Below are 54,212 nucleotides of genomic sequence, written 5' to 3'. Positions count from 1 at the left end.
AGCGCTGAGATCATCTACACGCTCCAGCAGATCGGCGGCGGAGTACAGCGGGGCGCGGGCTGCGGCCTCGGGCAGTTCGTACCGGTCGAATATGTCGACGAGGACGAGGCAAACTAGACGGCCCCTTTCCCGCTTAATCGACCATTCAGCGAAATGAAGTCACCCTTCGCTCGCTCGCGCACTGACAGGGAGCACCGCCGATGAACTGTCTCGGACCAGGCATGGCGACAGGCGTCGCGCTCGCTCTCACCGCCTTAGCAACGGGTTGCACCAGCGTGGCACCTAGCGGCTCTTCCCAGCCCGTCGCGGCGCTCGAAGAACGGATCGACAATTCGCGCCTCTGGCCCAAGGAGGCGAGCGTTTTCGTGCGCGGCGAGGGTGAGCCCAAAAGCTGCCTGCAAACCGCCGACACCGTTTTCGTCGTCAATGACGAGGATAGCCTCATGTTCATGAATGACGGCCGGTTTTATCTCAATCGGCTGCAAAGCGCTTGCGACAACGTGCTGGTTTCGGGCTTCACTCAGCCTGCGGGCTTCGGCCGGAGACAGGTCTGCTCGGGCATGAGCGTAACCCTGCCTGACAAGTTCGGCGGCTTTCCCAACGCCCAATGCCATCTCGGTGCTTTCGAACCGCTCGAACTGGCAGAGCCGGGCGACACGGGGGAAAGGATCGTGCTGAACGCGGGCGAAACTATACGTCGTCCGCGCTGATCATCTCGGCCCGGTCGAGCTCGCCCGTCAGGCTCGCCACCGTGGTCGCCACTGCCGCGTCGCCGCTGACATTGGTCGTCGTCCTCATCATGTCCATGATCCGGTCGACCCCGGCCACCAGCGCGATGGTTTCGAGCGGTACGCCGACAGCGCCAAAGACGAGCACCATCATGATCAGCCCCGCGCCCGGGATCCCCGCTGCGCCGATCGCGCCGAGTGTGCCGAGGATAGAGATAGTGAAATAGTCGGCCCAGCTGAGATCCACGCCGAAGGCCTGCGCGCCGAACAGGGTGGCGAGGCCGAGATACATCGCGGTCCCGTTCATGTTGATCGTCGCGCCCAATGCGATGATGAAGCTTGCGACCGAATTGGAAACGCCAAGGTTCCGCTCGGCGCAGCGCAGCGTTACGGGCAGCGTCGCATTGGAACTCGCGGTCGAATAGCTGACCGCGATCGCATCGGCGATGCCCCGGAAGAAATCGATCACGGGAAGCCGCGCGATCAGCTTGATCATCCCACCATAGATGAAGGCTATGATCAGCACGCAGCCGAGATAATTGAGGCTGACAAGGATGCCGAGCGCCTGCAGCGCCTCGAGGCCCAGCGTGCCGGCCACCCACGCCATCAGGGCGAAGACGCCGAAAGGGGTCAGCTCCATCACGATCATCGTCACTTTCTGCATGACGACGCTGCCGCTTTCGAAAATTTTCAGGACCGGCTCGCCCTCCTCCTTCGCCATCAGGATCCCGATCCCGATCAGCAGCGAAAAGACGATCAGAGGCAGGACATTGACATCCGCCATGACCTGCACCGGGCTCGAGGGTACGACCTCGAGGATCATGTCGGAAAAGCTTTGTGCGTTCTCCCGGCGGTCATTGGCCCTGTCGAGCGCCGCCTCATCGAGCGTCATGCTGCGCGCATCAATCCCCGATCCGGGCGTGAGAAGGGTGCCGATCGCAAGGCCGAGCCACACCGCGATCTGTCCGGTGACGATGAATATGAGAAGCGCGCGCCAGCCGACGCTACCCAGCTTCCTCAGATCCCCGATGCTGGCAACGCCCGCGACAAGGCTGAAGAATATCAGCGGCACGACCAACATCTTGATGAAGGCGATAAAGATGTCGCCGATGATCTTGATACTTTCCGCCTCCGGTCCCCACAGGAACCCGACCACGATGCCAAGGACGAGCGCGCCGATCACGCGCTGCCACAAGGGAATGGCGAACCATGTTTTCATGCGCAGATCAGACCCCCTGCTTGAAATCCAGCGCCAGCGCGCCTTGGGCAATGCGCGCATAAATGCGCGCCAGCTTATCGAGGTCGGGGATGGCCACGGCCTCGTCACGTTTGTGCATCGTCGCATTGCACAGGCCGAACTCGATCACCGGGCACACGGCGCGCAGGAACCGCGCGTCTGACGTGCCGCCCGTGGTCGATTGCTCGGGCGGGATGCTGGTTTCGGCCTCGATCGCTTCGGCGACGAGATGCGAGAAGGGTCCCGGTTCGGTCAGAAAGGGCTCGCCCGAAATGATCGGCAGCGCGCTCCCACCGTGCTTTTCTGCGATGGCGACGACGCGTTCCGAGAGGCTTGCCCCCGAATGCAGGTCGTTGAATCGGATCGAGATGCGGGCCTTGGCCTGAGCCGGGATGACGTTGTGCGCCCGGTTCCCGACCTCGATATCGGTGATCTCGAGATTGGAGGGCTGGAACCAGTCCGTGCCCGTATCGAGCACCAACGCATCGAGTTCGGCCAGCATCGCGACCAGTTTGGGGATCGGATTGTCGGCGAGATGCGGATAGGCGACGTGGCCCTGGACGCCTTCGACGGTCAGCCAGATATTGACCGAGCCACGCCGCCCGATTTTCATCACGTCGCCCAGCCGACTCACGCTTGTGGGTTCGCCGACGAGGCACAGGTCGGGCCGGATGTCCTCGGCATTCATGTAATCGATCAGAGCGCGCGTGCCATGAAGCGCCGGCCCTTCCTCGTCGCCGGTAATGATAAAACTGATCGTCCCCGCCTCGCGCGGCACTTCGGCGGCTGCACTGACCATGGCCGCGATCGCGCTTTTCATGTCGACCGCCCCGCGCCCGTGGAGCAATTCGCCGCGAATGGCCGGCTCGAAGGGCTCGGTAGCCCAGCCTTCCCCCGGCGGGACCACGTCGAGGTGGCCCGCAAAGGCGAAATGGGGCGCCCCCTTCGGCCCCCGACGAATGGCGAACAGATTTTCGACCGGGGCCTCGTCGCTGCCTTGCGGGCCATCTCCCCGGATAAAGCGATGGACGGCGAAACCGAGCGGGGCCAGGATCGCTTCCAGTTCATCGAAGACGGTGCCTGTTGCGGGTGTCACGCTGGGCGCGGCGATAAGCCGCTTGGCAAGTTCGAGGGTTTTGCTCATCCTCTACTCGCTAGCAGGAGAACGCGCCCATGCCCAAGCTCGATCTGGCGTCCATCAAACAGACCAATGCGACGGGCTATCCCGCGCCTTTCGATGAGACCGTGCGGGGCCGCCACTATCGCAGACTCGCGCCTCTTGCGGGCCTTACCCGGATGGGGGCGAGCCACGTCGTGCTCGAATCGGGCGCATGGTCCTCGCAGCGGCACTGGCACAGCGAACTGGACGAGCTCGTGGTCGCGATCTCGGGCGAGGCCGTGCTGGTCGAGGATGACGCAGAAACCCCCGTTCGCGCGGGCGATGTGCTCGCCTGGGCTGCAGGTGATGCGAACGGGCACCACCTTCAGAATCGTTCCGAAGAGCCCTTCGTCTATGTCGCCATCAGCGCCGGTGAGGCCGCGCGCGACGAAGGGGTCTATCCCGATATCGACATGACCTTCGGCCCGGGCGGCTATTACCGCAAGGACGGCACCCGCTACGCCACCGAGCGCCTGCCCTAACGGCGTTCGGTCGGCGGCAACGGTCCGGGGGCGAAGGCGCTCTCGAGAAGTTCGGCGATACGTATGCCGGCCTGCTGCACGCGGCGCTTCGCAATCGGCACGCCGCGCACGATGTCGTCCTGTGTAAGTTTCGTTTCCTTGGGCAATTCGCTCTCGCACACATTCTCTGTGTCGAAGGCAGTCGGGTAGACGAAGCTGCGGCTGATCTGCCAGCTCTCGCGGCCCCATTCGGCGGGCGTGCCGCCTCCCAGTTTCGCCGATTCAGCGGCGGAATAACGGCGCACCACCGGGTCGGCGGGGTCGCTGATCGCACGCTCGGCAAGCGGGCCGTCCCAGATGCGGTGCAGGTTCAGGCCCGGCTTGATCCCGTAAGCGGCCCTGCGGTCATTGCCGCCGCGATCGCCCTTGTCGCCCGAATGAAGCGGCATGTGCACGTCGCCTACGAAATGGACCATGAAGGCGAGCGCTTCGAGCCGGACATGGTCGGGCAGGCTTTCATCGGCGAGCACGCGGTGGGCGCGCTCGATCTGGCCGGTAACGCAGGACCCGCCAGGGCAGTTGGCGCGCGCGTCATACGCCTCGCAGATCGGCGCCGTGCGGTAATGCCAAGCCGCAGTGTAACCCCAGCGCCAATAATCGCGCCGGATGCAATCGGGCCATACGCTCGCATCCTCGATCGTCGCCAGCGAACAGTCGGGTGTGCCCACGAGCTTTTCCGAAGCCATCAGGCGGCGGATGCCGGCGCGCGTTTCGGGGGAAACATTGGCCTCGGCGATCTCGGCGGTCTTGCGGTGCGCATAAAAACCCCAGGCCTGCGCCGCACTGGGCAGCAGCGCGCTCGCCAAAAGCGCCAGCAGCGCCGCCGTGCTCACATGGCCGTTTCGTATTGCTCGATCACCCATTGTTCGTTTTCCGCCGCCTCTATCCAGCTTTGCATCCAATCATGTTCCCACACCGCCTGCATGTAGCCCTGCGCAAAACCGGGAACCGGAACCGCATAGGTTATGAAGCGCGAGACCACGGGCGCGTAGACGATGTCCGCTGCGCCGAACGTTCCGAACAGGAACGGCCCGCCCTTGCCGTGACGCGCGCGAGCCTCCGCCCACAGGCCGAGGATGCGCACGATATCGTGGCGGGTCTGCGCCGTCACGTCACCCGGCTGGATACGGCGGCGGATATTCATCGGCATTTCGCTGCGCAGCGAGCTGTAGGAGGAATGCATTTCGGCAACCATCGCCCGGGCCATGCCGCGCGCGACCTCGTCCTTCGGCCAGAAACGCTCGCGCCCGACCTTGTCGGCGAGATATTCCATGATCGCGAGACTGTCCCAGATTACCGCGTCACCGTCCCACAGGATCGGGACCTTCCCGCTCGAGGGCTGCATTTCGTCATGCTTCGCCCGCTCCCATTCCTCGCCCTTCATGGGCACGATAATCTCATCGAAATGGAGGCCCGACTGCTTGGTCGCGAGCCAGCCGCGCAACGACCAGCTCGAATAGTTCTTGTTGCCGATGATGAGCTTCATGGCTTTCCTGCTCCACCTTGCGGACGCCACGTCTGGAAAGGCGGCGCACTGCCATTTCCGCAGGTAGGCATACAGGCTTGGGCTGTCGAGGTTGATCGGGCTAGACGGACTCGCAGCAACCGGAGATTCGATCAGCCATGACCCTGCCCCCGTTCCATCTCGCCTTCCCGGTAGACGACCTTGCCGCCGCGCGGCGATTCTACGGCGAAGTCATGGGCTGCGTCGAGGGTAGGTCATCCGACGACTGGGTAGATTTCGACTTTCATGGCCACCAGCTCGTCGCCCACCTCGCTCCCGGCGGGGCGGGCGACCGGGCGAACAACCATGTTGACGGCCACGGTGTCCCGGTTCCGCATTTCGGGCTGGTTCTCGAAATGGCTGTTTGGGAGGCGCTCGCCGAGAGGCTTCGCGGGGCCGGGTGCGAGTTCGTGATCGAGCCGACCGTGCGCTTCAAGGGCAGGCCGGGCGAACAGGCGACGATGTTCCTGCGCGATCCGGCGGGCAATGCGCTCGAATTCAAGGCTTTTGCGGACCAGGGCCAGCTGTTCGCGGCCGGGTGAACATCACGCCGTGCGCCCGCCGTCTATCGGAAGAACGGCGCCGTTCATGAAGCCAGGGGCCTCACGCAGGAGCCAACAGACAAGATCGGCGATCTCGCCCATCTCGCCGAAGCGCTGAGCAGGGGTCGCCAGCCGCAGGCTTTCGAACAGTTCGGGCATGTTCGCTTCGAAGGCGCGGAATTTCTCGGTCGCGATGATGCCTGGCGCAATCGCGTTGATGATCATCCCCTTGTCGGCATAGTCGAGCGCGGCCGAGCGGGTGAGACCGATGAGGCCCCATTTGGCGGCGGAATAATCGCTCATCGCCTTCGTCCCGCGCAGGCCCCCGGTCGAGGCGGTGTTGACGATGCGCCCCCCGCCGCCGCGCAGCATCAGCGGGATTTCATGGCGCATGAGGTGAAAGACCGATGTCAGGTTGACCGCGAGCGTTGCCTCCCAGCGTTCGGGCGGGGTTTCGTGCAGCGGCGAATCGCCAAGCGTGTCGCCGAGATTGTTGAACGCCCCGTCGAGCCGCCCGTGCGCGCTGCCGATCCGATCGATCAAGGCCGCAACGCTGGCGGAATCGGTTCCGTCGAAGGCCATCGCCTCGGAGCTTCCTCCGGCGGCCTCGATTTCGCCCGCCAGTTTCTCGAGTTCATCCAGCCGCCGCGCTGCGACCACCACATGGTCCCCTGCATCGCCGAGCGCGAGCGCGGCTTGCCGTCCCATGCCCGAGCTTGCCCCGGCAACGAGATGGATCGGTCTATCCGGCATCGATGTCCTCCAGAAACGCGTCGATCGCCGCGGCCTTTGCTGCCGGTCCGTCGCGGCCGTGCGCAAACCGCGCGCCCTTCACCAACCGCGCGACCTCCTCGCTCGCCGGGTCGAGCGCCCCGCTCCCGTCGCAGAGCACAAGCACCGGCAGGTCGAGTCGCGCCAGCGCGGAACGCACCTCGTGGCGAAAGACTGCCTCGTAAGGGAGGTGATAGACTTCGAGATTGTTCAGCACCTCGAGCGTGAGATCGTGCAACAAACGGGGGTCGAGATCTCCGCCTGCGCGAAGGTGGGCAGCATCTTTCTCGAAATGGGGAAAGAAGATCATCTGGTCGCGGATGAAGTGCCAGGCCCAGTGGAACTGGCTGCCGGTTGCATCCGGCGCCCTGCGCGGCGCGTACCGTGCCAGGAAGTCGGCGCGGGTCGCATCGTCCAGCAACGCCACCCCGTCGAGCACCAGGCCTGCAACCCGGTCGGGCTCGGCAAGCGCCCATTCTATCGCGACATGCGCCCCGGTATGCGTGCCATACAGAGCCAGCCGACCTATCCTGAGATCGCAGGAGGCGCGCGACAGCATGTCAGCGAATTCGGCTATGGCCGGCGCGGATGCGCGCGGGGCGCAGGAATGGCCGTTGCAGGGCGTATCGAAAGCAACAAGATCGCGCGCCTCGCCCATGGCCAACATCAATCCCTCGAGCGAGCGCGAGGAAGACGGCGAGGCATGGAGCATGGCAAGGGGCACGGCCCGTCCTGCACCCGAACGTCGGCGAAGGTGGATCTGCCCTTCCTCGATCCCCGCATAGGCCTTCTCTATCCGCATTGCGCCCCCTTGCTTGGCCCGGAAGGCTAGGAAAGCAACGCGACGAGCGACAAGCGGTGCATGCCTCTGTCCGCACAGCGAGGAGGACCGGCCGCTATTCGAACCAGCTCTCGCCCATTGCATCGGCAACCACCGACGCCCGCAAAGCGGCAATGCCCATGCCTTTTTCCGCACTGGTCAGATGCAATTCGGGAAAGGCCGCCGGGTGCTTGCGTGCCTCCTCGGCGACCCGGTCGGCGACTCGCTCGAGCTCGGACGCCTTCACCTTGTCGGCCTTGGTCAGCACGATGCGATAGCCGACAGCCGCCTCGTCGAGCATCCGCATCATTTCGCGGTCGATGTCCTTCAGACCGTGGCGGCTGTCGACCAGCACGAGATTGCGCGCGAGCACCTGCCGCCCGCGCAAATAGCTTTTCACGAGGGTCTTCCAGCGTTCGACCACCTTCACCGGGGCCTTGGCAAAGCCGTATCCGGGCATGTCGACCAGCCGGAAATGCGTCGGCTCGCCCACCTCGAAGAAATTGAGCTCCTGAGTGCGGCCAGGCGTGACCGACGCGCGGGCGATCGACTTGCGACCTGTCAGCGCGTTGAGAAGCGAGGACTTGCCGACATTGCTGCGCCCGCAGAAGGCGATTTCGGGCACGGTCGGATCGGGCAGGAATTTCAGCTGCGGAGCCGAGAGCAGGAAATCCACCCGACCCGAAAACAGCCGCGAGGCGGCGACTTCACGAAGCTGGCGCGCGCGCTCGCCCGCCGCATCGGCTGCATCGCTCACGCCTTGCCCTTCTTGGTGTCCTTGCCCTCATCCGCCTTCTTTTTCGCCATGTCCTGCTTGTCCTTCTCCGCCTGCGCGCGAAGCTGGGGATGGCGTGAATAGAGATAGCTCTGCTGGGCCAGCGTGAGAATATTCGATGTCACCCAGTAAAGCAGCAAGCCCGCGGCGAACGGCGCCATGACGAACATCAGGATCCACGGCATGATATTGAAGATCTGCTGCTGCATCGGGTCCATGGCCGAAGGATTGAGACGGAAGGTGAGCCACATCGTCACGCCCAGCAGAATCGCCAGCGGCCCGATCGCGAGAAAGCCGACGACCTCATAGGGCAGCAGGCCGAACAGGTTGAGGATATGCGCCGGGTCGGGCGCGGACAGGTCGCGGATCCACAGCGCGAAGGGTTCGTGGCGCATGTCGATCGCGAGGATCAGCACCTTGTAGAGCGCGAAGAAGATCGGGATCTGGACGAGAAGCGGCAGACACCCGGCAAGCGGGTTGACCTGCTCGTCTTTATAAAGCTTCATGATCTCCTGCTGCTGCTTCTGCTTGTCGTCCTTGTAGCGCTCCTGGATAGCCTTCATCTTGGGCTGGACGGCCTTCATCTGCGCCATGCTGGAGAACTGCTTTTGCGCAATCGGGAAAAGCAGGCCGCGGATCACCACCGTCATCAGGATGATCGCGACACCGAAATTGCCAACCAGCGCATTAAGATTGCGCAGCAGCCAGAGCAGCGGCTTTTCGAGGATCTGGAACCAGCCCCAGGAAATCGCGAGCCCGAAATTCTCGATGCCGAGTTCATCGGCATAGGTGTCAAGCAGCTCGCTCTCCTTGGCGCCGACGAACAGGCGGGTTTGCTGCGTCAGGGTTTCTCCCGCAGGGACCGGCTGCGCGTCATAGCGCAGTTCGGTGCTGAACAGGTCATCGCCCAGCGAATAGAATCCCGCCCGGTTGACCTCTCCCGCGCCTTCGCCGGGGATGAGCGCGGAAAGCCAGTAGCGATCGGTAAAGCCGAGCCATGCCGGATTGCCTGCCGGCGTATCGCGGCCGAGCTCTGCCAGTTCCTCGTAATTGTTACCGTCGAACAAGGTGCCGCCGAAGACTCCGACCGGCCCGGAATGGACAAGGAATTCGTCGGCCGTGGCGGTCCGGGCAGTGCGCTTGAGCAGCGAAAAGGGCTGGACGATGGCGCCGTCGGAGCCGGTATTCGCAACGCTGTGGCGCGCGGTGATCATGTAATTGTCGTCGATCGCGAGCGCGATCCGATAGGTCAGGCCGTCTGCAGCCTGATGGGTAAGCGTGACCGGTGTTTCAGGCGTCAGCCGTTCGCCGCTTGCCTGCCACAGCGTATCGGCGGGCAGTTTACCATTGCCGGTGACGAAACCAAATTCCGCGAAATGCTGCACTTCGGTGCGGTCGGGCGCGAACAGGCGGACGGGACCGGAATCCTTGTCGACGCTTTCACGATGGTCCTTGAGCACGATGTCGTCGATCCGCGCGCCGACCAGATTGATCGAACCCGCCACGCGCGGCGCGTCGATCGCCACGCGCGTCTCGCTGGCGAGGGCGGACGACAGGTCGACCGGCCCGCTCATCGCAGCAGGCTGGTCGGTTGTGGCTGCATCGCGGGTGCCGCTCACAAGGTCGCCAGACGTCCCTGCCTCCTCGGCCCCTGCCCCAACCGCCGAAGCGGCGGGGGCATCGTCGCCCGGGGTCACCGCTTCGCTGATGGAGGCCTCCGGATAGAAAAAGCGCATGCCGTAATCCCATCCCACGATCAGCAGGAAGGAAAGCGCCGCGGCGATGACGAGATTGCGAGTGTCCAAGGGATCTTTTTCCGAAGTGGTTTTTCGTCTGTTCTGGCGGGTTGCCCGCAATGGCGCGGACCGGCGGGCGCCCTCAGGGTACCGGATCGTATCCGTGCCCACCCCAAGGATGGCAGCGCATTAGCCGCTTAATCGCCATCCATCCACCCTTGAGCGCGCCATGGCGCGACAGCGCCTCAATCGCGTATTCGCTACAAGACGGCGCGAAGCGGCAGGTCGGCGGCAACAGGCGCGAGGGTCCGAGCTGCCAAAAACGGGCGATCACGATGAACAGGTGTTTCATGGGCGCGCACGCTCCGCTTCTTGCTTTTGCCCAAAAGCCTACATCGCTCGGCTCGCCCGGTCCATGGCGGGCCGCCTTTCGGGCGACCTCATGCAGGCTTCCCGCCACGCGCGCCGTGCCGCGGGCGGCGCCCCCTTCCGGGGTCCGACCGCCCGTCACGAGCTCGCGCCAACGCATCTATCAATTCGCACTGGATGAGATGAAAATCGCGCTCCACTCCGCCGCTGCGCCCGATCAGTACGTGGTCGTGATCGGCGAGACCATGTTCGGGCAGCACCGCACGAAGCAATTCGCGAAATCGTCGCTTCATCCGGTTTCGCACCACCGCATTGCCGATCTTCTTCGTGACCGTGATGCCGTAGCGCATGCCTTGGCCGCCATTGGGCCGTGTCAACAGGACGAATCCGGACCGCGCATTGCGCAGCCCGCGATTGGCGGCAAGAAAATCGGCGCGCCGGGTGAGCACCTTCATGGGATCAGCTCTCGCCGAGACGCACAAGCCCCCGAAAGGGGGGCTTGAGAAGACAGGGAACAGGAACGACGACCGCGCCCGCCCAGTATGTCGCCGGGCGCGCGGGACTTCGCCCGCACGCCGACCGCATCAGGCGGAAAGCTTCTTGCGACCGCGACGGCGACGCAGGCGCAGAACCTTGCGACCGCCCGGGGTCGCCTTGCGGGCGAAAAAGCCGTGTCGACGCTTGCGCACGAGATTGCTGGGCTGGAAAGTCCGCTTCATATCATCCTCGATATCGTGGTCGGGCCGGAGTGCGGCGAGGCGCTTTATCCGATCCGGGAAACGCTGGGCGCGATCTCGAGACTTTGCTCGATCGTCACCCGGACAAGCCCGGCGCGTTATGGGATAGCTGTGACCGAGTCAAGCTAGGTACTGCGCAACGCCGTGCCGCTCCACGCGAATATCGTATGCGTGAGATCGGCATAATCGATACTCGGCAAGCCCTGCCCAACCGGCGAGGCGGCGACACTGCCAAAATCCTGAACCGGTGCCTGCGCAACGGCAGGCGGTAAGGCGAGGGGCGGCTCGTCGAGATTGACGGGCGGAACCAGCGCGGCGATGGTTCGCGCTGCACGGCGTTGCCGCGTCGGCGCGATCCATGCCCGCATTTCGTCGGCCCGCAGCCACAGGGCGCTCGAATGCGGAACCGAATTGGTCATCGCGTAGAAATCCCGGGCGCGCTGCTCACTCAGGCCCATTTCGACATAATAATTGATATACATGCGATGCGCCGGAGCGTTGGGGGCGAAGTCGTCGGCTTCGCGCCCCTGGCTATCGAGCCAGCTGTGTACAGCGAATCGTGCGCCCGGCTCGATCGTGCGCTGGCTGCCTGCAAGGAACAGCTCGACCGCCCCCGAGCGCACGGATCCCCCCTCGGGTACATGGGTAGCAAGACCCGCCTCGCGGATCCGGCGGCCGAGAGCGAGGTTGGCGATGTCATGATCGGTGCCGGGCGCATCGACCATCTCGATCACCTCGAGCGCAGGAAAATCCCGCAGCATCGCGTCGAACAGGCGGGGCGTGTGGGCATCGGTCGCTCCGACCAGCACGGCACGCTGCGGATCGGTGACGCGGAAAGGTCCATAGGCCGCAATCATTTCGCGCCCCGGAATTCCGGAAATCGGCTTCGGCCCGACCGCGGGCACGGCAAAGGATTGCCGCTGTTCGAAACCGAGCCGCGCCCGATTGCTGGGGCCGGATCGGTCGGCGGACGGGCCGACTATCGCGGTCGCAGGCCGGACGGCAGGCTCGGGGTCATCCACGGACGGGCCCTGCGTCGCGCCGGAGCGGACTTCGCTCACCCTGACCCACCGCCGAGCGGCCGGATCCCACTCCTCAACCCAGCTCTGGCGCAGCATGGTGCGAGTGCTGGCTTGCCCGAAAACCGCACCCGCTGTGCTGGCGACCGACGGCTGGTCGGCATCCATGCGCTCCTGCGCATGCAGCGCGTCCGCGCTCACGAGGAACTGGCAGGCAGCAAGAAGGGCGGCAGCAATGGCGGCAAGTCTTTGCATGCCCGAGTTTTGCGACAGGCGCTGCTTCGAATTGCTTCAGAAGCAGGATTAACACGGCAAACTCGACTGCCTTGTGATGTCTCGACAAGGCGTTCAACAGCCTGCACTATTCTCCTTAACGCGGGGGCGGAAAAGGGAGTAATGTGTGGTCGCGCTGGTAAGAACGGTCGCCTATCTCGGACTCGAGGCTCGCCGTGTCGAAGTGCAATGTCAGGTGGCCTCGGGCCTGCCGCGATTCGCGATCGTCGGGCTCGCCGACAAGGCGGTGAGCGAAAGCCGCGAACGGGTGCAGGCGGCGCTTTCCGCGATGGGCCTGTCGCTGCCGCCCAAACGGATCACGATCAACCTTTCGCCCGCCGACCTGCCCAAGGACGGGTCGCATTACGACCTGCCGATCGCGCTTGCCCTGCTCGCCGCGATGGGCGTGACCGATGCCGAACAGCTGGGCGACTGGATCGCGGTCGGCGAACTCGCGCTGGACGGGCGGATCGTCGCGAGCCCGGGCGTACTGGTGGCCGCGCTCCATGCGAGCGAGGCGGAAGCGGGCCTGATATGCCCCGCCGAACAGGGCCCCGAAGCACGCTGGGCGAGCGGTATTCCGGTGCTGGCGCCAAAGGATCTTGCCTCCCTGCTATCCCACCTCAAGGGCTCGACCGTTCTGCCCGAACCGGAACGCGGCGGCATTGCCGATGCCCCGCCGGCGCCCGACCTGAAGCAGGTCAAAGGACAGGAAACCGCCAAGCGCGCGCTCGAAATCGCGGCGGCGGGCGGGCACAACCTGCTGATGGTCGGCCCTCCCGGATCGGGCAAGAGCCTGCTGGCAAGCTGCCTGCCCGGGATCCTGCCCGAACTGACGCCTGCCGAAGCGCTGGAGGTGTCGATGGTGCAGTCGGTCGCGGGCGCGCTTGAAGCGGGACAGATCAGCCGTGCCCGCCCGTTCCGCGCGCCGCATCATTCGGCGAGCATGGCCGCGCTCACCGGTGGCGGGCTCAAGGTGCGGCCCGGCGAGGTCAGCCTTGCTCACCTGGGCGTCCTGTTCCTCGACGAGCTTCCCGAATTCCAGCGCGACGTGCTCGATTCGCTGCGCCAGCCGCTCGAGACCGGGCAGGTCGACATCGCGCGCGCGAATGCCCATGTCACCTTTCCCGCGCGGGTCCAGCTGATTGCGGCGATGAATCCATGCCGCTGCGGCCATGCAGGCGAACCGGGGCACGTGTGCGCACGCGGGCCGCGCTGCGCGAGCGAGTACCAGGCGCGCCTGTCGGGCCCGTTGCTCGACCGGATCGACCTCCATGTCCATGTCGCCGCGGTATCCGCGATGGATCTTGCCCTGCCGCCTCCGTCCGAAAACAGCGCGGCGGTCGCGGCACGGATCGCGGCGGCGCGCGAAGTGCAAAAGGTGCGCGGGGTGCGATCGAATGCCGAGCTGGAAGGCGAAACGCTCGAACACTCCGCCGCGCCCGACGAAGCGGGTCGCGCGCTGCTGATGCAGGCGGCGGAAAAGCTGCGCCTGTCCGCGCGCGCCTATACTCGGATGCTGAGGGTGGCGCGCACGGTGGCAGATCTCGCGGGTAGCGATGGCGTGGCAAGAGTCCACATCGCCGAAGCGTTGAGTTATCGCCAATTCATCGGCACCAGATAGAACCGGACCCGCGCGCCATACCTTTCGACCCCGCCTGGCTGATCCAGATCGCCGCCGCGCTGATGCTGTTCGCGTTCTTCATCCGTGACGAGCTGCCGCTGCGCTCGCTCATCATCGTTTCCACCCTTGTATATATCGGCTATTACTATCTCGCGCTCGATCCGCCGCTGTGGGACGCGATTGTCACCAGCGTGCTGATGATCTTCGCCAATCTCTATGTGCTCGCGCAGGTCCTGCTCGAGCGAACGACCTTCCGCCTGTCTGAGGACGAAAGGCGCCTGTTCGATGCCTTCGAGACGCTCACGCCCGGCCAGTTCCGGCGCATCCTGAAGATCGCCCGCTGGCGTATGGCCGAAGATCCCGAAGGCACGGTGCTCACCCGCGAGGCCGAGCCCACCGATGCGCTGTTCTTCGTCTTCGAGGGGATCGTCTCGGTGCAGAAGGGCGACCGGCTTTTCCGGCTGCCCGAGGGCAATTTCGTCGGTGAGATCGCCTTCGTGCTGCGGCGTAAAACCACGGCAACTGCGGTCGCTCCGCAGGGTGTGCGCTATGTCGAATGGGATGCCGAAGCACTTCGCCGGATCGGAAAGCGTCATCCCGGCCTGGGAAATGCGCTGAACGCACTTCTCACCCGCGATCTCGCCAAGAAGCTGGGTGCGAGTTACCGGCCGGACGATGCCCTGCCGCCGACACGCGAATCGGTCGAGCTGCTCGGGGCGGCTGAGTGAGAAAGCGGCCAGATCGCCTCGCCCGGCAGATCGATTCTGCCATTCGCGGCAAATCCTGCTAGCGAGTGGCGCGCCCCCTCCCGCACGAGCCAAGCTTGCCCGACCTGTCCCCGCCCCTTGTTGATCAGCCCAAGAGCCATCCCGCAGCCGACACTGCCGAGGATGGTGCGCTCCGCCGCAGAATAGCCGGAATCGCGGCGACACTGATTGCCGAACTGGCGGTGATCGCGCTCTTGCTCACCCTCGGATGGAACGTCGTCGACGGGCAGCCCGATTCGCCCGCCCCCGTCACCTTCGAAGCGCGCAACGTGGCGCAGGAGCCTCCCGCCGAAGTCGACGAGCCGGAGCCGCAGGCCGATGAAAGCGAGGCCGAGCCGGTCCCCCGGCCTCCCGAACCGGAAAGCGCCGAGCAGCCGCCGATCGAACCACCCGAATTGCCGCTCCCCCCGGCCCTGGAACCGCCCCGCCTGCCCACCGTGCCGCGCCCCGAACCGCCGCCCGCCCCAGCCAGAGCAGAGCCCGAGCCTTCCCGGCCGAAGGCGGTGATCAGGCCCGGAAGGAATTACGGCCCGGTCGATACCGGCCCGCCCGGCGCGGCGAATGACAGCGAGCGGGTCGGCACCGCGCCCAATGGCGAGCCGATGTATGCCGCGCGCTGGTATCGCGAGCCGACGCGGCAGGAACTCGCGGGCTACCTCTCGACAGCCTCCGGCCCGGGCAGCGCGCTTATCGTGTGCCGGACCGTGCCCGACTTCCGGGTCGAGGATTGCGAATTGCTCGGCGAAGCTCCGCGAGGATCGCAAATCGGGCGCGCCGTGCTGGCCGCCGCATGGCAATTCCGCGTGCGACCCGCGATCGTCGGGGGCGAGTCGCAGGTGGGATCGTGGGTGCGGATCCGGATCGACTACCGGCAGGTCATCCGGCGCTGAGGCGATCAGGCGCGAAAGGATGCGCGAATCACAGCGATGAATTCGGCACCGTAAGTTTCCAGTTTCTTCGCTCCCACGCCCTGCAATTCGGCCAGTTCGCGCAGCGTTTCAGGGCGATGGACCGCCATGTCGCGCAACACGCTGTCATGGAAGATGACATAGGCCGGCACGTCCCGTTCGCTCGCCAGCTCCTTGCGCTTGGCGCGCAGCGCGTCGAACAGCGGGTCGCCGACCGGATTCGCCGCCTGAGTGCGCGCTTTGCGGCGCTTCTTCGCCGGAGGTTCGGCAATGGCGACCGGCCGCTCGCCCTTGAGCACCGCGCGCGCCGACGGTCCGAGCGCGAGGCCGCCATGTTCGGTCGTGACCAGCATGCCGTGCGCGGTGAGGCTGCGCATCAGCGGGCGCAGCAGCGGCGCCTCCTCTTCGCCGACGATGCCGTAGACGGACAGACTGTCATGCCCGCGCTGGCGCACGCGATCGTCCTCGCGGCCGAGCAGGACCTTCTCGACATGGCCCATGCCAAAGCTCTGCCCGGTGCGGTAGACCGCCGAGAGCAGCTTGCGCGCGAGCTCGGTCGTATCGACGACCTTGGGCGGGTTCTCGCAATTGTCGCAATTGCCGCAGGATAGCGGCGGGTCCTCGCCGAAATGCTTCAGGAGGATTGCGCGGCGGCAGCCCGGTGTCTCGACCAGCCCGGCGAGCGCATCGAGCCGGGCGCGCTCGCTGGCGAGGCGATGCCCCTCTACCTCGGAAAGGCGCTGGCGAGCGCGGGCGAAATCGTTGGGACTCCAGAACAGCGCGGCTTCCGCCGGGTCACCGTCGCGTCCGGCACGGCCGGTTTCCTGGTAATAGGCTTCGATCGATTTGGGCAGGCCAGCATGGACGACGAAGCGCACATCGGGTTTGTCGATCCCCATGCCGAAGGCGATGGTCGCGACCATCACCATGTCCTCGGACGCGACGAATTCGGCCTGTACGGCGCTGCGCCGCTCAGCGGGAAGGCCGGCGTGGTAAAAGCCGGTCGGGCGGCCCGTCTTCGCAATATGTTGGGCAAGCTGTTCGGTCGCGGCGCGGCTGGTCGCGTAAACGATCCCCGCCCCGCTCGTCCGCCGCACGAAATCGGCAACCTGCTGACCCGTATTGCCACGCGGGTGGATTGCATAGCGGATGTTGGGCCGATCGAAGCCCGCCACCACAAGCCCTTCCTGGGGAATACCTAGCTGGCGCAACACGTCGCCGCGCGTGACCTCGTCGGCGGTTGCCGTCAGCGCCAGCCGCGGGACATCGGCGAAGCGGTCCAGCACGGGGCGCAGCATCCGGTAATCGGGCCGGAAATCATGCCCCCATTCGGACACGCAATGCGCCTCGTCGATGGCGAAAAGCGAAAGCCGGGCCTGTCCGAGCAGGGCTTCGAACCCGGGCGTGGTCGCGCGTTCGGGCGCGACGTAGAGCAGGTCGAGCTCGCCCGCCCGCAACGCCTTAGCGGTCGCGGCGTTGTCGCTATCGGCCGATGTCATCGAGGCCGCGCGGATGCCGAGCGCGTCGGCGGCGCGGATCTGGTCGTGCATCAGCGCGATCAGCGGCGAGATGACGATGGCCGTGCCCTCGAGCGCGAGCGCGGGAAGCTGGTAGCACAGCGACTTGCCCGCGCCCGTCGGCATCAGCGCGAGAGTCGGCAGCCCCGCGAGTACGCGCTTGACGACCGCCTCCTGCTGCCCGCGAAAGCCGGAAAAGCCGAAAGTGCGGCGCAGGATATCGTGGACGTCCGCCGCGGCGACCCGGCTCATGTCTCACCTGTTGATGGACGAAAGTGATTCGGCAAACGGGGGATCACCCCACGGCGGCTTTCCTCACGGCGGCGAGATCGGCGACATCGCCGCGCGCCAATTGCGCCCCCGGCTCGGCCACGGTCCCGTCGGCGCGCTTGCCGAGATCGACGCGGCGGGTGAGCCAGAGATCCTCGTGGTTCAGGATCCGCCCGTCATGGGCGAGAATCGATACCGGCCCGATCGGCAGGCGGTCGCGCACATCGACAAGGACTGGATCTTCGGTGACAGGCTCGTTGCCGTATTTCTGGCCCCACTGGCGCAGCGCGATCATTGCCGGCAGCAGGTCGAAACCCTTGTTCGTAAGGCGGTATTCGATTTTACGCCGGTCATCCTCGCACGGTTCGCGGCGCAGGATGCCGTGCTCGACCAGCTTGGCGAGCCGGTTGGAAAGGATGTTCCGGGCAATCCCAAGCTCGGTCAGGAATTCCTCGAAATGCTTCAGACCGTTGAAGCTGGCACGCAGGATCATGAAGGACCAGCGTTCGCCCATCACTTCGAGAGCCTGCGGCAGGCCGCATTCGATGAGATCGCGCAGCGGCTCTCTTACGTCGCCCATGTCCATTCCTCTCGCATCTGGTTTTCGGATGCACACTCTAGCTGCATTCGCGGCACTGGCAAATTCCAGCGCGGGGGCACGGGCTGAAAAAATTCACGTTTCGAGTTGCAACTTAAAACCTAATCGGATAGCCGGGATTTGCAATGAGTTTCGAATCGAAATTTTGCGCTGCAAAATTAGCATTGCCGGCCCCGCCAGCGAAAGGACACTGACATGACCCTCTCCCGCACCAACCGCCTCTCGATCTTCGTCGCCGCGCTCGCCTATACGGCCGCGATCTTCGGCATCGCAGCCATGCCCGCCCCACTCGAAGCGAAGGACGGCCCCTATTACATCGCCAAGCTCGCCCAGCCCGCCAGCGATGACCGTACCGTTGCCGGGGGCGTCGCATGGGCGTGCAAGAACGACATCTGCGTCGCCAACAAGGGCACGTCGCGCCCGATCAATGTCTGCCGCGGCCTCAACCGCGAATTCGGCGAAATCACTGCCTTCGCCGCGCGCGGCAAGGAGCTTGAGGCCGACAAGTTGGCGAAGTGCAACGGCAACTGAGCCTTCTCGCGCTTGTATTTCCCCCGCCCGCTAACCTCTCCATAGCGGGCGACTTTCGGCCCCCGGTGCACGCCCTTTCCACCCAAGGAATCGTGCTAGTCCGGGGGCCGTTTTCGTGTCAGAGAAGACCCGTCTCGACGAGCTGCGCCTCGAGCGCTGCGGCATCTGTGAAAAGGTGCGCGTCCCAGCCGCGCACCTTGGCCGCTTCGACATTGGCGGGATTGTCATCGGTGAAGAACAGCTGATGCCCGAAACGTCCGCTGCGCGCCTCGGCGATCTCGTAAATGCCCGGGTCGGGCTTTGCGATCCGCTCGGTGCCCGAAACGATGATGTCCTCGAACAGGTCGAAAATCGGCTGCTCGGGCCGGAACCGGGCGAACAGTTCGTCCCCGAAATTGGTGAGGCAGAACAACGGCACGCCGCGAGCCGAGAGACGGCGGACGATGTCATGCACTCCCTCGACCTCGCCCGGCACGGTCTCGTTGAAGCGCGCGGCATAGGCCGCAATGAGCAGGGCGTGCTCGGGAAATTCGGCCATGCGCGCGGGCAGCATCTCGGCAAGCGGTGTGCCGCGATCGTGCTGGAAGTGCCATTGCTCGCTCACGACATGGGTGCAGAACCAGTCGAGCCGATCTGGATCGTCGATCAGCTTTTCGAACAGGGCGCGCAGCTGCCACTGGAATAGTACCCGGCCCACGTCGAACACGGCGGCGCGATTATCGTCATCCATGAAAGCCCCCGAACATCAAGAAGCCCGCGCTCCGGTTGGAGGCGGGCCGCTTGGAACCAGTCGGCCCGCTCGACGCGGGCCCCACAATCAGGCCGGATCAGCCCTGCCGGGCCTTGAAACGGCGATTGGTCTTGTTGATGACATAGGTGCGGCCGCGGCGCCGGATGACGCGACAATCGCGGTGGCGCTTCTTCAGCGACTTGAGGCTGTTGCGGATCTTCATCGTCGGGTCTTTCCAAACAAAAAGCGCCGAGACGCAATCCCGGCGCGCGCAATAAGTGGCAGGGCGGTTAGCGGTAGTGCCCGGCCTCGTCAACCATTAACCGCCCTCGCCCCCAAGGTCTCCGACGAGCAGTCGGCACGGATCGCTTCCAGAATCTGTTCCCAAGCAAGCGCATGGGACAGGATCGTTTCCAGGTCGGCATGGCGCGGTATCCAGCCGAGAGTGGTGCGAAGGCGCGAAGAATCGGAAACAAGCGCCGCAGGATCGCCCGCGCGCCGCGGTTCGAAGCGCCGCTCCACCGGTCGGCCCGTCAGGCGGTCTAGCGCATCGAGCACCTCCAGCACCGAGAACCCCCGGCCATAACCGCAATTCAAGATCAGCGAGCGCCCCGGCGCATCAATCAGCGCTTCGAGAGCGAGGACATGCGCCGCGGCGAGATCGCTGACATGGATGTAGTCGCGCACCCCCGTCCCGTCCGGCGTGGCGTAATCGGTCCCGAACACGCTGACATGGTCGCGTTTGCCGAGAGCGGCCTCGACCGCGACCTTGATGAGATGGGTGGCGCCGTCGGTCGCCTGGCCGCTACGGCCCGCGGGATCGGCCCCGGCCACATTGAAATAGCGCAGCGCGCCGTAATTGAGCCGGTGGGCGGCGGCGACGTCGGCGAGCATCTGCTCGGTCATCAGCTTCGACCAGCCATAGGGATTGATCGGCGCGCGCGGCGTGTCCTCGACAACCGGGGAGACGTCGGGCATGCCGTAGGTTGCGGCGGTCGAGGAAAAGATGAAATGCGGCACTCCCGCACGCACCGCCGCCTCGAGCAGCACCCGGCTCTTGGCGGTGTTGTTGTGATAGTATTTGAGCGGGTCCGCGACGCTTTCAGGGACAACGATCGAGCCTGCAAAATGCATGATCGCGCCGAAGCCCCGGCCTATGGCCTGTTCGCGAAAAATCCGCGCCAGCAGAGCATCGTCCGCAATGTCTCCCTCGTAAAAGGCGACCCCTTCGGGCACGGCGAAGCGATGGCCGGTGGACAGATCGTCGATCACGGCGACCGTCCAGCCTGCATCCACGAGGGCGAGCACGGCATGGCTCCCGATGTATCCGGCCCCGCCTGTCACGAGGACTGTCGGCCTGATGATCCGTTCCATGGCCGACGGGAATAACGGGCAAGCCCTGCAAAAAGGTGAAGATCGCGCTTGCCAAGCATTGCATGGAATTGGCCTGCCGCGCGGTTATACTGGGCCAAGGAGAAAGGATTCCCCGATGACCCAGCCTGCCAACCCGCTTAGCCCCAACGCACGCAGAACAGTGCGCGCCGCGCTTCTCGCTCTGTGCGCCGCTCTTCCGCTCGGCGCCTGCACCAATGTCTATACCGGGCCGGTCGAGGTGACCCGCTTCGTCGCCGAACAGCGCAGTGCCGAGCTCGGCGAGGGCGGGATCGCGATCGTCTTCCCCGAGGAAATGTCCAACAAGACCGCCCGTGGCGCGTTCGAAGCGGCAGTCGCGGCCGAATTGAGGCAGCTGGGATACACCATCGCGACGCAGCCGGGCACGGCGAGGCAGAGCGTGATGGTCCGCACCAGCCGAGAGCCCGTCGAAGGGGTGAGCAGCGGGCGTTCGCCGGTAAACGTCGGGGTTGGCGGGCAGACGGGGAGCTTCGGCTCGGGAGTGGGTGTCGGCGTCGGGATCAATCTCGGCGGCGGCAGCGACGGACCTCGTGTCCTGACCGAATTGGCGGTGCGGATCCTAGGCCCGGCGGGCGAAAGCCTGTGGGAAGGCCGCGCCCAGATCGAGACCTCCATGAAATCCCCCTACACCGACACCGGCGCATCGGCTCGCACGCTGGCTGCGGCCTTGTTCCGCGATTTTCCCGGTGGCAATGGCGAGACCGTCACCATCGACGTGAGCGAGCTTGAAGGAACCGAATGACCCAGATCGCCATCGACGCTGCCTTCGACAGCGGCAACATCAAGGTGCTTTCCGTCGAAGGAGGCATGGCACGCCTTGCCATCAGGAAGGACAGGGATGCGCAATTCGCGCAATGGTTCCATTTCCGCGTCACCGGCGGCGCAGGCGAGGAGATCGAGCTCAAGCTCACCGGGCTCAATGACAGCGCCTATCCCGGCGGCTGGCCGGGCTACGATGCCTGCGTGTCGGAAGACCGCGAATACTGGGCCCGCGCGGCGAGCAGCTACGACAAGGACGAGGCGAACGGCACGCTGACGATCCGCTACACCCCCGCATCCAACGCCTGCTGGTTCGCCTATTTCGCGCCGTTCTCGATGGAGCGGCACCACGATCTCGTCGCCGAGGCGGCGGCGAGCGAAGGTGTCGAGCTTGTGCGGCTGGGCGAGACGCTCGACGGCCAGCCGCTCGACATGCTGGAAATGGGCGCAGGCGGCATGCAGGTGTGGCTCTATGCGCGCCAGCATCCGGGCGAGACACAGGCCGAATGGTGGATGGAAGGCGCTCTTGAATGCCTTACCGACCCGGCCGACCCTGTCGCCCGCGCCCTGCGCAGGTCTTGCCGCCTGCACATCGTGCCGAACTGCAACCCTGACGGTTCACGCCGGGGGCACCTTCGGACCAATGCGATGGGGACCAATCTCAACCGCGAATGGGCCGCGCCCAGTGCGGAGCGTTCGCCCGAAGTGCTCGCGATCCTCGCACGGATGAACGCAACCGGAGTCGATTTTGCCATGGACGTGCATGGCGACGAGGCGATTCCCGCGGTGTTCCTCGCGGGATTCGAGGGGATACCGTCCTGGACCGACGAGCAGGGCGAGGGCTTTTATCGCTACCAGCGCATCCTCGACCGGCGCACGCCCGACTTCCAGACGAAGCTGGGCTATCCCAAGGCACCGCCGGGCAAGGGCAATCTCGCGATGAGCACCAACCAGGTCGCCGAACGCTTCGGTGCCTGCGCGATGACGCTGGAAATGCCTTACAAGGACCTCGCCGATTTCCCCGAGCCCGAGCAAGGCTGGTCGCCCGAACGCTGCAAGATTCTGGCGCGGGACTGCCTCGCCGCGCTGGTCGAGTGGATCGACACGCGCTGACACTTCCCCGTCACCCCCGGTATGATATGATCATCAAAGGGACATGAGGGGAGTTTGCCGGAATGAGGAACCATCATCTTGCCGCGCGCCGAAGCTTTCGCGCCGATCGCCGTTTCGTGATCGCGGGGTTGGCCGCCTGCGGGATCGCAGGGATGATCACGCCCCGGAGCGCCCGCGCGCAGGGGCTCGGGCTATCGTCGATCCTCGGCCGGGCGACCGACAGCGCGCTGGACAAGCTCGCGCGGCCGGGCGCATTCTATGATGACGAGGACATTCGCATCGGCCTTCCCCTGGTCGGGAAACCGTCGAGCGGCCTGCTTGGCCGGATCATGCAGGCGGGCGACCAGCTCGGCGTGCTCGGCGGTATTACCCGGAGTATCAACGATGCAGCGGGGAGCGCCGCGGGCGAGGCCAAGCCGATTTTCCGCGAGGCGATCGACGGATTGTCCTGGGCCGACGCGCCCGGCATCGTTTCGGAAAGCGACGGCGGTACGCAATATCTGCGCCGCTCGTCGAATGATGCGCTTTCGGGCAAGCTATCGCCCCTGGTCGACGATGCGCTGGGCGAAGTGGGCGTTTATGACCAGTTCGACGGGCTTGCCGATAAGCACAGCTTCATTCGCGAAGCCGGGCTGAACCGAGAAAGCATCAACCGTTCGGTCACCGAACAGGCGCTGGACGGCATCTTCTCTTATATCGGCAAGGAAGAACGCGCCTTTCGCAAGGATCCGATCGGTAATCTCGGCGGGGCTCTGGGCGACCTGCTCGGCCGGGAGTGATCCTCAGGCGAGATTGGCGGGACCGAAAGCGCGTGGGAGGAGTGCGGACAGGCGCACCCTGTCGATGCGGTCGCTTCCGACGCACAGGACGAGCGGATCGGTGCCTCCCAGCTGAGCGATCTCATTGAGCACCTGCCGGCAACGCCCGCACGGCGTGATCGGCGCGCCGCCACCCCTGTCCGCAGGTCCCGTCACCGCCACCGCCACGAGGCCGCCGCGCCGTCCCTCGCCCAGCGCCTTCGCGACCGCGACGGTTTCGGCGCACAGGGAGAGGCCATAGCTCGCGTTCTCGATATTGCAGCCGGTGATGACCGCGCCGTCCTCGAACAGCAGCGCCGCGCCGACGGAGTAGTCGGAATAGGGCGCATAGGCGTGGCGCACCGCCGCGCGCGCAGCCTCGACCAGCGCCGCCTGCCGCTCCTCTCCAAGGCTCATTCCTGCACCACCACCCATTCGACCGGATCCCGCGAAGCCTCGGTCATGAGGCCGCCATTCGCGCTCCATAACAGCCAAGGCCGCCCGGCATAGTCCGGCTCGGCCCGGTCGCGGAGCAGCCATAGGTCACGCTCGATCCGGCCGGCAATGCGGTATTTGCGCTCGAAGGCCGGACCGATCTTGAGGATGACGGGCCGCCCCGCATGCATCTCGATCTGGTTGATGAGCGTCATGAGCTCGCTTTCGACCGCGGCATCGCTCAGGGGCGGAGTGCAGGGATTGCGCCGGATGCGCAGGCTGATTGCCGGCGGCAGGAGGTCCCCATCGCGCGGGACCATGCGAGTGAAGCGCGCGCTCTGCGGGTCGGCCCGGGCGCACAGGTCGAAGGGAAAGACGAGGCCCACCTTGAGGCCTGCCGCGCGGGCCCTCTCCAGCCGCGAGGCGAAACCCGGGTCGGGCGCAGCGCCGCTCGGGGCAAGCTCGAGATAGACGAATTGCGCGCCCAGCGCCCGCAGGGTCTCGAAGCGCGTTGCGGATGCCCCGCTGCGGATCGCCGCACCCTGTTCGCGATAGACATCTTCGGCCGGCTGCCAGCTGCGCATGTCGACCCATAGCCAGGCGGAATAGAGAATCGTCGCCAGCACCAACAGAGCGAATGCCTGCCAGGCAAGGCGGATGATCCGTCCTCCCGCTCCCACCTTGCGGCGGCGCGCGCTGGTCAGCCTCTGCCTGGCCATCCCCGCGCCCCTAGCCCTTGATGTGAAGCACGCAGATCAGCGTGAACAGCCGCCGCGCGGTCGGGAAATCGGTTTCGACCTTGCCCTCAAGCCGCTCGAGCAGCAATTCGGCGGCGTTGTTGTGGATGCCGCGCCGGGCCATGTCGATCGTCTCGATCTCGGCCGGGGTCGCCTTGCGGATCGCCTGGTAATAGCTGTCGCAGATCGCGAAATATTCGCGGATCGGGCGGCGAAAACGGGCGAGTCCGATCAGCAGTGTCTCAAGCGGCTCCTCGGCCTCGTCGGCGATGTCCATGGCCAGCCGCCCGTCGCGGACCGAGAGATGCAGGCGATAGGGGCCCTTCGCCCCGCGTTCGGCGCTGCGCAAGGGCTTGAAAGTGTTCTCCTCGATCAGGTCGTAGATCGCCACGCGGCGTTCCTGTTCGACATCGGCATTGCGCCACAGGATCGTCTCTTCATCGAGCGAGATGTGCGCAATCCGGTGCGCGGCCGATGACGAGCCCGGCGCAGGCGGAACGCTAGAATCGGGCGGCGGACTCGACATGACGCAATGCCTTCGCAGATCGCGGGGAGGTTATTCAAGCACTTCGATTCCCAATCCCCGCTATCCACAGCAAGAGCGGCGCGTGAGAAAAATATATTGGCGCGTGCAGGTCTTGCCATGACGCAGCGCGAAGGCGCATGGAAAAGGGATGTCCGAACCCGAAAAACTTGCGCTCGTCACCTCCGATGCCGCTGCCGAAACCCGTAAACTCCCCTCCAATCTCGAAGCGGAGGCTGCGTTTCTGGGCGCGGTCCTGATCGACAACCGGGTGATAGAGGAATTGCAGGTCCCCATCCGGCCCGAACACTTCTTCGAACCGATCCACCAGCGAATCTATGAGCGCGTGCTCAAGCTGATCGATCGCAACGCGACCGCTTCGCCGGTCACCCTGCGACCCTATTTCGATGCCGACGAGACGCTGAAGGACCTGGGCGGGACGAGCTATCTCGCCCAATTGACCGCAAGCGGGGCCGGCCTGCTGGCCCCGCGCGAGTTGGCGCAGCAGATCTATGACCTTGCCCTGCTGCGAGAACTGGTGACGGTCGGGCGCTGGCTGGTCGAGGGCGCGCTCGACACCTCCGAGGACGTGAGCCCGATGGAGCGCATCACACAGGCCGAGGCAGACCTGTTCAAGGTCGCCGAAGGGGCCGAGACCGGCAATGAGGTCACCACCTTTCGCGAAGCCTCGATGACAGCGCTGAAAATGGCCGAGGCTGCGCTCAATTCGGGCGGCGGTCTGTCGGGCAAGACGACCGGCATCGATACGATCGATTCAAAGACCTCGGGCCTGCACAATTCGGACCTTGTCATCCTTGCCGGGCGTCCGGGGATGGGCAAGACCTCTCTTGCGACGAACATCGCCTTCAACTGCGCCGAGGAGCACGCGCGCTGGCTCGAGGAGGGGGGCGATTTCAATTACGGCGCGCCGGTCGCCTTCTTCAGCCTCGAGATGAGCGCCGATCAGCTCGCCACCCGCATCCTTGCAGAACAGGCCGAGATTTCCTCGGAGTCGCTGCGCAGCGGCAAGTTGACGCGCGAGGAATTCCAGCAACTCTCCTTCGCCAGCCAGCGGCTTGCCGAACTGCCGCTGTTCATCGACGACACGCCCGCGCTCACCATCGCCGCGCTGCGCAACCGGGCCCGGCGGATGAAGCGGAAGCACGAGATCGGGCTTATCGTGGTCGACTACCTCCAGCTGCTGCAGGGATCGGGCCGGGCGAACGACAACCGGGTGAACGAGATTTCCGAGATCAGCCGCGGCCTGAAGACACTCGCCAAGGAGCTTTCCGTGCCCGTTATCGCGCTCTCGCAGCTTTCGCGCGCGGTGGAACAGCGTGACGACAAGCGCCCGATGCTGTCGGATCTCAGGGAGTCGGGCTCGATCGAACAGGACGCGGACATGGTCTGGTTCATTTATCGCTCGGATTATTACCACCTCCTGGTGAAGCCGGACACGCCCGATGGCTCTTCATCGGAGGAAGTGCGGGAGAAATACCGCGCTTGGGAGGAAAAGCACGAACAGCTGGTCGGCAAGGCCTCGCTTATCGTCGCCAAGCAGCGTCACGGATCAACCGGAAATGTCCCACTTCATTTCCAGAGCGAGATTACGAAGTTCACCTCTCCCAATACCCGTGACTATTCGGATTACGGCTACGAATAGCGTGGGTTGGCAAGGGGGCCGGATAGGCCGATTCCTTGACTCGAGCAGGGTCGGCGCTTAGATGCGCAACGCATTGTCGCTCCCCCGAACATGAAGAGATCCGCCCATGGCACGCGTTACCGTTGAAGATTGCGTCGACAAGATCCCGAATCGCTTCGACCTTGTCCTGCTCGCCGCCCAGCGCGCCCGGGAAATCTCGGGCGGGAGCGAACTGACCGTCGACCGCGACCGCGACAAGAACCCGGTCGTGGCCCTGCGCGAAGTTGCCGAACAGACCGTCCGGCCAAAGGACCTGCAGGAATCGCTGATCGTCGGCCTCCAGAAGATCCTCCCCGATGACGAGGACGATGCGGACGAAATCGGTTCGCTCAGCCAGTCGGCCGAGGCGTTGCGGATCACCGCTTCCGCGCCCACCCGCTCGACATCGATCGGGGCCGATTACGACGGCTGAGACGCCCCGTCGCACCGTCAGGAAACGGAACCGTTGAAAGGCCGCCCTTATGGCGGCCTTTTTCTTTGTGGCCTCCTGTTGCGCCGGATGACAAGATTTTGACCCGTTGCCGCGCGACTTGTTTTCGAACGCGTATGTTGTAACGGAAACCGACTGTAACTGAAACGTAACAATCTCTCAAGTTGGAAGGAGACCTTGGGTCCGATGGCGACGATCGCGATCTATAGTGTCAAAGGCGGCGTCGGAAAGACGACCTTCGCGGTCAACCTTGCATGGTGCGCGGCTCAGATTTCGCGCCGGCGCACGCTTTTGTGGGACCTCGACGCCTCCAACGGGTCGGGTTTCCTGCTTGGCGTCGACCCCAAGAAGAAGCGGTCAGCCGACACCATCTTCGCGGCCGAGCGCGATCCGGCCAAGCTTATCCAGAAGACGGATTTCAAGGGGCTGGACCTGCTTCCCGCCGACGAAAGCATCCGCACGCTCGGGCGCCAATTCGACACGCTCGGCAAGAAGAAGCGCCTCGCCAAGCTTACTCAGTCGCTCGGCAAGGAATACGACCGTATCCTGTTCGACTGCCCGCCCGTGCTCAACGAGGTGAGCTCGCAGGTCATGCGCGCCGCCGATCTCGTGATCGTGCCGCTGCCGCCCTCGCCGCTGTCTGCGCGTGCATTCGATCTCGTGGTCGACGAAGTGCGCGGGTCGGGCAAGCGCCATCCGCCGATACTCCCCGTCCTTTCGATGCTCGACCTGCGCCGCACCCTTCACAAGCAGGCGCGCGATGCGAATCCCAATTGGCCCGTCGTGCCGCTTGCCAGCGCGATCGAGCAATGTGCGGTCGAACGCAGGCCTGTCGGAGCCTTCGCCCCGCGCTCACCCGCCGCACGTGCCTTCGCCCACCTGTGGGCTGCGATCGAGCGTAAGCTCGCCGAGAAGTAAGTCACCTAGCCCGGATTTGGCATCGCCGGGAGGAAGCCTATAAGCAAGGTTTGTCGGGTCTACGCCAAGACCCTTTTTTGTCGATCCATCTCATGGCAGGGGCGAGCCGGTGAACGAGATAAGCGAAGGACTGGGCGGCATTGTCGAGGGGGCGCTGGCCGGTGGCGCGGTAGAGCCCGAAAGCGGTAGAGCCCGGACTATCGAGAGCACCACGACCTGCGCCAATTGCGGCACGGTCTTTTCGGGCAATTACTGCCCCGATTGTGGCCAGAAGGCGCGTATCCACCGCACCCTTACCGCGATCGGGCACGATCTCGTCCACGGCGTGCTCCATCTCGACGGCAAGCTGTCGCGCACCCTGCCGCTGCTTGCCTTCAAGCCAGGCAAGCTTACGCGGCGTTATATCGAAGGCGAACGGGCGCGTTTCGTCAGCCCGATGTCGATGTTCCTGTTCAGTGTCTTTGCCATGTTCGCGGTGTTCCAGATGGTCGGGATCGGTGTGCCCACCACCATCGAGGGAGGGGGCACGCTGAACGGAACATCCGAGATCATCAAACGCCAGGGAACGACGGAGATCGAGCGGATCGAGCGCGAGCTGGCGGCGCTCGAGCCGGACGACCCGCTGCGCGCCGAGCTGGAGGAGGATCGCAACACGATCGCGCGGACCATACGCGGTATCGACGAGATCGACCTCGAGCGCCCCGATACGGCCCCCGAGATCAACATCAACGTCACCGGTATCGAGAAAATCGACAAGGGCCTGATCAAGAAGTGGCGCGAGAACCCGGGACTGATGCTCTACAAGCTGCAGGCGAACGGCTACAAGTTCAGCTGGCTGCTGATCCCGCTCTCCATCCCTTTCGTGTGGCTGCTGTTCGCGTGGCGGCGGCGGTTCAAGGCCTATGACCACGCGATCTTCGTGACCTATTCGCTGGCGTTCATGTCGCTGCTGTTCATTGCGCTGTCGCTTGTCAACGCGGTGGGACTGGGCCTTGGCTGGGCAGCAGCGATGTTCGTCTTCGCCGCGCCCCTGCATCTCTACAAGCACTTGCGACACAGCTACGGCCTGTCGCGTTTTTCCACCGTTTGGCGCTTTTTCGCGCTGCTGTTCTTCATACTCGTCGTGGTGATGCTATTCCTGCAGGCCCTGCTGCTGCTCGGCGGATTCTGACCCGCAAGCATGCGGCGCGGCTCACAGGCCCCGCCCGGTCTTTCCTTGAAGGGCGTCGATCCGCCGCGATGCTTCGGCCTTCGTGAGGTTCGTATCAAAGGCCGCCGCCTTGCCAGCTTCTTCGGCCAGTGTCTTGAGATAGCTCGCCTGCGCGCCCGTCATCGGCTGGTCGCCCGTGGTCCAGTTCTTCGGAGCCCTCTCAGCGTTCCCTGCTGGGCGGGACTTGGGAAAGGGAGTGGCGGTATCGAGGTCGGACTTGCTCATCGGGAAAATCTCCTTTCCCGACCAATGGTCTTGTTCGCTATACGTTCCACCCGGACAAATGGCGCGGCAGGCCTTGCCCGCCGCGCCCATCATGTCTGCGGCGAAGAGGTTAGGCGCCCTGCGGTTCGGGCCCTCCGGTGTCCTCCGCCCCCTTGCCGCCGAAGCGCTTGCCCGCCTTGGGGATCGCCGAACCCTGTGGCGGCCGGGTGAAAGACGGGCCCTTGGGCTCGTTCGGGCGGTCGATCTTGCCGGTATCGAGCAGCGTCTTGATCTCGTCGCCCGTGAGGGTCTCGTATTCGAGCATAGCCTGAGCGAGCAGGTGGAGCTGGTCCTCATGCTTCGTCAGGATGTCGGTCGCCCGCTCATGTGCGCCCTCGACCAGCGACTTGATCTCTGCGTCGATCAGCTTGTTCGTCTCGGCGCCCCCCATGGTGCGCTGGGTCTGCCCCATGCCGAGATAGCCTTCCTGGCTCTGCTCGTACTGCAGCGGGCCGAGCTTCTCGCTCATGCCCCACTTGGTGACCATGTTGCGCGCCAAGTCGGTCGCATACTGGATGTCAGACGAAGCGCCCGAGCTGACCTTGTCATGGCCGAAGATGATCTCTTCCGCCACGCGCCCGCCCATCGCGACCGACAGGTTAGCGTGCATCTTGTCGCGGTGGTAGGAATAGCTGTCGCGCTCCGGCAGGCGCATGACCATGCCCAGCGCACGACCGCGCGGAATGATCGTTGCCTTGTGGATCGGATCCGAGGCCTCTTCGTGGACCGAGACGATCGCGTGGCCGGCCTCGTGATAGGCGGTCATCTTCTTCTCGTCGTCGGTCATCACCATGGAACGGCGTTCCGCGCCCATCATGACCTTGTCCTTAGCGTCCTCGAATTCCTGCATCGCGACCAGCCGCTTGTTGCGACGCGCGGCGAGAAGCGCGGCCTCGTTGACGAGGTTTGCAAGGTCCGCGCCCGAGAAGCCCGGCGTGCCGCGCGCGATCGTGCGCGGGTTCACGTCGGGGGCAAGCGGGACCTTCTTCATGTGCACGCCGAGGATCTTCTCGCGCCCATCGATGTCGGGAACGGGAACCACCACCTGCCGGTCGAAGCGGCCCGGGCGCAGCAGCGCCGGGTCGAGAACGTCGGGCCGGTTCGTCGCCGCGATGATGATGATGCCTTCATTCGCCTCGAAGCCATCCATCTCGACCAGCAGTTGGTTCAGTGTCTGCTCGCGCTCATCGTTGGAATTGCCCAGCCCGTGCCCGCGCGAACGGCCCACCGCATCGATCTCGTCGATGAACACGATGCAGGGGCTGTTCTTCTTGGCTTGTTCGAACATGTCGCGCACGCGGCTCGCGCCGACGCCGACGAACATCTCGACGAAGTCCGAACCCGAAATGGTGAAGAAGGGCACGCCCGCCTCGCCCGCAATCGCGCGTGCGAGCAGAGTCTTGCCGGTACCGGGCGAACCGACGAGCAGCGCACCCTTCGGAATCTGGCCGCCAAGCTTGGAGAAACGCTGCGGATCCTTCAGGAATTCGACGATTTCCTGCAGCTCCTCGCGCGCTTCGTCGATCCCTGCGACATCATCGAAAGTCACGCGGCCCGAACGTTCGGTCAGCATCTTGGCCTTGGACTTGCCAAAGCCCATGGCGCCGCCGCCGCCGCCTTTCTGCATCTGGCGCAGGGCGAAGAAAGCAATACCGAGGATCAGGATGAAGGGCAGCGACTGGATCAGCAGGAAGAGCAGGACGTTCTGCCCTTCGCGCGGCTTGCCCGAAAATTCGACGCCGTTCTCTTCCAGCAGGCGGGTGATTTCCGCGTCATTGGGAACTGGCACGGTCTGAAACGTCTCGTTGTTGCGCAGAGTGCCGGTGATCATGTCCTCGCCAAGCTGGACTTCCTTGACTTCACCTTCGATCACCGCCTCACGGAATTCGGAATAGCGGATCTGCGTGCCCGAGGGCTGGCCGGCATTGCCGAACAGCGAAACGACCAGAAGCAGGCCCAGGAAGATCCCGCCCCATATCATCAATTGCTTCACCCACGGGTTCGGCCCCTCGGGCGGCTGCTGGTTGGGATCGTTCTGTTCGGCCATCGACTGGATTCCTTTCTCACCGCACAATGTAGGTCCGTGCGAATGAATGGCAAGACAATGCGTGCCCCGGTGGATTGTGCGCTTTTTCGCGCGCCCGCTTGCGGATTTTCGATTGCCCGGCCGCCGCGTCAGCGTGCGCCGTAGGCTGCGAGGAAGACCTCGACCGCCCGTTCAATGCGCCCGGCGCTGCCGACCGGATCGGAATGGGCGCCGAAGCGGCGGTCCAGATCTCCCATACCCTTGCACATCGAAACGAACTGTTCGGCAGCGATTCCCGGATCATCGATCGTCAGCTCGCCCGCCGCCGCGGCATGTTCGAGGAAGACTGCGAAAGCGGCCTTCATGCGCCACGGCCCGGCCTCCAGAAAGGCGCGCCCGATTTCCGGGTCGGTCTCGGTCTCGGCCGCGATACGGCGTTCGAACTGGATCATCTCTGGGCGCGAAAGGAATGCGACCATCGCTTCGCCGATCGCTTTCAGACGCTCGCGAATCGGGCCTTCGCCCGATTCGCGAATGCTGAAATGGCCGCGCATCTTCCTGCATTCGCGTTCGACCGAGGCCGCGAAGAGCGCGCGCTTGTCGCCGAAATGGTTGTAGACCGTAACCTTGGAGACGCCTGCATCAGCGGCGACCTGCTCGATCGAGGTGGCGGCAAATCCGTGTTCGAAGAAACTGCCCGTCGCGGCATCTAGGATCGCCGCACGCTTGGCCCGGTCGGCAGGACGGCCGAGCCTTGACGTTGCAGAAGGCGACGGGGCGATTGACAAAATGAACGGCTCCGTTCAATTAAACGACACCGTTCATTATTGGCGCGAATCGCTTCGCCACACAACCCCGCCCCGGACGAAAAGGTCTCCTCGATGCTCTGGATCGCCATCCGCATGCTCACCGGCGATGCCCAGAAATTCTATGGCCTGCTGTTCGGGATCGCCTTTTCCACCCTGCTCATCACCCAGCAGCTCACGATCTTCGTCAACCTTATCGAGCGCGGGGCAAGCGGGGTCTACAACGCGCCCGAGGCGGAAATCTGGGTGATGGACCCGGTAAGCCGAACGACGGAGGTGAACTACGCCATGCCCTCGACCGCGCTCGACGAGGTGCGTTCGGTCGAAGGCGTCGAATGGGCCGTGCCGCACCTGCGCGCCCCCGCATCGGTGCGCACCAGCACGGGTGACCTCGAAGGGGTGGAAATCATCGGGGTGGACGACGCGACCCTTATAGGGCTGCCCGAACGGCTCGTGGTCGGGGACAAGCGCATCCTCTACCAGCCGGATACTGTGCTGATCGACGATTTCGGGGTCTTCAACCTGTTTGGCCCAGACGAGGAAGCGATCGGCGCCCGGCTCGAACTCAACGATCAGCGCGCGGTCATCCGCGGCGTGACCGATGCGATTCCTTCCTTCACCAGCCAAGTCACGCTCTACACCACCTACAGCCGGGCCCTGAATTACGTCCCGGGCACGCGCAACCGGCTGACTTTCGTGCTGGCCGGGCCGGGCGAAGGCGAGACGGCGACAGAGGTCGCCGCGCGGATCGAGCAGCAGACCGGATTGAAAGCGCTGACCCGCCCCGAATTCGCCCAGAACGGGATCGATTTCATCATCGAGAACACCGGCATCCCGCTCAATTTCGGAATCACCGTGGCCTTGGGCTTCATCGTCGGCGTGGCGATCGTGGGGCTGACCTTCAGCCTGTTCATTCGCGACAACATCAAGCAGTTCGGCGCCCTCAAGGCGATCGGCGTAACGAATCGCAAGATCGTGACGATGGTCACGGCGCAGGCGGCAATGGTCGGCTCGATCGGCTATGCGCTCGGCGTGGTCGGGACGGTCGCCTTCATCTGGGGCTTTTCGGGCAATCCCACATTCAAGGGCTTCTATATACCCTGGCAGATCCCGCTCATAAGTCTCGTTGCAGTGGTGATGATCCTTGCCCTGACGGGCTGGGTCGGCCTTCGCAGCGTGCTCAGGACCGAACCGGCGGCGGTGTTCCGGTGAACGCGCCCGCCCCCATTGCCGCCGGATCACGCGAAGCCGCGATCAGCGCGCGCGGCATCACCCGCGATTTCGAGGCCGGACAGACAACCATTCGCGTCCTCCACGGGATCGACACCGACATCCGCTCGGGCGAGCTTACATATGTCGTGGGCGAAAGCGGGTCGGGCAAGACGACGCTGATCTCGATCATGTGCGGCATTCTCTGGCCGACCGAGGGAGAGGTGCGCGTGTTCGGGACCGACATCTATGCCCTGTCCGACACCGAGCTCGTCAATTTCCGGCTGAAGAACATCGGCTTCATCTTCCAGCAATACAATCTCATCCCCTCGATCGATGTCGCCGCCAATGCCGCCATGCCCCTGATCGCGGGAGGCATGGGGCTGGACGAGGCGCGCGAGAGGGCGATGGTGTTGCTGGAGAAACTCAACATCGCCGACCAGGCCGACAAGCTGCCGAGCCAGCTTTCGGGCGGCCAGCAGCAGCGCGTCGCAATCGCCCGCGCGCTGGTCCACGAACCGCGCCTCGTCGTGTGCGACGAGCCGACCGCTGCGCTCGACGCGCGTTCGGGCCGGCGTGTCATGGACCTGCTGCGCGAAGTCGCGGTCGCCCCGGACCGCGCCTGCATCATCGTCACCCACGACAACCGCATCTTCGATCTCGCCGACCGGATCCTCGTGCTCGAGGACGGCCGCGTCACGCATGACGGCAGCGACATGCCGGAGGATCAGTGATGCCCCGCCGCTTACGTTGTCCCCTCTCCATCCGTCGAGGAATGCATGGCCCTTCTCCCCACTAATGTCAGCTTCTCCCGCCAGGTGCTGCCCGTGCTCGCGCTTGTCGGAATGGTGTTCGGTGCGATCTATATCGCCACGACCCTGCCCGACCGCTCCACCAGCGAGCCCGCCGAACAGCCGCCAAAGCCCGCAGGCGAACTGGCAGAGGGGCCGCGCGTGGCGGGCACGGGACTGGTCGAACCGGCGAGCGAGATCATCGACATCGGCTCGGCGCTCTCGGGCCTCGTCACCGCTGTGAGGGTCGAGCCCGGCGACGTGGTGACGGCGGGCGCAACGCTTTTCACAGTCGATCCGCGCGCCGCTCGGGCGCGCCTCGGGGAAGCCGAAGCGGCGATCCGCGAGGCGCGCGCAGCCATCGCCGAGGCCACCGCCGCGCAGGCGACCGCACGCGAACAGCTCGATCTCTATCGCGAGATTGGTGACCCCGCCGCCGTCAGCCGGTCCGAAGTGATCCGCGCCGAGGGCGAGGAGGCCGCCGCGACCAGCCGGCTCGAACTCGCCCGCGCGCGGCTCGCCGCGGCCGAGGCGCGCGCGTCCAGCGTGCGGACCGAGCTCGACCGGCTAAGGGTGCGCGCGCCGATCGCCGGCGAGATCCTTGCAGTCAATATCCGCCCGGGCGAATTCGTCGCGACACAAGGCGGAGGCAGCAGCGTACCCTTCATCCAGATGGGCGAAACCGATCCGCTCCACGTTCGCGTTGACATCGACGAGAATGAGGCGGCGCGGGTCAAGATCGGCGCGCCCGCCATCGTCTCTCCGCGCGGGGCCGCCGAGATACAGGTGCGCGCCAGTTTCGTCCGCGCCGAACCGCAGGTCGTACCCAAGCGGCAGCTGACGAACAGCGCGGCGGAGAGGGTCGATGTGCGGGTGCTCCAACTGATCTACGCCCTTCCCAAGGACACGCCCGAAAGCGACGTCTTCCGGGTCGGCCAGCAGGTCGATGCCTTCATCCCGGCGACCGGCGAACATGATGCAGGCAAGGCGGAATGATGGCACGCCGCCCCGTCAAAATCGCGCTTGCGCTGACTTTGCCATTGGCCGTGGCTGCGTGTGGCCTCAACCCCGCGCCCGAGATCGAGACGCCGCCGCCCCGGCTCGAGGGCGATTTCTTCTACGCGCCCGAGAACGCAGCGGGTGTATCCCTGGCGACGCTGCTGCCACGCGAGGACCCGGCTTTCGCCGCGCTCTCCGATGCCGCGCTGGAAAGCGGGCCGAGCCTTGCCGAAGCGCTCGCGCGGGTCGATGTGGCGCGCGGACGGGCGGAGCGGGCCGGGGCCGAGCGATTGCCCAATGTCGCCGCCGATGCGAGCCTGCGCGAAGAGCGTATCAACCCGGCGCAGTTCGGCGAGGCCGGGGCGAGCGGGCTGATCCCGCGCAACCTCACCCGCTATGGTGCGAATGTCTCGGCGAGCTGGGACCCGGACATTTTCGGCCGGTTGCGCGCGCAGGAACGCGCCGCGCTCGCCCGGATCGATGCGGCGAGCGCGCAGGCGGCAGCGGTGCGCAACGCGTTGCTCTCGGAGATCGCGGGAAGCGTGATCGACTGGCGCACGCTCGAAGAACGCCGCGCCGCGCTCGAGGCGGACGAAGTGGCGGCGCGGCGGCTTGCCGGGCTGGCCGCCACGCGCGAAGAGGCGGGACTCGCCCCCGGTTTCGACCGCGTCCGCGCCGAAGCACAGGCCAGCGCCTCGCTCTCGCGGCTCGCCGCGCTCGAAAGCGAGCGGGTGCGGATCGTCGGGCGGCTGGTAACATTGACAGGCATGGACGCGGCAAGTGTCTCTGCGGCTCTTAACGCGGCCCGCCCTTCAACCGATCTGCCGGACGCGCCGGCGGCGTTGCCGTCCGAACTTCTCGCCAATCGCCCGGACGTGCTCGCGGCCGCCGCCGAACTGGCCGCAAGCGATGCCGATCTCGCCGCCACCGCGCGCGCGCGCTTCCCGCAGTTGAGCCTGTCTGCGGTGATCGGCCTGCTCGCCTTCGATCCCGAAGACCTGTTCGACAACAATTCGATCGTCGGCAACCTCGCCGCCGGGGTGGCCGGACCGCTGCTCGATTTCGGGCGGATCGAGGCCGAGATCGACAGCGCCGCGGCAAGCAAGCGCGCCGCCTTCGCGGCCTATCGCGGAGCGGTGTTCCAGGCGCTCGGCGATGCCGAAGCCGCCTACGGACTGATCGAGGCGAGCGATGCCGAGGCACGGCAGGCAATCCGCGAACGCGATCGGCTCGAGCGCGCTGCCGCGCTCGCCGACATGCGTTACCGTGCGGGGCTGGCCGATTTCCTCACCGTGCTCGAAGCGCGCCGTGCCGCCGATGCTAGCGGCGAACGCGCGGCGGCGGCTCTCGGGCGGGCGCGGCGCGCGCGCGTCGTGCTGTGGCAGGCGCTGGGCGGCGATCCGCCATCCCGGCCTGCGGCCTCAGAAGGCGAGCGAGCTTCCGCCGTAGAATAACGCCCCGATCGCGAGCGCGCCGCCGACCAGCATGACAAGTCCATCGCGCACCAGCATGGCGAGCGAGAGCAGCGCGATGGCAAGGAACGGCCCGGCAGCGGCAAAAGGAACGAGTTCGAGCACGGGTACGAAGCAGCACAGCACGACGATCAACCCTGCGACCACGCGCAGCGCCGGATCGCTGGCGAGTGCGGTGAGCCGTTTCTCGGCAATCGCGTCGAGCACATCCGCGACCTTGTGCAGCTTGCTCTCTCCGCCGACCAGTTTTTCCGATTTGACCGACCGTTCACGGATCAGGCGGGGCAACCAGATAGCCCCGCGCCCGAAGGCCTGTTGCCCGGCGACGAGTGCGATGGAAGCCGCGATGAAGGTCGGAACGCTGGGGATCGTGCCCACCGGTGTGATGCCGATCAGCGCGAGGATCAGCATGAAGGGCGCAAAGCTGCGACTGCCGAATTCCCGCACCAGGTCCCCGACGGCGACTTCGTCCTCGCGCTCGGCGATATCCTCGATGCCGTCCACGACATCCCCGATCGACTTGACGGTGCGCTTCGGATCGCCTGCCATACCCGTTCCTTTCGCAGATGGAACGGTCGGGAAGCGTTTAGGTCCCGGAAGGCCTCCGCTCGAGCAGGGCGGAACGTTCGCAGCGACACACCACTTCGCCGCGCTGATTGAGCATTTCATGGACGAAGGTGACGATCCCCGCCTCGGGCCGCGACTTGCTTTCGCGCAATTCCTTTACCTCGGTGATCGCGTGGAGCGTGTCGCCGATGAAGACGGGCCTGGGTGTAACGACATCGGTAAAGCCAAGATTGGCGACCAGTGTGCCAAGCGTCGTCTCTCCCACCGACAGACCCACCAGAAGCGCAAAGGTGAAGGTCGAATTGACGAGGATCTGCCCGAAACCACTCGCCTTCGCCGCCTCGGCATCGAGGTGGAGCGGCTGCGGGTTGTGGGTCATGGTCGAGAACAACAGGTTGTCGGTCTCGGTCACGGTCCGGCGGATCGGGTGCTCGATCCGCTCGCCCACCTGCCATTCGTCGAAATACTTGCCCGCCATCAGCCCTGCGCCGACCAGCGGGAAACCACTTCGGCCCCGTCCTCCGCGCTGGAACGCACCGCACCCGGCGTCCGGCTGAAGCGCGGCGCAGGGGCGGTGTGCCATTCGCCGTCATGTTCGACGAAAGTGCCGCGCGCCTGCATATGCGGGTGCTCGCGCGCTTCGTCGATATCGAGAACGGGGGCGAAACAGGCGTCCGATCCCTCGAGCAGTTCGCACCATTCATCGCGGGTCTTGGTCTTGAACAGCGCCGCGAGCTTATCCGCGTTCTCGTCCCACTTCGCTACGTCCATCTGCCCCTCGGCGAGCTCCGCCGGCGCGCCCGCCCTGGCCAGCATTTCGGCGTAGAATTGCGGCTCGATCGAGCCGAGCGAGATTTCCTTTCCATCGGCGCAGGTGAAGCAGCGATAGAAATGCGCCGCCCCGCCGAGCATGCCCTTCCCCCTTTCGGTCGTTATGAAGGGTCGGCCGCGCACGCCGAAGAAGAAGCTCATCAGGCTGGTCGCCCCATCCACGATCGCCGCATCGACAACCTGTCCCTTGCCGGACCGCTCCCGTTCGTAGAGCGCGGCCATGATCCCGAAGGCGCAATACATCGAGCCTCCGCCGAAATCGCCGACGAGGTTCTGCGGCGGAACCGGCGGTTCGCCGGTTTTCCCCACGGCGGACAGCGCCCCGGTCAGCGCGATATAGTTGATGTCGTGGCCAGCCGCTTGAGCAAGCGGTCCGTCCTGCCCCCAGCCGGTCATCCGAGCATAGACCAGCCGTTCATTGGCAGCGAGCAATTCGTCCGGGCCGAGCCCGAGGCGCTCCATCACGCCGGGGCGGAAGCCTTCGATCAGGACATCCGCCTTCGCCGCCGCCTCGCGGCAGAAGGCCTTGCCCTCCTCGCTCTTGAGATCGACCGCCACGCGGTGGCGCGCACGTTCGACGACCGGGTTCGAGACCGCAGTGCCGGGCCGCTCGATCCGCACTATCTCGGCTCCGAGATCGGCAAGGAGCATGGCGACATGCGGACCCGGACCGATCCCACTGAATTCGATGACTTTCAGGCCGGAAAGCGGCCCCTGCGTCTCACTCATATGGCAGTTCTCCCTCTTGCAGCCTCTGTGACGCGGACCGTCTGCGCTGGCAAGGCCCGGACCCTCTCTGCGCAAGGCGGGTCGAGCGCGCTCTTGCGGGATGTTCTTTTGTGCATTGCACCATCGCGGGCCTGTTGCTACCCCGCCATCGGCGGGCGTCGCATGGGTCGCGTTCCAGGGGGAAGTCTTGAAAGTAGCAATCTTCGGTCTCGGCTATGTCGGCTCTACCGCCGCCGGGTGCATCGCCAGCCAGGGGCATAGCGTGGTCGGCATGGACGTCAGCAGCGCGAAGGTCGAGACGCTCAATGCGGGTCGGGCACCGGTCTACGAGCCGGGCCTCGGCGAGCTCATCGCCGAGGCCCACGCCGAAGGGCGGATTTCCGCGACGACCAGCCTGGCGAGCGAACTCGACGACTGCGACCTCGCCATAGTCTGCGTCGGCACGCCCTCGGGCGTCGATGGCGCGCACAACATGAGCTTCATCGCACAGGTGACGCGCTCCATCGCCACCGCGCTGAAGCCGGATCGCGAAAAGCCGCTCACCCTCGCCTACCGCTCGACCATGCGCCCGGGCAGCTGCGAGAACATCATCTGGCCGATCCTCGAAAGCCATCTGGGCGACAAGGCAACGAGCGCGGTCGAACTGGTCTACAACCCCGAATTCCTGCGCGAAGCGAGCGCGATCGACGATTATTTCCACCCGCCCAAGATCGTCATCGGGACGCTCGGCGGGAAGCCCTCGGCGAACATGGCGAAACTGAACGAAGGCATCGACGCGCCCGTCTTCGAAGTCGGCCTGCGCGAGGCGGAGATCACCAAGTTCGTCGACAATTCGTGGCACGCGGTGAAAGTCGCCTTCGCCAACGAGATCGGCCGCGTGTGCCAGAATCTCGACATCTCGGCGAAGGCGGTCCACGAAATCTTCAAGAGCGACACCAAGCTCAACATCTCGGCCTATTACACCCGGCCGGGCGGTGCCTTTGGCGGGTCGTGCCTGCCGAAGGATGTGCGGGCGCTGCAATACATCGCCGCCGACACGGGCTCGGCCACCCATCTCGTCGATTCGCTGATCCGCTCGAACGAGGCGCACAAACACCACCAGTTCCTGAAGGCAACCGAAGGGCTGCAGCCCGGCGCGAAAGTCCTTCTGGTGGGCCTCGCGTTCAAGGCGGAAACCGACGACCTGCGCGAAAGCCCGGCGGTCGACATGGCGAGGAAGCTGCTCGAAGCGGGCTACGACCTCGACATCTACGACCCCCAGATCGCGCCCGAAAGCCTCGTTGGGCAGAACCTCGGCTATGCCTATTCGCTGCTGCCGCGGATCGACGACCTGCTCGTCTCCAGGGACGATGCCGAGGCGCGCGATTATGCCTGCGTCATCGCGACCAACCGCCTGATCGAGACGCTCGCGCTCGATGCCCCGCGGATCGTCGATGTCAGCGTGATCCCGTGACGAGCGCCGAGGAAGGCATCCCGGCGATCATCGAGGGCGAGCCGCTGAAAGGCAAGCACGTCCTCATCGTGGTCGAAAACCTTCCGCTGCCCTTCGACCGGCGGGTGTGGCAGGAGGCGCGCACGCTGAAGGCGGCGGGCGCGCACGTCTCGATCATCTGCCCGACCGGCAAGGGACACGAGGCGCGTTTCGAGGTGATCGAGGGCGTTGAGATCCACCGCCACCCGCTCCCGCTCGAAGCCTCGGGCGCATTGGGCTTCCTCGCCGAATACGGCGCGGCGCTGTTCTGGGAGACGGTGCTGGCGTGGAAGATCCATTTCAGGCGCCGGATCGACGTGATCCAGGGGTGCAACCCGCCCGACCTCATCTTCCTCGTCGCGCTGCCCTTCAAGGCGCTGGGCGTGCGCTACATCTTCGACCACCACGACATCAATCCCGAGCTTTACGAGGCGAAGTTCGGCAAGCGCGGCTTCTTCTGGCGGCTGATGGTCCTGTTCGAGAAACTGACCTTCAAGGTCGCGGATGTCTCGATCGCGACCAATGAAAGCTACAAGGCGATCGCCACGACCCGCGGCGGAATGAAGGCGGACAGGGTCCACGTGGTGCGCTCCGGCCCCGACCTATCGCGGCTGAAACTGGTCCCCCCGGTCGATGCATGGAAGAACGGGCGCGCGCACATGGTCGGCTATGTCGGGGTGATGGGCGAGCAGGAAGGCATCGACCTGCTGATCGACGCGGTCGACTTCATCGTGCGGAAAAAGGGACGCGAGGATGTCCAGTTCGTGCTGGTCGGCGGCGGCCCGGCGCTCGCGGACCTTCAGGCTATGACCGCGCAGCGGGGGCTTGCCGACTACATCACCTTCACCGGCCGTGCGCCCGACAAGGACCTGTTCGAGGTACTCTCGACCATGGATCTCGGCGTCAATCCCGACCGCGTCAATGCGATGAACGACAAGTCGACCATGAACAAGATCATGGAATATATGAGTCTGGGCAAGGCGATTGTGCAATTCGACGTGACCGAAGGGCGGTTCTCCGCGCGGGAGGCCTCGCTCTATGCCGCTCCCAATGATGCATGCGACCTGGCGGTGAAGATGCTGGAACTTATCGACGATCCCGCCCGCCGCGAGACGATGGGGCAATACGGTCGGCGGCGCGTGGTCGAGGACTTGAATTGGCAGCACCAGATCTCGCCGCTGCTCGCGGCCTACCGTCAGGCGCTCGGGGACTGATGGCGCGCGTCTTAGCGGCGTTTTTCCTTCCCGCGCGGAGCCCGCTATCATCCTGCTCGGCCCCGAAGTAGACTGCGGTCCCGCAAATCGTGGCCGGTCGCAAGACCCCTGGAAGAACTAGCCCAACAAACCCCGCCCGACTCGCGCTTGCTGCGTCGGCCGAATGGTGAAAGCCGCAGCAAGCCTAACGTGATTTTAAGCCCTACCGGTCCATTGCCTCGCGCAGAACGAAAGCGATGGACCGATGAACGCACCCTTCGAAGCAGCCAAGGCGATAGGGCCCGATGCGGCAAGCGAGGCAATACCCGACCACGAAATCGCGGTCATCGGGCTCGGCTATATCGGCCTGCCGACCGCAGCGGTCCTTGCAACTAGGGGCTGGAGGGTGTGCGGGGTGGACGTCTCGCAGAGCGTTATCGAAACCGTCAATGCGGGCCGCGTTCATATCGAGGAACGCGATCTCGACGGCCTCGTCCGCGAGGCCGTCGCAAGCGAACAGCTGGTCGCGTCGCTGGAAGTGCCCACAGCGCATTTCTACATGATCGCGGTCCCGACCCCGCTCGGTGCCGACAATGCGCCCGACATTGCCTCCGTAGAAGCGGCAGCTCGCGCGATTGCACCGAAGTTACTGCCCGGGGCCTGCGTCATCGTCGAGAGCACATCGCCCGTAGGCACGACCGAAAGTGTCGCCGAAATCATCGCCGGGGTCCGGCCCGATCTTGCCGTACCGCGCTTTGGCGACCGTGAGGGCGGCGACATTGCGCTCGCCTATTGCCCCGAACGCGTCCTGCCAGGAAGGATCGTGACCGAACTGGTATACAACGACCGCGTCATCGGCGGCATTACCCCGGACTGTGCAGGCCGCGCGGCAGCGCTCTACCACAGCTTCGTGAAGGGCGACTGCCTAGTCACCAACGCGCGGATCGCCGAGACGGTCAAGCTGGTCGAGAACAGCTTTCGCGATGTCAACATCGCCTTCGCCAACGAGTTGTCGATGATCGCCGATGCGATGGAGATCGACGTATGGGAGGTGATCCGCCTCGCCAATCGCCACCCGCGCGTCAACGTCCTGCAGCCCGGCCCAGGGGTCGGTGGGCATTGCATCGCGGTCGACCCGTGGTTCCTCGTATCCGGAGCGCCAGACAAGGCCCGGCTAATCCGCACCGCGCGCGAGGTCAACGACCACAAGGCGATCCACACCGAGGAAAGGATCCGCAAACAGCTACGCGCCGCGCGATATGGAAAGGCAGCGCTGCTGGGGCTCGCCTTCAAGCCAGATATCGACGATTTCCGCGAAAGCCCCGCGCTCGAAATCAGCACCTCCCTCGCGCGCGATCTCGGCGAACGCATTCTCGTCGTCGAGCCCTTCGCCGAGCAGCTTCCCGACGAACTGGCCGGCACGGGCGCGAAGCTGGTTACGCTCGACGCGGCGCTGCGCGAAGCGGAGATCGTCGTCGTGCTTGTCGATCACACCGCCTTCCGGCATCTCACACCCGAGGACCTATCCGGGCATATCGTCTACGATACGAGGGGCATGCTCAAGCGATGAGCAAGGGGGATTCCCGGCCGCGCATACTGGTAACCTTCGGGACCCGGCCGGAGGCGATCAAGATGTTCCCGGTCGTCACGGCCCTGCGCGAGACGGGGCGTTTCGACGTGCGCGTGGCGGTCACGGCGCAACATCGCGCGATGCTGGATCAGGTCCTTTCGATCGCCGGGATTGCGCCCGACATCGATCTCGACCTGATGCAGCCGGGGCAGAACCTCGACCAGCTCGCCGCGCGCATCGTCACCCGCTTCGGCGAGGCGCTCGATGCCGAACGGCCCGACCGCGTGCTGGTCCACGGCGACACGCTGACGACGATGATGGCGACGCTTGCCTGCTATTTCCGCCGCATCCCGGTGGGCCATGTCGAGGCAGGCCTGCGGAGCGGGAACATATACGCGCCCTGGCCGGAGGAGGTGAACCGCAAGGTGACAGGTGCGATTGCCGATCTTCATTTCGCGCCCACCGAAGCAGCGGCCGGCGCGCTTCGGGCTGAAAATATCCCGCCCGATCGGATTCATGTCACGGGCAATACCGTCATCGATGCTCTGCTCGAAGCGCGCACCAGAATACGAACGACCCGTGAACTCGCGCCTATGATCGCCAGGCTGCGCGAACGCTTCGCAGGTCGCCGGATCATAGCCGTGACCGCCCATAGACGGGAGAACTTTGGCAAAGGAATGCAGGAGATCGCCTCGGCCCTGCTCCGGCTCGCCGACCGCGACGACATTGCGATCATCTACCCGGTTCATCCGAATCCGAACGTCTCAGACGTAATGCGAGCGGCCTTGGCGAGGATCGACACAATCGCGCTTCTCGAACCGCTCGACTATTTGGGCTTCGTCGCGATGATGGAAGCATGCGATCTCGTGCTCACGGATTCCGGTGGCGTGCAGGAGGAAGCGCCGAGCCTGGGCAAGCCCGTTCTCGTCATGCGCGACACGACCGAACGGCCCGAGGGCGTAGCAGCCGGGACAGCCAAGCTGGTTGGTGCCGACCAGGACCGGATCGTGGCCGAAACGACGCGCTTGCTGGACGACAGGTCGGCCTACGAGGCAATGGCGATGGCTCACTCACCCTATGGTGACGGCAGTTCTAGCCGCAGAATCGCCGACATCATCACGGCCACCTTCGATTGACGCAGGTGGCTCAGTGCCCCCGCCGCAGGATCATGACATAGCGCGCTGCCGCGCCGAGAGCGACGAGCGTGATCCCCACATCGGCGATCCAGTTGAACCTGAACGGACCGTAGAGCACCTTGTCCACGACGTGAAGCGAGGTGATACGCAGCAGGAGCAGTAAAATCATCGCGAGGCCCGCTCCGGCCCCGGCGGCAGACGCGTAATTACGGCGTCCGCGGATCTGTCTCAGGAAGCGAAAGGCCAAGAAAGACAGCAAGGCCGTAAAAAGAACCAAGATGAACGATACGAGCGGGCGCTGGATGGCCTGACGCTGCTGGTACGAGCCCTCTCCGCGCAGGAGTGTACGCAAGCCGTCGCGGATGATTTCCTCAAGGCCAAACATCCGCATCACGATAAGCGCGCCGAACAGCACGGCGAGCAATAGCCAGACATGACGGTGCCAAGTTTGCTGGTGCTGCTGCATGGCGATCCATGTCGCGAAGAGGCAACCGATCGCTGTAACCGAATACAGTCCTACTGCCCCCAAGCTGAGAAACGATGCACCTGTTCCTGCGGACATAACCCTGCCTTTCGAATTGAGTCCTTGCCCAGACTGCAAGCCATTGATCACCGCAGACAAGCAAAATGCCATCGGGCAACGAAATTGCACAAGCGGACAACGCGCGAATGGGCGTCTTTAGGTCGATGTCACGACGCAAGCTTATTGCATCGCAAAAAACCAGCGTCTAAGCGAAATGCCAAGCATCGGAGGGAAATTAATGCCGTTGAGTAGCCCGTTCCCCGCTTTCGTAAAAGCACTCTGCATCGCCTCCACCCTCACGATCGGAGCCTGTGCCTCGACACCTGATCCGCTTATAGGGCCTGCCGTGACCCGCCCAATCGCCGATCTTGGGCAGGCGAGCTATTCCTACACCCGCGACTCTACGTACCTGCTGCGACCCTCCGACAAGATTTCCGTTAACGTGTTCCGCGAACCGGAACTTTCGGTCGAAGAAGTTCGACTTGGCGTAGACGGTAGCGTGTCCCTGCCAATGCTCGGAACCATCATGGCAGCAGGCATGACGACGCGAGCCCTCGAACAGGACGTTACCCGTCGGCTCGCTGCAGCGGGCCTTAAGTCGCCAATGGTCAGCGTGAACATCGCTGATTACGCTTCGCACCTTGTTACGGTCGAAGGAGCGGTCGAGTCTCCTGGCGTTTATGCCTTCCAGCCTGGCTCTCGACTCTCGTCGGCAATAGCCATGGCCAGCGGGCCTCAGCGCACGGCCGACACGAAACAGGTGGCGGTTTTCCGGGAAAGCTCGGATGGCATTTTAATAGCGAAATTCGACTACCAGCAGGTCAGTCAGGGCACTATGCTCGACCCAGTCCTGCAGCCTGGTGATCGGGTGGTGATGGGCACCAACGGCCTTTCGGTATTCTGGCAGGATATGCTTAGGACCATTCCGGTATTTGGCGTCTTCGCCGTGGCCGCGCTGCGGAACTGAACCCATGAATAACAATCAGATACGGCAGGCCGACGCTGGCCATGACAATACATGGGCGGACGCGTATCTCCCGGCTCCTGCTGAGTATGTGCCGCAGGCATCGCCAGCACCGCCAATGTTCGACACCGCCTGGCTACGCGGTGCTCTTTTCCGGCAGCGCTGGGTGATTGGGGTTTCAATTCTCATCGCGCTCGTGACGGGCATCGTCGTATTTCTTCTCACCGAGCCGACTTACGAGGCCTCGGCGACCGTACAAGTCTCCGCGAGGGGTAGTAACATCACCGAAGGTCAGGAAATTCTGGAGACGCGTGAAAAGCTTGATGTAGTGCTTATGACACAGGGCGAAATCATAAAGAGCCGCACTATGGCGTATGAGGTCGCCTCACGGCTAAACGACGGTGCCCTGAACGGGATACTAGGCAAAGATGTGGACGAAAACCGTCCATCCAACCTATCGGATGAGCAGTGGGAAGAACGCAAGCTGACAATGGCAGCCCAAGCCCTTCAGGGCGGAGTCGAAGCCAATATCCCGCAGCAAAGCAAGATTATCGAAATCCAGTATCGATCAGGAGATCCGGTCCGCTCAGCTGCGATCGCCAATGCCTATCTCGATGCATTTGTCGCGTCGGATGCCAAGCGGAACGTTATGAGTAACGCCTATGCACGTCAGTATCTGTCAGAACAGATCGAAGAGGTGCGCGACAAACTCAAGGTCTCAGAAGCCGAGGCGAATGCTTATGCACAAAATGTAGGGATCGTCACACAGGCCACAGAGGAAGGCGAGGCGAGCACGACCATTCGCAGCGCCAATCTCATAAGCATCAACGAGGCGCTCGCTGAAGCGAAGGCGACCCGGATTAAGGCGGAGCAGCGTTGGCGGGCGACTGAGGACGTCCCGGCAACACAATTGCCTGAGTTCCAAAGAAATGCGGCGATCCAGAACCTTGTCGCCGAACGCGCGAGGCTGAATGGCGAACTTAGTCTCCTAATGCAGCGCTACGACGAACAATTCCCCGATGTCGTTGATCTAAAGTCTCGCATCTCGCTACTTGATAGGCAGATCGAAGGGACGTCTGCCGACATCAAGGCAACCATTCGCAACGAGTTCGAAATTGCACGGCGGCAAGAGGCGGCCCTGGAAGGCGAACTTGCTGAGGCTACCGGAGCTGCGATGGAAGAACAGGGACTGACCGGCGAATTCGAAGTACTGGAACGTGAGGCCGCCGCATTAAGAGAGCAATTGAAGAGCCTGCTCGACCGCTATAACGCGGTCAGCACGGCTGCGAACGTGCAAAGCGGCACAGTACTGCCGCTCGATCGTGCTGCTGTGCCCAAATCACCGGTTTCGCCGAAGCTGCTTCGCAACTTGACAGTCTCGTTCGTTATCGGCCTCGCCATTGCCGGCGGGCTTGCTCTGGCACGGGAGATCTTCATCGACCAGCTGCGGCGAGCGGAAGACATCGAAGAAAGGCTTGGCATCCCGTTCCTTGGCCTCACCCCTCTGGTCGACTCGCCATTTGCTGACGACGAGGACTCCGATCAATTCCATACCCTCGTGGAGGCTTATACCTCGATCCGCGGAACCATCGACTACTCGATCCCGCGCGACGGTGTCCTTATCCAGCTAACGAGCAGTCAACCAAGCGAGGGCAAATCGACGACGGCCCTTATACTCGCGGAGCTGTTCGCGCGGATGGGTCGAAAGACGCTTCTTATTGATGCCGACATGAGAAAACCTTCGATCCGCAAGCTCTTGGATGTGCCTGACACTGGGACGGGGCTTACCGAGGTCCTGCTCGGGCATGCGGCCCTAGAAGAAGCCACGATCGAAGGGTTGCACGAAAATTTGAGCGTGCTCACTCTGGGTGGCAAACCGACGAACCCAAGCGAGGCGATCTCCTCCGAGAGGTTCCAACACATCCTGCACGAATGCCGTGGGAAATATTCTCTTGTCATAATCGACACCAGCCCGGTGCTCGGGTTGGCCGATGCGCCGGAGATTGCGAAGCTCGTCGACGGAACAATTTTCGTCGTCCAAGCGAACCGTACTAGCATCAATCAGGCACGTACTGCGGTGAAGCGTCTCTCTGACGTCGGAGGAAAGGTCATCGGTGCCGTACTTACCATGTACAAGGCGCTCGAGGCGGGAGAGGACTACAGGTACCAGTACAGATATTACGAATACGGTTCTTCACGTTAGACAAATCCAGTCATCCCCTGTCGAGCTCGCAGCAGTATTCCTCAAGGAATTGTAATTCATTAGGCTCTGTTCTTTAGCCGTCTTTGCGAAACACCTAGGCTCAGGACCCGTTAAATCGCTTGCGCTGGACACAATCGGTTGGTTCAGTGGCAGCATCAAGGTGCTGCTGCCGATGTCCGATCTGTGGTTGTTGAGCGAGCCGCAGATGCGCCGGATCGAGTCTTATTTTCCCCTGTCGCACGGTATCCTGCGGGTCGATGATCGACGGATTGTGAGCGGCATCATCTTCGTGATCAGAAACGGGCTGCGCTGGCGCGATGCACCGGCAGGTTATGGCCCGCACAAGACGATCTACAACAGGTTCATCCGCTGGAGCCGCCTGGGCGTGTTCAACCGCATCTTCGCCGAGCTCGCCGCCAAGGGCGGCAAGCCCGACCAGCTCACTATCGATGCTACCCATCTCAAGGCGCACCGGACGGCGGCAAGCCTGCTAAAAAAGGGGCTCTACCCAGACGTATCGGGCGCACCAAAGGCGGCCTGAACTCCAAGCTGCATGCAGTCTGCGATGGCAAGGGCCGTCCGCTGATCATGCTGCTCAGCGAAGGGCAGATGAGCGATTACAAGGGCGCCGCGCTGATGATCGATGCATTCCCCAAGGCCAAGGCACTGCTTGCCGATCGGGGCTATGATGCCGACTGGTTCCGCGCCGCGTTGGAGCGGCGCGGCATCACCCCCTGCATCCCCTCAAAGACCAACCGCAAGGCGCCCATCCCGCACGACACGGCCCTCTACCGTCAGCGTCACAAGGTCGAGAACATGTTCGGCAAGCTCAAGGACTGTAGACGCATCCACACCCGCTACGATCGCTGAGCCCACACCTTCATGTCCGCCATCTGCATCGCCGCAACCGTCATCTTCTGGCTGCCGCAATGAGTCCTGAGCCCAAGACTCAGAACTTGAGCTGCCCCAGCTTCGCCGTGTCGCAAATGTGTTTCTGCCGCGAATACTGGGCGAGGAGATGCATCAGCGATTGGTGAAGGTCCTCGATGATGCCGTAATTCTCGGCCTCGACATGGAGGCTGATATCCGCAAGCTCGCGGGCCTGGCCTCCCGAAAAGCCGGTCATGGCGATCGACGCCACGCCGTTCTCCCGCGCCCATTCAACCGCCTCGACGATATTCGGCGAGCCACCCGAAGAGCTGATCACGATGAGAAGATCACCAGCCCCGGCAAGCGATTCGAGCTGGTAGCGGAATATTTTGTCATAGCCGATATCGTTGCCGATCGCCGTAATGATCTCGATATTGGAGGACAGGCTGACTACTTGCGGCCTGAGCGTCGAGTCGGTCCGGATACCCTTCACGCAATCGCAAACGAGGTGGTTCGAAATCGCAGCGGAGCCACCATTACCGCAGCAATAGATCCGTCGCCCGTCATGGGTCGTCTCGGCGATCAGGCGAGCCGCCTCTTCGACGGCATTGCGGTCGATGGTCTTGCTGGCCTCGGCAAGACGCTCGAAATATTCGTCGGCGTAGGTGGAGGCGTGCTCAATCTGGCTGGAAGGGAAATAGGGCATGGTAAGGTATCCTCTTGCTCAGGTGGCGACGGGCTTGCCTGACTGATAGAAAATGATGGCGGTTCCGTTCTTGTCGAAACGGAAGGGGACTTCGCGCAGGTGCGACAGGGCCTTTCGCAGCCCGGGATGCTTTTCGACCGGTGCGGAAAAGACCATGAAGCCGCCACCGCCCGCACCAAGAAGCTTGCCCCCGGTCGCGCCGTTCGCCCTCGCCGTATCGTAGGTTTCGTCGATGAGCGAATTTGTGATGCCGCCGGTAAGCTGGCGCTTGAGTTCCCAGTTCTCGTGCAGGATGGCGCCAACGCTGTCCGCGTGACCCTTGGCGAGTTCGTCGCGCAGCGTGTAGACCAGTTCGACCATCTGTCCGAGCGCCTGCGTCTTGGTGATACTGCCCCCGACATCCTTTGCCTGCTTCTCGAGTATGGTGGAAGCCGACCGATCGCCGCCGATGTAATACATGATCATTTCCGCCTCGACCCGCTCAATCGTCCCTGGTGGTGCCACTACCGGGGCAACCGTCACGCTGTCGTCGGCATGGAACTCTATGACGTTGAGCCCGCCCGACGCGGCAGCATACTGGTCCTGCTTGCCGATCGGTTCGCCGCACATGTCGAGTTCGACTTCGCACGCCTCGCGACCGAGGTCGAGCTTCGAGATATAGCTGCCATTATAGGCGTACAGGGCATGGAGCAGCCCGACGGTGAAAGAGCTCGACGAGCCCATGCCGCTCCCGCGCGAGGGAATGTCCGCGATCGAGGTGATCTCGACACCGGATTCGATGCCGGTTTTCTCGAGCCCGGCCTTCACCAGGGCGTGCTCGATCTGGCTGGCATGGTCGACGGTCTCGGTCCGCGAATAGGACAGGCGGATACCATGCTCGAAACGCGGATTGATGGTTACGTAGACGAACTTGTCGATCGAGGTGCTGAGCACCGCGCCGCCGTGCTCGCGGTAATAGGACGGAAGGTCGCTTCCCCCGCCGACGAAACTGAGCCGCATGGGCGTCTTGCTTATGATCATGGCTTTCCCCGTGAGCCGAAACCGGCCGCTAATCCCCGGAACCGTCCGCCCCGGATCCGCTCAGATATCCTGTTCTAGGATTAATGCGACAGCTTCGCGTAGACTGGGCGCGACATGGGTGGCGGCCGCGTCGAACTTCCCGTCGCGGCCCGCGAATCCGGTTTCGACGAGGACCGAGCGCATCCCGCAGCGGCGAGCGAGTTCGATGTCCGTCGTCATGTCGCCGATATACCAGGAGGATGCGATGTCGATGTTGAAATCCTCCGCCGCGCGGTCGATCAGGCCGCGCTCCGGCTTGCGGCAGCCGCAGGCGAATTTGAGCTCGGGGCGCTCCCCCTCGAAGCCCTTGTCGGGGTGGTGCGGGCAGAAATAGAGCGCGTCGACATACGCGCCGCAGGCACCGAGCAGGGTGTCGAGGCGATTGTGTACCCGCTGCAACTGCGCCTCGCTCGCCTCGCCGCGCGCGACTACGGGCTGATTGGTTATGATGACCGAGCGGAACCGCGACCCGTTGAGCCGTTTCAACCCTTCGGCCGCGCCCTCGATCAGCACGACCTCATCAGGGTCGGAGATATAGCTTCGCTCCTCGTTCACCACGCCGTCCCGGTCGAGAAACACGGCGGGCGACGGCGTTCGCAGAGAAAGGGCAGCCACCCGGCCTGAACGCAGATCCCGACCGGTCTTGTTCAGCCGCTCGGGCGTTCCTGCGTCCTTGATGTATTCCGGGCTGCGATAGCCGAATAGCGTCCGTCCGCTTTCCAGCATGCGGGCGAAGACATGCTTGCCGAAATCAGGCTTTTCCGGGAGACCCTCCAGCCCCGCGAGAGCTTCCTTGTCGAGGATATAAAGGCCGGCATTGACGAGGTTCGGAAGATCCTTGCCCGGGGGGTGCGGATAAGAATGGAGTGCAAATACGAAGCCGTTCGCGTCGACTTCGACGATGTCCGAATCGGCCGGGTGATCGTTGGGATGGACGAGCAGCGTCGCATCGGGGCGATTGATTTCGTGCACGCGAGCCATGGCGGCAAGATCGACGTCGAGCACGACGTCGCCGTAGAGCACGAAGAAGCTGTCATGCAGGCTGTCCAGCGCGTCGATGACCGCTCCGGCCGTGCCCCGGGCGCGCGCCTCCTCGACACATTCGACATCGAGCCCCCAGCGCGAGCCGTCGCCGCAAAAGTCCCTTATGGCATCAGCGCGATAACCGCACAGAACGCACACGTCCCTTATTCCGTTGGACGCGAGCAGTTCGAGCTGGCGATCGAGCAGAGGGCGTCCCTCGACCGCCGCGAGCGGCTTGGGCAGGTCGCCCGTGATCGCTTTCAGGCGGGTGCCCATCCCTCCGGCAAGGATTACCGCTTGTCTCAAGTTAGCCCCCATTCCCCAGCACATTCGGCGACGGCGCGCAGCATCGCGTCGCGCGATGTCAGTTCGGGGCTCCAGCCCAACCGGTCCAGCTTCGCGGTCGAGTAGGAGAAGCGCGGCACATCCCCTACCCAGCCGCGATCGGTATCCTGATAGGCGATCGTCGCTGTGCCTCCGGCGTGAGTCACCATCGCGCCCGCGATTTCGCTGACCGACACTCCCTCGTCGCGAGGACCGATGTTGTAAAGGTGTCGCCCGGGCTGCCCTGCGATACGGTCGATTATGAAAAGCATCGCCTCGACCAATTCCGCGACATAGAGATAGGGCTTCTTCTGGGTCCCGTCCCCGAGCACTTGTAGAAGGGACGGATCAGCCATCAACTTTTGGCAGAAGTCATAGATGACGCCGTGCGTGGCACGCGACCCGATGACGTTGGGGAACCGCAATATGAAGGCGGTATCGAGGAAGGTTTCCACCGCCGCGCTGATGGCTGCCTCGGCGGCGAGCTTCATGGCGCCGTAATTCGAGATCGGCAAGAGCGGCCCGGTATCCTCGGCCAGCGCCTCATCGTTTTCCCCGTAGACCGCCGAGGTTGAAGCGAAGACCAACCTGCGCGCGTCCGTTGCTCGGCAGATCGCGAGCGCGCTGCGCGTGGTCTGGAAGGTGTCGCGAAAGTCGATCGCATCGTCACGCGCCCCGGCGGCTATGTCGGAATTGGCCGCCATATGCCAAACCATGTCACAGGGCCCGATCGCGAGGAGGGCGTCAGGTATCTTGTCCGGATCCCCCAGTTCGGCCTCGATGAAGGTAAACCGGTCGTTCGCCCCGGCCCCGGCGAGATTTTCCATCCGGCCGCGCAGCAGATTGTCGGTCCCCACCACCGTTGCCCCCCTCGACAGCAGTTCGTCCACAAGATGGCTGCCAACGAACCCCGCGGCGCCTGTTACCAACATCTTCATCGCTTGCTCACCGGGGTGTTTTTGCACTGCAACAACGCCTATAGATCGCCCGCAGCGTGACAACAAGCAGCTTGCCGGATTTGGAACGGCCTCATTCGTGTATTGTGCGGGACCAGTTCGTTGCGCAAAAACCTCAGGGTTGCGGAGAACAGTATGAAGACCATTGTCCACATCAGCTGCGATTTCCCCGACCCAATTGTACCAGCCAAAACGAAGGGCGTGGTCAGCTTCATCGACAACACGCCCGGGTTCCGGCACGTCGTCTATTCGCTCAACCGCGCGAACTGGCGAAAGAACCTGGTGGCGATCGATTTCGACACGGATCGCACGGCGATCGCTTACGGGGCACCGCCCAAGGGCCTTTTGCTCGAAAGCCGGCTGGCGCACGTCACCGCCTTCATCAAGGCGGACCTCGAAAAGAAGGGCATTGCGCCCGACCTTTTCCACGCTCACAAACTGACAGTCGAGGGGCTGGTGGCCCATCGGCTCTCGAACCAACTTGGCATTCCCTACATCGCCAATATCTGGGGCGACACCGACATCAAGTTCATCGCGGCGCGAAAGGACATGGCGGCCAAGTGGCGCATGATCATGGAAGACGCGCGCCGCCTACTGCCCTGCGCACCGTGGACTGCGGACAGGTTCATTGCGGATCACGACCTCGACCCCGCGAAGGTTGAGGTGATGTTGCCGATCGTCAAGCAGGAGAATTTCCTGCCTCCCGTCGTTACCGGCGAAGCCCGGATCGTCACGCTGTTCAACCTCGACCAGCACAAGCGCAAGAACCTCAAGGGCCTGCTCGACGCGGTGGTCGAACTACGCCGCAGGGATCCCAGGGTGACGCTCGACATCTGGGGCCGCGGCAACGCCGAAACGCTCTGCGACATCGATGCAATGATCGCCGCGCGCGGAGCGGGGGATTACATCAATCTCAAGGGACCGCTGCCGCAAGGGGCGTTCGAGACGACGCTCAACGCCTACACCGGCTTTGCCATGCCGACTCTGCGCGAGACGTTCGGCATGGTCTTTATCGAGGCGATGCTGTGCGGGCTTCCGGTGCTGCACACGCGCGGCTGGGGGATCGACGGCATCTACCCCGATGACATGATCGGCTATGCATGGGATCATTCGACGCAGGCCGATATTGTCGCTGGCCTCGAACACCTCATCGCGAACGAGGCCCGGCTGAAAGAGAGCCTGACGACGCTCGCCGGGCAAGGAGCCTTTGATCAGCATAAACGCGAGGTCATCGTCTCGCAATACGCGAACATTCTTGAGACCGCCTGCGCTGACAAGGTCCGTGATGGCTCTCTGGTCGAATGATGGTAACGGCGGGATTTTCTGCTCCGATCGAGGAGGCGCGCG

General features: G+C 64.1%; 58 protein-coding genes and 1 pseudogene (1 of these 59 cut by a window edge). 28 read left to right on the top strand and 31 right to left on the bottom strand.

Translation table 11 applies throughout. From position 1 onward, the window contains the following. Both RIB52_RS00555 and RIB52_RS00550 read left to right on the top strand, forming a co-directional pair. Window positions 1-117: the 3' end of a hypothetical protein gene (locus tag RIB52_RS00555; RefSeq protein ID WP_350171823.1), read on the top strand. It extends 303 nt beyond the left edge of the window; the window shows 117 of its 420 coding nt (coding positions 304-420); its start codon lies off the left edge, out of view; it ends in the stop codon at window positions 115-117. A gap of 83 nt (window positions 118-200) precedes the next feature. Then, window positions 201-710, top strand: a complete 510-nt coding sequence (locus tag RIB52_RS00550) for a hypothetical protein (protein ID WP_350171821.1) — start codon at window positions 201-203, stop codon at window positions 708-710. Here the strand turns inward: RIB52_RS00550 and RIB52_RS00545 are convergent. Next, window positions 691-1,947, bottom strand: a complete 1,257-nt coding sequence (locus tag RIB52_RS00545; protein WP_350171819.1) for a dicarboxylate/amino acid:cation symporter — start codon at window positions 1,945-1,947, stop codon at window positions 691-693. The genes RIB52_RS00550 and RIB52_RS00545 overlap by 20 nt on opposite strands. Window positions 1,948-1,954: 7 nt before the next feature. Next, window positions 1,955-3,109, bottom strand: a complete 1,155-nt coding sequence (gene dapE, locus RIB52_RS00540) for a succinyl-diaminopimelate desuccinylase (RefSeq protein ID WP_350171817.1) — start codon at window positions 3,107-3,109, stop codon at window positions 1,955-1,957. 29 nt (window positions 3,110-3,138) lie between these two features. On the opposite strand from dapE, the gene RIB52_RS00535 reads away from it, so the two are divergent. Continuing rightward, on the top strand, window positions 3,139-3,606 hold the full coding sequence (locus RIB52_RS00535; RefSeq protein WP_350171815.1) for a cupin domain-containing protein: 468 nt from the start codon (window positions 3,139-3,141) through the stop codon (window positions 3,604-3,606). On the opposite strand, the gene RIB52_RS00530 is transcribed toward RIB52_RS00535, so the two are convergent. Beyond that, a complete protein-coding gene (locus RIB52_RS00530; protein WP_350171813.1) occupies window positions 3,603-4,508 on the bottom strand; it encodes a S1/P1 nuclease in 906 nt (301 codons plus the stop codon). The genes RIB52_RS00535 and RIB52_RS00530 overlap by 4 nt on opposite strands. Then, on the bottom strand, window positions 4,475-5,131 hold the full coding sequence (locus tag RIB52_RS00525; RefSeq protein WP_350171811.1) for a glutathione S-transferase family protein: 657 nt from the start codon (window positions 5,129-5,131) through the stop codon (window positions 4,475-4,477). Before RIB52_RS00525 ends, RIB52_RS00530 begins: the two co-directional genes overlap by 34 nt. Before the next feature lie 137 nt (window positions 5,132-5,268). Between RIB52_RS00525 and RIB52_RS00520 the strand changes: the two genes are divergently transcribed. Next, window positions 5,269-5,691: a VOC family protein gene (locus tag RIB52_RS00520; RefSeq protein ID WP_350171809.1), complete on the top strand. Its 423-nt coding sequence runs from the start codon at window positions 5,269-5,271 to the stop codon at window positions 5,689-5,691. A 3-nt stretch (window positions 5,692-5,694) separates the two neighbouring features. Here the strand turns inward: RIB52_RS00520 and RIB52_RS00515 are convergent, their stop codons facing one another. The 7 genes from RIB52_RS00515 to rpmH all read right to left on the bottom strand — a co-directional run bounded on the left by RIB52_RS00515 (window position 5,695) and on the right by rpmH (window position 10,881). Continuing rightward, on the bottom strand, window positions 5,695-6,444 hold the full coding sequence (locus RIB52_RS00515) for an SDR family NAD(P)-dependent oxidoreductase (RefSeq protein ID WP_350171807.1): 750 nt from the start codon (window positions 6,442-6,444) through the stop codon (window positions 5,695-5,697). Beyond that, the gene (locus tag RIB52_RS00510; RefSeq protein ID WP_350171805.1) at window positions 6,434-7,264 is read right to left on the bottom strand and encodes an alpha/beta fold hydrolase; all 831 of its coding nucleotides are present in this window, start codon (window positions 7,262-7,264) and stop codon (window positions 6,434-6,436) included. The genes RIB52_RS00515 and RIB52_RS00510 overlap by 11 nt, the downstream gene beginning before the upstream one ends. Window positions 7,265-7,358: 94 nt before the next feature. After that, window positions 7,359-8,039: a ribosome biogenesis GTP-binding protein YihA/YsxC gene (gene yihA, locus RIB52_RS00505; protein ID WP_502879427.1), complete on the bottom strand. Its 681-nt coding sequence runs from the start codon at window positions 8,037-8,039 to the stop codon at window positions 7,359-7,361. Then, complete coding sequence (gene yidC, locus RIB52_RS00500) at window positions 8,036-9,862, bottom strand: membrane protein insertase YidC (protein WP_350171803.1); 1,827 nt, start codon at window positions 9,860-9,862, stop codon at window positions 8,036-8,038. The genes yihA and yidC overlap by 4 nt, the downstream gene beginning before the upstream one ends. A gap of 73 nt (window positions 9,863-9,935) precedes the next feature. After that, window positions 9,936-10,145 carry a membrane protein insertion efficiency factor YidD gene (gene yidD / locus RIB52_RS00495; protein ID WP_350171801.1) on the bottom strand — a complete coding sequence of 70 codons (210 nt, stop codon included), beginning with the start codon at window positions 10,143-10,145 and terminating at the stop codon, window positions 9,936-9,938. A gap of 88 nt (window positions 10,146-10,233) precedes the next feature. Then, complete coding sequence (gene rnpA / locus RIB52_RS00490) at window positions 10,234-10,617, bottom strand: ribonuclease P protein component (RefSeq protein ID WP_350171799.1); 384 nt, start codon at window positions 10,615-10,617, stop codon at window positions 10,234-10,236. Between the two features lie 129 nt (window positions 10,618-10,746). Beyond that, on the bottom strand, window positions 10,747-10,881 hold the full coding sequence (gene rpmH, locus RIB52_RS00485) for a 50S ribosomal protein L34 (RefSeq protein WP_034905346.1): 135 nt from the start codon (window positions 10,879-10,881) through the stop codon (window positions 10,747-10,749). Here rpmH and RIB52_RS00480 point away from each other — a divergent pair. Beyond that, a complete protein-coding gene (locus tag RIB52_RS00480; protein ID WP_350172018.1) occupies window positions 10,834-11,028 on the top strand; it encodes a hypothetical protein in 195 nt (64 codons plus the stop codon). The genes rpmH and RIB52_RS00480 overlap by 48 nt on opposite strands. Here the strand turns inward: RIB52_RS00480 and RIB52_RS00475 are convergent. Continuing rightward, on the bottom strand, window positions 11,025-12,173 hold the full coding sequence (locus RIB52_RS00475) for a hypothetical protein (protein ID WP_350171797.1): 1,149 nt from the start codon (window positions 12,171-12,173) through the stop codon (window positions 11,025-11,027). The genes RIB52_RS00480 and RIB52_RS00475 overlap by 4 nt on opposite strands. 145 nt (window positions 12,174-12,318) lie before the next feature. Between RIB52_RS00475 and RIB52_RS00470 the strand changes: the two genes are divergently transcribed. The 3 genes from RIB52_RS00470 to RIB52_RS00460 all read left to right on the top strand — a co-directional run bounded on the left by RIB52_RS00470 (window position 12,319) and on the right by RIB52_RS00460 (window position 15,472). Continuing rightward, on the top strand, window positions 12,319-13,815 hold the full coding sequence (locus tag RIB52_RS00470; protein ID WP_350171795.1) for a YifB family Mg chelatase-like AAA ATPase: 1,497 nt from the start codon (window positions 12,319-12,321) through the stop codon (window positions 13,813-13,815). After that, a complete protein-coding gene (locus RIB52_RS00465; protein WP_350172006.1) occupies window positions 13,797-14,543 on the top strand; it encodes a Crp/Fnr family transcriptional regulator in 747 nt (248 codons plus the stop codon). Before RIB52_RS00470 ends, RIB52_RS00465 begins: the two co-directional genes overlap by 19 nt. A 95-nt stretch (window positions 14,544-14,638) precedes the next feature. Beyond that, on the top strand, window positions 14,639-15,472 hold the full coding sequence (locus tag RIB52_RS00460) for a hypothetical protein (protein WP_350171793.1): 834 nt from the start codon (window positions 14,639-14,641) through the stop codon (window positions 15,470-15,472). A gap of 5 nt (window positions 15,473-15,477) precedes the next feature. Here the strand turns inward: RIB52_RS00460 and recQ are convergent, their stop codons facing one another. Both recQ and RIB52_RS00450 read right to left on the bottom strand, forming a co-directional pair. Then, entirely contained in the window at window positions 15,478-17,259 is a 1,782-nt protein-coding gene (gene recQ / locus RIB52_RS00455; RefSeq protein WP_350171791.1) for a DNA helicase RecQ, read from the bottom strand. A 43-nt stretch (window positions 17,260-17,302) separates the two neighbouring features. Then, on the bottom strand, window positions 17,303-17,857 hold the full coding sequence (locus RIB52_RS00450) for a winged helix-turn-helix transcriptional regulator (RefSeq protein ID WP_350171789.1): 555 nt from the start codon (window positions 17,855-17,857) through the stop codon (window positions 17,303-17,305). A gap of 213 nt (window positions 17,858-18,070) precedes the next feature. On the opposite strand from RIB52_RS00450, the gene RIB52_RS00445 reads away from it, so the two are divergent. Next, window positions 18,071-18,406: a CC_3452 family protein gene (locus RIB52_RS00445; protein ID WP_350171787.1), complete on the top strand. Its 336-nt coding sequence runs from the start codon at window positions 18,071-18,073 to the stop codon at window positions 18,404-18,406. A 118-nt stretch (window positions 18,407-18,524) separates the two neighbouring features. On the opposite strand, the gene RIB52_RS00440 is transcribed toward RIB52_RS00445, so the two are convergent. The 3 genes from RIB52_RS00440 to galE all read right to left on the bottom strand — a co-directional run bounded on the left by RIB52_RS00440 (window position 18,525) and on the right by galE (window position 20,510). Then, complete coding sequence (locus RIB52_RS00440) at window positions 18,525-19,136, bottom strand: HAD family hydrolase (protein WP_350171785.1); 612 nt, start codon at window positions 19,134-19,136, stop codon at window positions 18,525-18,527. A gap of 97 nt (window positions 19,137-19,233) precedes the next feature. Beyond that, window positions 19,234-19,359: a type B 50S ribosomal protein L36 gene (gene ykgO, locus RIB52_RS00435; RefSeq protein ID WP_034905333.1), complete on the bottom strand. Its 126-nt coding sequence runs from the start codon at window positions 19,357-19,359 to the stop codon at window positions 19,234-19,236. A gap of 89 nt (window positions 19,360-19,448) precedes the next feature. Beyond that, complete coding sequence (galE, locus tag RIB52_RS00430) at window positions 19,449-20,510, bottom strand: UDP-glucose 4-epimerase GalE (RefSeq protein WP_350171783.1); 1,062 nt, start codon at window positions 20,508-20,510, stop codon at window positions 19,449-19,451. A gap of 115 nt (window positions 20,511-20,625) precedes the next feature. Between galE and RIB52_RS00425 the strand changes: the two genes are divergently transcribed. The 3 genes from RIB52_RS00425 to RIB52_RS00415 all read left to right on the top strand — a co-directional run bounded on the left by RIB52_RS00425 (window position 20,626) and on the right by RIB52_RS00415 (window position 23,200). Then, on the top strand, window positions 20,626-21,291 hold the full coding sequence (locus RIB52_RS00425; RefSeq protein WP_350171781.1) for a hypothetical protein: 666 nt from the start codon (window positions 20,626-20,628) through the stop codon (window positions 21,289-21,291). Continuing rightward, window positions 21,288-22,421, top strand: coding sequence for a M14 family metallopeptidase (locus tag RIB52_RS00420; RefSeq protein WP_350171779.1), 1,134 nt, complete (start codon window positions 21,288-21,290; stop codon window positions 22,419-22,421). Before RIB52_RS00425 ends, RIB52_RS00420 begins: the two co-directional genes overlap by 4 nt. Before the next feature lie 62 nt (window positions 22,422-22,483). Further along, on the top strand, window positions 22,484-23,200 hold the full coding sequence (locus RIB52_RS00415; protein WP_350171777.1) for a DUF4197 domain-containing protein: 717 nt from the start codon (window positions 22,484-22,486) through the stop codon (window positions 23,198-23,200). Between the two features lie 3 nt (window positions 23,201-23,203). Here RIB52_RS00415 and RIB52_RS00410 read toward each other — a convergent pair whose 3' ends face one another. Genes RIB52_RS00410 through RIB52_RS00400 form a run of 3 tightly spaced genes read right to left on the bottom strand, consistent with a single transcriptional unit; the run spans window position 23,204 to window position 24,916 of the window. Then, window positions 23,204-23,653 (bottom strand): cytidine deaminase, encoded by a 450-nt coding sequence (locus RIB52_RS00410; protein WP_350171775.1) that lies wholly within the window; start codon window positions 23,651-23,653, stop codon window positions 23,204-23,206. Further along, complete coding sequence (locus RIB52_RS00405) at window positions 23,632-24,372, bottom strand: glycoside hydrolase family 25 protein (RefSeq protein ID WP_350171773.1); 741 nt, start codon at window positions 24,370-24,372, stop codon at window positions 23,632-23,634. The genes RIB52_RS00410 and RIB52_RS00405 overlap by 22 nt, the downstream gene beginning before the upstream one ends. A gap of 10 nt (window positions 24,373-24,382) precedes the next feature. Continuing rightward, a complete protein-coding gene (locus tag RIB52_RS00400; protein WP_350171771.1) occupies window positions 24,383-24,916 on the bottom strand; it encodes a UPF0262 family protein in 534 nt (177 codons plus the stop codon). Window positions 24,917-25,064: 148 nt separating this feature from the next. Here RIB52_RS00400 and RIB52_RS00395 point away from each other — a divergent pair, with 148 nt between their 5' ends. The 4 genes from RIB52_RS00395 (at window position 25,065) to RIB52_RS00380 (ending at window position 29,134) form a co-directional block, all read left to right on the top strand. Continuing rightward, the gene (locus tag RIB52_RS00395; RefSeq protein WP_350171769.1) at window positions 25,065-26,576 is read left to right on the top strand and encodes a replicative DNA helicase; all 1,512 of its coding nucleotides are present in this window, start codon (window positions 25,065-25,067) and stop codon (window positions 26,574-26,576) included. A gap of 106 nt (window positions 26,577-26,682) precedes the next feature. Continuing rightward, on the top strand, window positions 26,683-27,027 hold the full coding sequence (gene rpoZ / locus RIB52_RS00390) for a DNA-directed RNA polymerase subunit omega (protein ID WP_350171767.1): 345 nt from the start codon (window positions 26,683-26,685) through the stop codon (window positions 27,025-27,027). Between the two features lie 204 nt (window positions 27,028-27,231). Continuing rightward, window positions 27,232-27,963, top strand: coding sequence for a ParA family protein (locus RIB52_RS00385; protein WP_350171765.1), 732 nt, complete (start codon window positions 27,232-27,234; stop codon window positions 27,961-27,963). A 109-nt stretch (window positions 27,964-28,072) separates the two neighbouring features. Beyond that, a complete protein-coding gene (locus RIB52_RS00380; RefSeq protein ID WP_350171763.1) occupies window positions 28,073-29,134 on the top strand; it encodes a DUF3667 domain-containing protein in 1,062 nt (353 codons plus the stop codon). 21 nt (window positions 29,135-29,155) lie between these two features. Here the strand turns inward: RIB52_RS00380 and RIB52_RS00375 are convergent, their stop codons facing one another. The 3 genes from RIB52_RS00375 to RIB52_RS00365 form a co-directional block, all read right to left on the bottom strand. Beyond that, window positions 29,156-29,398 (bottom strand): DUF3072 domain-containing protein, encoded by a 243-nt coding sequence (locus tag RIB52_RS00375; protein WP_350171761.1) that lies wholly within the window; start codon window positions 29,396-29,398, stop codon window positions 29,156-29,158. A 109-nt stretch (window positions 29,399-29,507) separates the two neighbouring features. Next, complete coding sequence (ftsH, locus tag RIB52_RS00370; RefSeq protein WP_350171759.1) at window positions 29,508-31,484, bottom strand: ATP-dependent zinc metalloprotease FtsH; 1,977 nt, start codon at window positions 31,482-31,484, stop codon at window positions 29,508-29,510. A gap of 128 nt (window positions 31,485-31,612) precedes the next feature. Beyond that, window positions 31,613-32,251 carry a TetR/AcrR family transcriptional regulator gene (locus RIB52_RS00365; protein WP_350171757.1) on the bottom strand — a complete coding sequence of 213 codons (639 nt, stop codon included), beginning with the start codon at window positions 32,249-32,251 and terminating at the stop codon, window positions 31,613-31,615. A gap of 93 nt (window positions 32,252-32,344) precedes the next feature. On the opposite strand from RIB52_RS00365, the gene RIB52_RS00360 reads away from it, so the two are divergent. Genes RIB52_RS00360 through RIB52_RS00345 form a run of 4 tightly spaced genes read left to right on the top strand, consistent with a single transcriptional unit; the run spans window position 32,345 to window position 36,722 of the window. Further along, the gene (locus RIB52_RS00360) at window positions 32,345-33,481 is read left to right on the top strand and encodes an ABC transporter permease (RefSeq protein WP_350171755.1); all 1,137 of its coding nucleotides are present in this window, start codon (window positions 32,345-32,347) and stop codon (window positions 33,479-33,481) included. Beyond that, window positions 33,478-34,212, top strand: coding sequence for an ABC transporter ATP-binding protein (locus RIB52_RS00355; RefSeq protein WP_350171753.1), 735 nt, complete (start codon window positions 33,478-33,480; stop codon window positions 34,210-34,212). The genes RIB52_RS00360 and RIB52_RS00355 overlap by 4 nt, the downstream gene beginning before the upstream one ends. A gap of 45 nt (window positions 34,213-34,257) precedes the next feature. Then, window positions 34,258-35,265 (top strand): efflux RND transporter periplasmic adaptor subunit, encoded by a 1,008-nt coding sequence (locus tag RIB52_RS00350; protein ID WP_350171751.1) that lies wholly within the window; start codon window positions 34,258-34,260, stop codon window positions 35,263-35,265. Then, the gene (locus RIB52_RS00345) at window positions 35,265-36,722 is read left to right on the top strand and encodes an efflux transporter outer membrane subunit (protein WP_350171749.1); all 1,458 of its coding nucleotides are present in this window, start codon (window positions 35,265-35,267) and stop codon (window positions 36,720-36,722) included. The genes RIB52_RS00350 and RIB52_RS00345 overlap by 1 nt, the downstream gene beginning before the upstream one ends. Here RIB52_RS00345 and RIB52_RS00340 read toward each other — a convergent pair. Genes RIB52_RS00340 through RIB52_RS00330 form a run of 3 tightly spaced genes read right to left on the bottom strand, consistent with a single transcriptional unit; the run spans window position 36,690 to window position 38,867 of the window. Next, a complete protein-coding gene (locus RIB52_RS00340) occupies window positions 36,690-37,289 on the bottom strand; it encodes an exopolysaccharide biosynthesis protein (RefSeq protein WP_350171747.1) in 600 nt (199 codons plus the stop codon). The genes RIB52_RS00345 and RIB52_RS00340 overlap by 33 nt on opposite strands. A 37-nt stretch (window positions 37,290-37,326) precedes the next feature. Then, window positions 37,327-37,785 carry a MaoC family dehydratase gene (locus RIB52_RS00335; protein WP_350171745.1) on the bottom strand — a complete coding sequence of 153 codons (459 nt, stop codon included), beginning with the start codon at window positions 37,783-37,785 and terminating at the stop codon, window positions 37,327-37,329. After that, window positions 37,785-38,867, bottom strand: a complete 1,083-nt coding sequence (locus tag RIB52_RS00330) for a CaiB/BaiF CoA transferase family protein (protein WP_350171743.1) — start codon at window positions 38,865-38,867, stop codon at window positions 37,785-37,787. The genes RIB52_RS00335 and RIB52_RS00330 overlap by 1 nt, the downstream gene beginning before the upstream one ends. A 187-nt stretch (window positions 38,868-39,054) precedes the next feature. Here RIB52_RS00330 and RIB52_RS00325 point away from each other — a divergent pair, with 187 nt between their 5' ends. The 4 genes from RIB52_RS00325 to wecB all read left to right on the top strand — a co-directional run bounded on the left by RIB52_RS00325 (window position 39,055) and on the right by wecB (window position 44,237). After that, window positions 39,055-40,320, top strand: a complete 1,266-nt coding sequence (locus RIB52_RS00325) for a nucleotide sugar dehydrogenase (RefSeq protein ID WP_350171741.1) — start codon at window positions 39,055-39,057, stop codon at window positions 40,318-40,320. Then, window positions 40,317-41,552 carry a glycosyltransferase family 4 protein gene (locus tag RIB52_RS00320; RefSeq protein WP_350171739.1) on the top strand — a complete coding sequence of 412 codons (1,236 nt, stop codon included), beginning with the start codon at window positions 40,317-40,319 and terminating at the stop codon, window positions 41,550-41,552. Before RIB52_RS00325 ends, RIB52_RS00320 begins: the two co-directional genes overlap by 4 nt. A 244-nt stretch (window positions 41,553-41,796) precedes the next feature. Further along, entirely contained in the window at window positions 41,797-43,101 is a 1,305-nt protein-coding gene (wecC, locus tag RIB52_RS00315; RefSeq protein ID WP_350171737.1) for a UDP-N-acetyl-D-mannosamine dehydrogenase, read from the top strand. Further along, complete coding sequence (wecB, locus tag RIB52_RS00310) at window positions 43,098-44,237, top strand: non-hydrolyzing UDP-N-acetylglucosamine 2-epimerase (protein WP_350171735.1); 1,140 nt, start codon at window positions 43,098-43,100, stop codon at window positions 44,235-44,237. Before wecC ends, wecB begins: the two co-directional genes overlap by 4 nt. A 10-nt stretch (window positions 44,238-44,247) precedes the next feature. Here the strand turns inward: wecB and RIB52_RS00305 are convergent, their stop codons facing one another. After that, window positions 44,248-44,703 carry a hypothetical protein gene (locus RIB52_RS00305; RefSeq protein ID WP_350171733.1) on the bottom strand — a complete coding sequence of 152 codons (456 nt, stop codon included), beginning with the start codon at window positions 44,701-44,703 and terminating at the stop codon, window positions 44,248-44,250. Window positions 44,704-45,106: 403 nt separating this feature from the next. On the opposite strand from RIB52_RS00305, the gene RIB52_RS00300 reads away from it, so the two are divergent. The 3 genes and pseudogenes from RIB52_RS00300 to RIB52_RS00290 all read left to right on the top strand — a co-directional run. Beyond that, window positions 45,107-45,727 (top strand): polysaccharide biosynthesis/export family protein, encoded by a 621-nt coding sequence (locus RIB52_RS00300; protein WP_350171731.1) that lies wholly within the window; start codon window positions 45,107-45,109, stop codon window positions 45,725-45,727. Between the two features lie 4 nt (window positions 45,728-45,731). Next, window positions 45,732-47,927, top strand: coding sequence for a GumC family protein (locus RIB52_RS00295; protein ID WP_350171729.1), 2,196 nt, complete (start codon window positions 45,732-45,734; stop codon window positions 47,925-47,927). 172 nt (window positions 47,928-48,099) lie between these two features. After that, window positions 48,100-48,794 (top strand): annotated as a pseudogene (locus RIB52_RS00290) (IS5 family transposase); the annotation flags it as partial. Window positions 48,795-48,876: 82 nt separating this feature from the next. Here RIB52_RS00290 and RIB52_RS00285 read toward each other — a convergent pair. The 4 genes from RIB52_RS00285 to RIB52_RS00270 are packed head-to-tail and all read right to left on the bottom strand — an operon-like array spanning window position 48,877 to window position 52,874. Beyond that, window positions 48,877-49,503: a D-sedoheptulose-7-phosphate isomerase gene (locus RIB52_RS00285; protein WP_350171727.1), complete on the bottom strand. Its 627-nt coding sequence runs from the start codon at window positions 49,501-49,503 to the stop codon at window positions 48,877-48,879. 18 nt (window positions 49,504-49,521) lie between these two features. Next, window positions 49,522-50,523 carry a GHMP family kinase ATP-binding protein gene (locus RIB52_RS00280; RefSeq protein ID WP_350171725.1) on the bottom strand — a complete coding sequence of 334 codons (1,002 nt, stop codon included), beginning with the start codon at window positions 50,521-50,523 and terminating at the stop codon, window positions 49,522-49,524. 60 nt (window positions 50,524-50,583) lie between these two features. After that, on the bottom strand, window positions 50,584-51,891 hold the full coding sequence (locus tag RIB52_RS00275; RefSeq protein WP_350171723.1) for an HAD-IIIA family hydrolase: 1,308 nt from the start codon (window positions 51,889-51,891) through the stop codon (window positions 50,584-50,586). Continuing rightward, entirely contained in the window at window positions 51,888-52,874 is a 987-nt protein-coding gene (locus RIB52_RS00270; RefSeq protein ID WP_350171721.1) for an NAD-dependent epimerase/dehydratase family protein, read from the bottom strand. Before RIB52_RS00270 ends, RIB52_RS00275 begins: the two co-directional genes overlap by 4 nt. 192 nt (window positions 52,875-53,066) lie before the next feature. Between RIB52_RS00270 and RIB52_RS00265 the strand changes: the two genes are divergently transcribed. Further along, window positions 53,067-54,170, top strand: a complete 1,104-nt coding sequence (locus tag RIB52_RS00265) for a glycosyltransferase (RefSeq protein WP_350171719.1) — start codon at window positions 53,067-53,069, stop codon at window positions 54,168-54,170. The last annotated feature ends 42 nt before the right edge of the window (window positions 54,171-54,212 follow it).

The organism is Erythrobacter sp., assembly GCF_040217515.1.
Taxonomy (GTDB): Bacteria; Pseudomonadota; Alphaproteobacteria; order Sphingomonadales; family Sphingomonadaceae; genus Erythrobacter.
The sequence above is the reverse complement of the archived record's forward strand: the minus strand, read 5'-3'. Positions and strand labels throughout refer to the sequence as shown.

Coding starts and splice junctions, on each gene's coding strand:
- wecC (WP_350171737.1), top strand. CDS start 41,797: ATGAACGCACCCTTCGAAGCAGCCAAGGCGATAGGGCCCGATGCGGCA.
- RIB52_RS00400 (WP_350171771.1), bottom strand. CDS start 24,916: ATGTCGAGTCCGCCGCCCGATTCTAGCGTTCCGCCTGCGCCGGGCTCG.
- RIB52_RS00395 (WP_350171769.1), top strand. CDS start 25,065: ATGTCCGAACCCGAAAAACTTGCGCTCGTCACCTCCGATGCCGCTGCC.
- RIB52_RS00545 (WP_350171819.1), bottom strand. CDS start 1,947: ATGAAAACATGGTTCGCCATTCCCTTGTGGCAGCGCGTGATCGGCGCG.
- RIB52_RS00385 (WP_350171765.1), top strand. CDS start 27,232: ATGGCGACGATCGCGATCTATAGTGTCAAAGGCGGCGTCGGAAAGACG.
- ykgO (WP_034905333.1), bottom strand. CDS start 19,359: ATGAAGATCCGCAACAGCCTCAAGTCGCTGAAGAAGCGCCACCGCGAT.
- rnpA (WP_350171799.1), bottom strand. CDS start 10,617: ATGAAGGTGCTCACCCGGCGCGCCGATTTTCTTGCCGCCAATCGCGGG.
- ftsH (WP_350171759.1), bottom strand. CDS start 31,484: ATGGCCGAACAGAACGATCCCAACCAGCAGCCGCCCGAGGGGCCGAAC.
- RIB52_RS00350 (WP_350171751.1), top strand. CDS start 34,258: ATGGCCCTTCTCCCCACTAATGTCAGCTTCTCCCGCCAGGTGCTGCCC.
- RIB52_RS00450 (WP_350171789.1), bottom strand. CDS start 17,857: ATGGGCGACGTAAGAGAGCCGCTGCGCGATCTCATCGAATGCGGCCTG.
- RIB52_RS00360 (WP_350171755.1), top strand. CDS start 32,345: ATGCTCTGGATCGCCATCCGCATGCTCACCGGCGATGCCCAGAAATTC.
- RIB52_RS00295 (WP_350171729.1), top strand. CDS start 45,732: ATGAATAACAATCAGATACGGCAGGCCGACGCTGGCCATGACAATACA.
- RIB52_RS00405 (WP_350171773.1), bottom strand. CDS start 24,372: ATGGCCAGGCAGAGGCTGACCAGCGCGCGCCGCCGCAAGGTGGGAGCG.
- RIB52_RS00410 (WP_350171775.1), bottom strand. CDS start 23,653: ATGGGTGGTGGTGCAGGAATGAGCCTTGGAGAGGAGCGGCAGGCGGCG.
- RIB52_RS00305 (WP_350171733.1), bottom strand. CDS start 44,703: ATGCAGCAGCACCAGCAAACTTGGCACCGTCATGTCTGGCTATTGCTC.
- RIB52_RS00475 (WP_350171797.1), bottom strand. CDS start 12,173: ATGCAAAGACTTGCCGCCATTGCTGCCGCCCTTCTTGCTGCCTGCCAG.
- RIB52_RS00515 (WP_350171807.1), bottom strand. CDS start 6,444: ATGCCGGATAGACCGATCCATCTCGTTGCCGGGGCAAGCTCGGGCATG.
- RIB52_RS00375 (WP_350171761.1), bottom strand. CDS start 29,398: ATGAGCAAGTCCGACCTCGATACCGCCACTCCCTTTCCCAAGTCCCGC.
- RIB52_RS00550 (WP_350171821.1), top strand. CDS start 201: ATGAACTGTCTCGGACCAGGCATGGCGACAGGCGTCGCGCTCGCTCTC.
- RIB52_RS00510 (WP_350171805.1), bottom strand. CDS start 7,264: ATGCGGATAGAGAAGGCCTATGCGGGGATCGAGGAAGGGCAGATCCAC.
- galE (WP_350171783.1), bottom strand. CDS start 20,510: ATGGAACGGATCATCAGGCCGACAGTCCTCGTGACAGGCGGGGCCGGA.
- RIB52_RS00415 (WP_350171777.1), top strand. CDS start 22,484: ATGAGGAACCATCATCTTGCCGCGCGCCGAAGCTTTCGCGCCGATCGC.
- rpmH (WP_034905346.1), bottom strand. CDS start 10,881: ATGAAGCGGACTTTCCAGCCCAGCAATCTCGTGCGCAAGCGTCGACAC.
- RIB52_RS00330 (WP_350171743.1), bottom strand. CDS start 38,867: ATGAGTGAGACGCAGGGGCCGCTTTCCGGCCTGAAAGTCATCGAATTC.
- RIB52_RS00425 (WP_350171781.1), top strand. CDS start 20,626: ATGACCCAGCCTGCCAACCCGCTTAGCCCCAACGCACGCAGAACAGTG.
- dapE (WP_350171817.1), bottom strand. CDS start 3,109: ATGAGCAAAACCCTCGAACTTGCCAAGCGGCTTATCGCCGCGCCCAGC.
- RIB52_RS00440 (WP_350171785.1), bottom strand. CDS start 19,136: ATGGATGACGATAATCGCGCCGCCGTGTTCGACGTGGGCCGGGTACTA.
- RIB52_RS00345 (WP_350171749.1), top strand. CDS start 35,265: ATGGCACGCCGCCCCGTCAAAATCGCGCTTGCGCTGACTTTGCCATTG.
- RIB52_RS00445 (WP_350171787.1), top strand. CDS start 18,071: ATGACCCTCTCCCGCACCAACCGCCTCTCGATCTTCGTCGCCGCGCTC.
- yidD (WP_350171801.1), bottom strand. CDS start 10,145: ATGAAACACCTGTTCATCGTGATCGCCCGTTTTTGGCAGCTCGGACCC.
- RIB52_RS00340 (WP_350171747.1), bottom strand. CDS start 37,289: ATGGCAGGCGATCCGAAGCGCACCGTCAAGTCGATCGGGGATGTCGTG.
- RIB52_RS00280 (WP_350171725.1), bottom strand. CDS start 50,523: ATGATCATAAGCAAGACGCCCATGCGGCTCAGTTTCGTCGGCGGGGGA.
- RIB52_RS00420 (WP_350171779.1), top strand. CDS start 21,288: ATGACCCAGATCGCCATCGACGCTGCCTTCGACAGCGGCAACATCAAG.
- RIB52_RS00530 (WP_350171813.1), bottom strand. CDS start 4,508: ATGGGTGATCGAGCAATACGAAACGGCCATGTGAGCACGGCGGCGCTG.
- wecB (WP_350171735.1), top strand. CDS start 43,098: ATGAGCAAGGGGGATTCCCGGCCGCGCATACTGGTAACCTTCGGGACC.
- RIB52_RS00535 (WP_350171815.1), top strand. CDS start 3,139: ATGCCCAAGCTCGATCTGGCGTCCATCAAACAGACCAATGCGACGGGC.
- recQ (WP_350171791.1), bottom strand. CDS start 17,259: ATGAGCCGGGTCGCCGCGGCGGACGTCCACGATATCCTGCGCCGCACT.
- RIB52_RS00525 (WP_350171811.1), bottom strand. CDS start 5,131: ATGAAGCTCATCATCGGCAACAAGAACTATTCGAGCTGGTCGTTGCGC.
- rpoZ (WP_350171767.1), top strand. CDS start 26,683: ATGGCACGCGTTACCGTTGAAGATTGCGTCGACAAGATCCCGAATCGC.
- RIB52_RS00520 (WP_350171809.1), top strand. CDS start 5,269: ATGACCCTGCCCCCGTTCCATCTCGCCTTCCCGGTAGACGACCTTGCC.
- RIB52_RS00285 (WP_350171727.1), bottom strand. CDS start 49,503: ATGCCCTATTTCCCTTCCAGCCAGATTGAGCACGCCTCCACCTACGCC.
- RIB52_RS00335 (WP_350171745.1), bottom strand. CDS start 37,785: ATGGCGGGCAAGTATTTCGACGAATGGCAGGTGGGCGAGCGGATCGAG.